The sequence below is a fragment of the Collinsella sp. An268 genome (genome assembly GCF_002159765.1).
Taxonomy (GTDB): Bacteria; Actinomycetota; Coriobacteriia; order Coriobacteriales; family Coriobacteriaceae; genus Coprousia.
The window spans coordinates 57,672-113,516 of sequence record NZ_NFJH01000008.1 but is presented as its reverse complement, the minus strand read 5'-3'; the positions used below and the strand labels follow the sequence as shown (position 1 = coordinate 113,516).

Annotated in this window: 56 protein-coding genes and 1 tRNA gene (2 of these 57 running past the window's edge); 42 read left to right on the top strand and 15 right to left on the bottom strand. The window is 66.6% G+C overall.

Going from position 1 to position 55,845, the window contains the following annotated elements:
* The 11 genes from B5F70_RS07655 to hisE all read left to right on the top strand — a co-directional run.
* Positions 1-261 carry the end of an ABC transporter substrate-binding protein gene (locus B5F70_RS07655; RefSeq protein ID WP_087204985.1) on the top strand. The gene continues 576 nt to the left of window position 1, outside the view, so only the last 261 of its 837 coding nucleotides appear in the window; its start codon lies off the left edge, out of view; the stop codon is at positions 259-261.
* A gap of 231 nt (positions 262-492) precedes the next feature.
* Positions 493-1,698, top strand: coding sequence for an amino acid ABC transporter permease (locus B5F70_RS07650; RefSeq protein ID WP_241145939.1), 1,206 nt, complete (start codon positions 493-495; stop codon positions 1,696-1,698).
* A complete protein-coding gene (locus B5F70_RS07645; RefSeq protein WP_087204983.1) occupies positions 1,691-2,461 on the top strand; it encodes an amino acid ABC transporter ATP-binding protein in 771 nt (256 codons plus the stop codon). The genes B5F70_RS07650 and B5F70_RS07645 overlap by 8 nt, the downstream gene beginning before the upstream one ends.
* A gap of 189 nt (positions 2,462-2,650) precedes the next feature.
* Positions 2,651-4,057 (top strand): histidinol dehydrogenase, encoded by a 1,407-nt coding sequence (hisD, locus tag B5F70_RS07640; protein ID WP_087204982.1) that lies wholly within the window; start codon positions 2,651-2,653, stop codon positions 4,055-4,057.
* Between the two features lie 2 nt (positions 4,058-4,059).
* Positions 4,060-5,169: a histidinol-phosphate transaminase gene (gene hisC / locus B5F70_RS07635; RefSeq protein WP_087204981.1), complete on the top strand. Its 1,110-nt coding sequence runs from the start codon at positions 4,060-4,062 to the stop codon at positions 5,167-5,169.
* Positions 5,166-5,879 carry an imidazoleglycerol-phosphate dehydratase HisB gene (hisB, locus tag B5F70_RS07630; RefSeq protein ID WP_087204980.1) on the top strand — a complete coding sequence of 238 codons (714 nt, stop codon included), beginning with the start codon at positions 5,166-5,168 and terminating at the stop codon, positions 5,877-5,879. The genes hisC and hisB overlap by 4 nt, the downstream gene beginning before the upstream one ends.
* An 11-nt stretch (positions 5,880-5,890) precedes the next feature.
* On the top strand, positions 5,891-6,709 hold the full coding sequence (locus tag B5F70_RS07625) for an imidazole glycerol phosphate synthase subunit HisH (RefSeq protein ID WP_087204979.1): 819 nt from the start codon (positions 5,891-5,893) through the stop codon (positions 6,707-6,709).
* Positions 6,706-7,485: a HisA/HisF-related TIM barrel protein gene (locus tag B5F70_RS07620; protein WP_087204978.1), complete on the top strand. Its 780-nt coding sequence runs from the start codon at positions 6,706-6,708 to the stop codon at positions 7,483-7,485. The genes B5F70_RS07625 and B5F70_RS07620 overlap by 4 nt, the downstream gene beginning before the upstream one ends.
* Complete coding sequence (gene hisF, locus B5F70_RS07615; RefSeq protein WP_087204977.1) at positions 7,479-8,261, top strand: imidazole glycerol phosphate synthase subunit HisF; 783 nt, start codon at positions 7,479-7,481, stop codon at positions 8,259-8,261. The genes B5F70_RS07620 and hisF overlap by 7 nt, the downstream gene beginning before the upstream one ends.
* A gap of 82 nt (positions 8,262-8,343) precedes the next feature.
* The gene (hisI, locus tag B5F70_RS07610) at positions 8,344-8,673 is read left to right on the top strand and encodes a phosphoribosyl-AMP cyclohydrolase (RefSeq protein WP_256363454.1); all 330 of its coding nucleotides are present in this window, start codon (positions 8,344-8,346) and stop codon (positions 8,671-8,673) included.
* Positions 8,674-8,709: 36 nt separating this feature from the next.
* Positions 8,710-9,027: a phosphoribosyl-ATP diphosphatase gene (hisE, locus tag B5F70_RS07605; protein ID WP_087204975.1), complete on the top strand. Its 318-nt coding sequence runs from the start codon at positions 8,710-8,712 to the stop codon at positions 9,025-9,027.
* 48 nt (positions 9,028-9,075) lie between these two features.
* On the opposite strand, the gene B5F70_RS07600 is transcribed toward hisE, so the two are convergent.
* Positions 9,076-10,002, bottom strand: coding sequence for a PHP domain-containing protein (locus B5F70_RS07600; RefSeq protein WP_087204974.1), 927 nt, complete (start codon positions 10,000-10,002; stop codon positions 9,076-9,078).
* A 77-nt stretch (positions 10,003-10,079) separates the two neighbouring features.
* On the opposite strand from B5F70_RS07600, the gene B5F70_RS07595 reads away from it, so the two are divergent.
* Together B5F70_RS07595 and larB are read left to right on the top strand one after the other, a co-directional pair.
* Entirely contained in the window at positions 10,080-10,451 is a 372-nt protein-coding gene (locus B5F70_RS07595) for an arsenate reductase family protein (protein WP_087204973.1), read from the top strand.
* A 75-nt stretch (positions 10,452-10,526) separates the two neighbouring features.
* Positions 10,527-11,309, top strand: a complete 783-nt coding sequence (gene larB / locus B5F70_RS07590) for a nickel pincer cofactor biosynthesis protein LarB (RefSeq protein WP_087204972.1) — start codon at positions 10,527-10,529, stop codon at positions 11,307-11,309.
* Between the two features lie 111 nt (positions 11,310-11,420).
* Here larB and nagA read toward each other — a convergent pair whose 3' ends face one another.
* The 5 genes from nagA to B5F70_RS07565 all read right to left on the bottom strand — a co-directional run bounded on the left by nagA (position 11,421) and on the right by B5F70_RS07565 (position 16,283).
* Complete coding sequence (gene nagA, locus B5F70_RS07585) at positions 11,421-12,590, bottom strand: N-acetylglucosamine-6-phosphate deacetylase (protein ID WP_087204971.1); 1,170 nt, start codon at positions 12,588-12,590, stop codon at positions 11,421-11,423.
* Between the two features lie 12 nt (positions 12,591-12,602).
* Positions 12,603-13,424: a glucosamine-6-phosphate isomerase gene (locus B5F70_RS07580; RefSeq protein ID WP_087204970.1), complete on the bottom strand. Its 822-nt coding sequence runs from the start codon at positions 13,422-13,424 to the stop codon at positions 12,603-12,605.
* A 137-nt stretch (positions 13,425-13,561) separates the two neighbouring features.
* Positions 13,562-14,626, bottom strand: a complete 1,065-nt coding sequence (locus B5F70_RS07575; RefSeq protein ID WP_087204969.1) for a substrate-binding domain-containing protein — start codon at positions 14,624-14,626, stop codon at positions 13,562-13,564.
* A 107-nt stretch (positions 14,627-14,733) separates the two neighbouring features.
* Positions 14,734-15,525, bottom strand: coding sequence for an ABC transporter ATP-binding protein (locus tag B5F70_RS07570; RefSeq protein ID WP_087204968.1), 792 nt, complete (start codon positions 15,523-15,525; stop codon positions 14,734-14,736).
* Entirely contained in the window at positions 15,501-16,283 is a 783-nt protein-coding gene (locus B5F70_RS07565) for an ABC transporter permease (RefSeq protein WP_087204967.1), read from the bottom strand. Before B5F70_RS07565 ends, B5F70_RS07570 begins: the two co-directional genes overlap by 25 nt.
* A gap of 392 nt (positions 16,284-16,675) precedes the next feature.
* On the opposite strand from B5F70_RS07565, the gene B5F70_RS07560 reads away from it, so the two are divergent.
* From B5F70_RS07560 to B5F70_RS07480, 17 genes are all read left to right on the top strand, one after another.
* Positions 16,676-17,746 carry a LacI family DNA-binding transcriptional regulator gene (locus B5F70_RS07560; RefSeq protein ID WP_087204966.1) on the top strand — a complete coding sequence of 357 codons (1,071 nt, stop codon included), beginning with the start codon at positions 16,676-16,678 and terminating at the stop codon, positions 17,744-17,746.
* A gap of 48 nt (positions 17,747-17,794) precedes the next feature.
* Positions 17,795-18,949 carry a class II fructose-bisphosphate aldolase gene (locus tag B5F70_RS07555; RefSeq protein WP_087204965.1) on the top strand — a complete coding sequence of 385 codons (1,155 nt, stop codon included), beginning with the start codon at positions 17,795-17,797 and terminating at the stop codon, positions 18,947-18,949.
* A gap of 3 nt (positions 18,950-18,952) precedes the next feature.
* Positions 18,953-20,113 carry a diphosphate--fructose-6-phosphate 1-phosphotransferase gene (locus B5F70_RS07550; protein WP_087204964.1) on the top strand — a complete coding sequence of 387 codons (1,161 nt, stop codon included), beginning with the start codon at positions 18,953-18,955 and terminating at the stop codon, positions 20,111-20,113.
* A 58-nt stretch (positions 20,114-20,171) separates the two neighbouring features.
* A complete protein-coding gene (locus tag B5F70_RS07545; RefSeq protein ID WP_087204963.1) occupies positions 20,172-21,011 on the top strand; it encodes a triose-phosphate isomerase family protein in 840 nt (279 codons plus the stop codon).
* 30 nt (positions 21,012-21,041) lie between these two features.
* Complete coding sequence (locus B5F70_RS07540; RefSeq protein WP_087204962.1) at positions 21,042-22,538, top strand: lactate racemase domain-containing protein; 1,497 nt, start codon at positions 21,042-21,044, stop codon at positions 22,536-22,538.
* A 153-nt stretch (positions 22,539-22,691) separates the two neighbouring features.
* A complete protein-coding gene (locus tag B5F70_RS07535; RefSeq protein WP_087204961.1) occupies positions 22,692-23,954 on the top strand; it encodes a glucose-6-phosphate isomerase in 1,263 nt (420 codons plus the stop codon).
* A gap of 16 nt (positions 23,955-23,970) precedes the next feature.
* Complete coding sequence (locus B5F70_RS07530; RefSeq protein ID WP_087204960.1) at positions 23,971-24,273, top strand: hypothetical protein; 303 nt, start codon at positions 23,971-23,973, stop codon at positions 24,271-24,273.
* Positions 24,274-24,448: 175 nt separating this feature from the next.
* Positions 24,449-25,912, top strand: coding sequence for a LarC family nickel insertion protein (locus B5F70_RS07525; protein ID WP_087204959.1), 1,464 nt, complete (start codon positions 24,449-24,451; stop codon positions 25,910-25,912).
* A 150-nt stretch (positions 25,913-26,062) separates the two neighbouring features.
* On the top strand, positions 26,063-26,440 hold the full coding sequence (locus tag B5F70_RS07520) for a hypothetical protein (RefSeq protein ID WP_087204958.1): 378 nt from the start codon (positions 26,063-26,065) through the stop codon (positions 26,438-26,440).
* Between the two features lie 202 nt (positions 26,441-26,642).
* Complete coding sequence (locus B5F70_RS07515; protein ID WP_087204957.1) at positions 26,643-27,725, top strand: LacI family DNA-binding transcriptional regulator; 1,083 nt, start codon at positions 26,643-26,645, stop codon at positions 27,723-27,725.
* A gap of 130 nt (positions 27,726-27,855) precedes the next feature.
* Positions 27,856-29,301, top strand: a complete 1,446-nt coding sequence (locus B5F70_RS07510) for a glycoside-pentoside-hexuronide (GPH):cation symporter (protein ID WP_158094966.1) — start codon at positions 27,856-27,858, stop codon at positions 29,299-29,301.
* 36 nt (positions 29,302-29,337) lie between these two features.
* Entirely contained in the window at positions 29,338-31,134 is a 1,797-nt protein-coding gene (locus B5F70_RS07505; protein WP_087204955.1) for a sulfatase, read from the top strand.
* Positions 31,135-31,458: 324 nt separating this feature from the next.
* Positions 31,459-32,028, top strand: a complete 570-nt coding sequence (gene yfcE / locus B5F70_RS07500) for a phosphodiesterase (protein ID WP_087204954.1) — start codon at positions 31,459-31,461, stop codon at positions 32,026-32,028.
* Positions 32,029-32,031: 3 nt separating this feature from the next.
* On the top strand, positions 32,032-32,907 hold the full coding sequence (gene mazG, locus B5F70_RS07495; RefSeq protein ID WP_087204953.1) for a nucleoside triphosphate pyrophosphohydrolase: 876 nt from the start codon (positions 32,032-32,034) through the stop codon (positions 32,905-32,907).
* A gap of 127 nt (positions 32,908-33,034) precedes the next feature.
* Positions 33,035-34,324: a phosphopyruvate hydratase gene (eno, locus tag B5F70_RS07490; protein ID WP_087204952.1), complete on the top strand. Its 1,290-nt coding sequence runs from the start codon at positions 33,035-33,037 to the stop codon at positions 34,322-34,324.
* A 157-nt stretch (positions 34,325-34,481) separates the two neighbouring features.
* Positions 34,482-35,486, top strand: coding sequence for a septum formation initiator family protein (locus B5F70_RS07485; protein ID WP_239463138.1), 1,005 nt, complete (start codon positions 34,482-34,484; stop codon positions 35,484-35,486).
* A 20-nt stretch (positions 35,487-35,506) separates the two neighbouring features.
* Complete coding sequence (locus B5F70_RS07480; RefSeq protein WP_241145938.1) at positions 35,507-36,502, top strand: hypothetical protein; 996 nt, start codon at positions 35,507-35,509, stop codon at positions 36,500-36,502.
* A 228-nt stretch (positions 36,503-36,730) separates the two neighbouring features.
* Here B5F70_RS07480 and B5F70_RS07475 read toward each other — a convergent pair.
* Positions 36,731-36,806: transfer RNA gene (locus tag B5F70_RS07475), tRNA-Val, on the bottom strand.
* A gap of 185 nt (positions 36,807-36,991) precedes the next feature.
* Here B5F70_RS07475 and B5F70_RS07470 point away from each other — a divergent pair.
* Positions 36,992-38,152 carry an aldo/keto reductase gene (locus B5F70_RS07470; protein ID WP_087204951.1) on the top strand — a complete coding sequence of 387 codons (1,161 nt, stop codon included), beginning with the start codon at positions 36,992-36,994 and terminating at the stop codon, positions 38,150-38,152.
* A gap of 21 nt (positions 38,153-38,173) precedes the next feature.
* Here the strand turns inward: B5F70_RS07470 and B5F70_RS07465 are convergent, their stop codons facing one another.
* The 3 genes from B5F70_RS07465 to B5F70_RS07455 all read right to left on the bottom strand — a co-directional run bounded on the left by B5F70_RS07465 (position 38,174) and on the right by B5F70_RS07455 (position 40,133).
* Entirely contained in the window at positions 38,174-38,572 is a 399-nt protein-coding gene (locus B5F70_RS07465; protein ID WP_087204950.1) for a pyridoxamine 5'-phosphate oxidase family protein, read from the bottom strand.
* Between the two features lie 80 nt (positions 38,573-38,652).
* The gene (locus B5F70_RS07460; RefSeq protein WP_087204949.1) at positions 38,653-39,267 is read right to left on the bottom strand and encodes a tRNA (cytidine(34)-2'-O)-methyltransferase; all 615 of its coding nucleotides are present in this window, start codon (positions 39,265-39,267) and stop codon (positions 38,653-38,655) included.
* 311 nt (positions 39,268-39,578) lie between these two features.
* On the bottom strand, positions 39,579-40,133 hold the full coding sequence (locus tag B5F70_RS07455; RefSeq protein ID WP_087204948.1) for a nucleotidyltransferase domain-containing protein: 555 nt from the start codon (positions 40,131-40,133) through the stop codon (positions 39,579-39,581).
* A 271-nt stretch (positions 40,134-40,404) separates the two neighbouring features.
* Here B5F70_RS07455 and B5F70_RS07450 point away from each other — a divergent pair, with 271 nt between their 5' ends.
* From B5F70_RS07450 to B5F70_RS07430, 5 genes are all read left to right on the top strand, one after another.
* Positions 40,405-42,018: a peptide chain release factor 3 gene (locus B5F70_RS07450; RefSeq protein ID WP_087204947.1), complete on the top strand. Its 1,614-nt coding sequence runs from the start codon at positions 40,405-40,407 to the stop codon at positions 42,016-42,018.
* Between the two features lie 256 nt (positions 42,019-42,274).
* A complete protein-coding gene (locus B5F70_RS07445) occupies positions 42,275-43,999 on the top strand; it encodes an ABC transporter ATP-binding protein/permease (protein WP_241145937.1) in 1,725 nt (574 codons plus the stop codon).
* Positions 43,996-45,645, top strand: a complete 1,650-nt coding sequence (locus tag B5F70_RS07440; protein ID WP_241145936.1) for an ABC transporter ATP-binding protein — start codon at positions 43,996-43,998, stop codon at positions 45,643-45,645. The genes B5F70_RS07445 and B5F70_RS07440 overlap by 4 nt, the downstream gene beginning before the upstream one ends.
* A gap of 31 nt (positions 45,646-45,676) precedes the next feature.
* Positions 45,677-46,120 carry a YbaN family protein gene (locus B5F70_RS07435; protein ID WP_158094965.1) on the top strand — a complete coding sequence of 148 codons (444 nt, stop codon included), beginning with the start codon at positions 45,677-45,679 and terminating at the stop codon, positions 46,118-46,120.
* 7 nt (positions 46,121-46,127) lie between these two features.
* Positions 46,128-46,481, top strand: a complete 354-nt coding sequence (locus B5F70_RS07430; RefSeq protein ID WP_087204944.1) for a nitrous oxide-stimulated promoter family protein — start codon at positions 46,128-46,130, stop codon at positions 46,479-46,481.
* A 92-nt stretch (positions 46,482-46,573) separates the two neighbouring features.
* On the opposite strand, the gene B5F70_RS07425 is transcribed toward B5F70_RS07430, so the two are convergent.
* Positions 46,574-47,047, bottom strand: coding sequence for a universal stress protein (locus B5F70_RS07425; protein WP_241145935.1), 474 nt, complete (start codon positions 47,045-47,047; stop codon positions 46,574-46,576).
* 160 nt (positions 47,048-47,207) lie between these two features.
* Here B5F70_RS07425 and B5F70_RS07420 point away from each other — a divergent pair, with 160 nt between their 5' ends.
* On the top strand, positions 47,208-48,119 hold the full coding sequence (locus tag B5F70_RS07420) for an HAD hydrolase family protein (protein ID WP_087204942.1): 912 nt from the start codon (positions 47,208-47,210) through the stop codon (positions 48,117-48,119).
* Positions 48,120-48,130: 11 nt separating this feature from the next.
* Positions 48,131-49,144, top strand: a complete 1,014-nt coding sequence (gene murI / locus B5F70_RS07415) for a glutamate racemase (RefSeq protein ID WP_087204941.1) — start codon at positions 48,131-48,133, stop codon at positions 49,142-49,144.
* Between the two features lie 24 nt (positions 49,145-49,168).
* Here murI and B5F70_RS07410 read toward each other — a convergent pair whose 3' ends face one another.
* A complete protein-coding gene (locus B5F70_RS07410) occupies positions 49,169-50,278 on the bottom strand; it encodes a HigA family addiction module antitoxin (RefSeq protein ID WP_087204940.1) in 1,110 nt (369 codons plus the stop codon).
* Positions 50,279-50,300: 22 nt separating this feature from the next.
* Positions 50,301-50,633, bottom strand: a complete 333-nt coding sequence (locus tag B5F70_RS07405) for a type II toxin-antitoxin system RelE/ParE family toxin (RefSeq protein WP_087204939.1) — start codon at positions 50,631-50,633, stop codon at positions 50,301-50,303.
* Positions 50,634-50,805: 172 nt separating this feature from the next.
* Between B5F70_RS07405 and B5F70_RS07400 the strand changes: the two genes are divergently transcribed.
* Positions 50,806-51,867, top strand: a complete 1,062-nt coding sequence (locus B5F70_RS07400; protein WP_087204938.1) for a macro domain-containing protein — start codon at positions 50,806-50,808, stop codon at positions 51,865-51,867.
* A gap of 166 nt (positions 51,868-52,033) precedes the next feature.
* A complete protein-coding gene (locus tag B5F70_RS07395; RefSeq protein ID WP_143753942.1) occupies positions 52,034-52,783 on the top strand; it encodes a vWA domain-containing protein in 750 nt (249 codons plus the stop codon).
* 11 nt (positions 52,784-52,794) lie between these two features.
* On the opposite strand, the gene B5F70_RS07390 is transcribed toward B5F70_RS07395, so the two are convergent.
* Positions 52,795-53,502 carry a 4Fe-4S binding protein gene (locus tag B5F70_RS07390; RefSeq protein ID WP_275532070.1) on the bottom strand — a complete coding sequence of 236 codons (708 nt, stop codon included), beginning with the start codon at positions 53,500-53,502 and terminating at the stop codon, positions 52,795-52,797.
* Positions 53,502-54,227, bottom strand: coding sequence for a rubredoxin-like domain-containing protein (locus B5F70_RS11010; protein WP_087204936.1), 726 nt, complete (start codon positions 54,225-54,227; stop codon positions 53,502-53,504). Before B5F70_RS11010 ends, B5F70_RS07390 begins: the two co-directional genes overlap by 1 nt.
* A 267-nt stretch (positions 54,228-54,494) precedes the next feature.
* Between B5F70_RS11010 and B5F70_RS07380 the strand changes: the two genes are divergently transcribed.
* Positions 54,495-55,244: a metallophosphoesterase gene (locus B5F70_RS07380; RefSeq protein WP_158094964.1), complete on the top strand. Its 750-nt coding sequence runs from the start codon at positions 54,495-54,497 to the stop codon at positions 55,242-55,244.
* A protein-coding gene (locus tag B5F70_RS07375; protein ID WP_087204934.1) for a class I SAM-dependent methyltransferase crosses the window boundary here: on the top strand, positions 55,241-55,845 show its 5' portion. Its footprint extends 16 nt past the window's final position; 605 of the gene's 621 nt are visible here — the first part of the coding sequence; the start codon lies at positions 55,241-55,243; its stop codon lies off the right edge, out of view. Before B5F70_RS07380 ends, B5F70_RS07375 begins: the two co-directional genes overlap by 4 nt.

Genomic DNA, 55,845 nt, shown 5'->3' with positions numbered 1-55,845 from the left:
TTCCCCAACTTCACTGACGCCTTCGCGGCGGTTCAGGCCGGCCAGGCGGATGCCGTCTGCGGCAACCTCGCCGTGGTCGACCAGATGCTCTCCGGCGCCTACACGGACCAGCACACCATCCTGACCTCCGCCACGGGCGAGGAGTACGCCATCGCCGTGTCCAAGGACAACCCCGAGCTGCTCGACGCCATCAACGAGGCTATCGCGACGCTCGATGAGAACGGCACGCTCGACGAGCTCATCGCCGCCAACATGGGCTAGAGCCGCGTGCCATAGCAACTTCCAATCGGCGGCCCCTCCCCGGTGCGGGAAGGGGCCGCACGGCGTATCGTTAGCGAGGTAATGGTGGGTACACATTCAACAGCGCGCCGCATGGCGCCGGCGCATGCGAAGCGGGTGCACCGGTGGGGGAGAGGCGCCCTGGTCCTCTTAGTCGCCCTCCTGCTCGGTCTTTTGGGCGCTCTAGGCGCCCCCGCGCCGGAAGCGCAGGCCATGGAAATCGTCAAGTGCACGGGGCGCCCCAACTCCGATAAGGATCAGACGACCATTCAGGGCGGCACGCAGTCGCGCATCACGCTCGAGCTGGCACTCGAGCCGGATGAGAACATCTCTCGGGTGCACGTCGACATTCCGGAGGGGACGCAGTACGAGACCGATGACCTCGCCGTCACGCTGCTCACGGGCGACGACCTCATGACCAGGACCGAGCTCACCTTCGACCTCGCCGCCGAAGAGGATGCGTTCACCTTGCACTTCGACCCGGCGATTGCCGACGCCGGGCACCTGAACATCATCATCTACGGCGTGTATTTCCCCATGGGCGGCGGCGACATGCAGGTGGGGGTCTCGTATCAAGCTGAGGGCGCAGCCCCGGTGGCGGTCTCCGACATACCCGTCATCCACGTCGAGGGCATCTCCGGTCCCGAGGCGCTCTCCCAGTGGCTCGAGGGGCAGCCGTGGGTCCAGGCGTGGAACGAGAACCGCTTCCTCCACCTGTTCTTCGACCCCACCATCTTGGTGACGAGCTTCCCGGTGGTGCTCACGGGCTTCTTCATGTCGCTTGGCGTGGTGGCGGTGGCATTCCCGCTCGCCATCCCCTTGGGTCTCGCGCTCGCGCTCATGCGCCTCTCCAAGGTGGCCGTGGTGCGCGGCATCGCGACCACGTACGTGAACCTGGTGCGCGGCACGCCGCTCTTCCTGCAGATCTACGTCGCGTTCTTCGGCCTGCCGCTTGCCGGCATCGACATCCCGAGCTTCCCGCTCGGCGTCACCGTCATGTGCATGAACTCGGGCGCCTACATGTGCGAGATCTACCGCGCCGGCATCCTTTCCATCAACAAGGGGCAAGACGAGGCGGCGCGCTCGCTCGGCATGACGCGCGCGCAGACGATGCTCTACGTCATCCTGCCGCAGATGTTCCGTCTGGTGATTCCCAACCTCACGAGCGAGTTCATCGTGCTCTACAAGGACACGTCGCTGCTTGCGGCCGTGGGCGTCATGGAGCTCGTGATGTACGCGCGCACCATCGTGGCCTCGACGGGCTCCATCACGCCCTATATCGTGGCCGCCCTGTTCTACCTTGTGATCACCCTGCCGCTTTCCAAGGTGACCCGTCACCTGGAGGAGCGCGTGCACGGCGGGCGCAGGCGCCGTCGCAGCACCGCCGCAACCGAGAAGGGGGAGGCCGCCCATGCCTAGCGCCGTCAATGTCGGCGCGTCGCACGACGCCGATATCGTCATCTCCATCCGCGACCTTAAGAAGAGCTTCGGCGATCTTGAGGTGCTCAAGGACATCTCGCTCGACATCCACAAGGGCGAGGTCGTCGTGGTGCTCGGTCCCTCCGGTTCGGGCAAATCGACGCTTCTGCGCTGCTTGAACCGTCTCGAGGAGCCCACGGCCGGGCAGATCATCTTCGAGGGGCAGGACATCACGAGCCCCAAGACCAACATCAACAAGGTGCGCGAGCACATGGGGATGGTCTTTCAGCAGTTCAACCTCTTCCCGCACAAGGATGCGCTGCACAACGTCATGCTCGCGCAGATGAAGGTGCTCGGCCGCTCCAAGGCGGAGGCCGAGCGCATCGCGCGCGAGCAGCTCGACCGCGTGGGGCTCGCCGACCGCGCCGACCATTTTCCCGCCGAGCTTTCGGGCGGCCAGCAGCAGCGCGTCGCCATCGCCCGCGCCCTTGCCATGGAGCCGCACGTGATGCTCTTTGACGAGGCCACCTCGGCGCTCGATCCCGAGCTCGTCCGCGGCGTGCTCGACGTCATGCGCGAGCTCGCCCAGGGCGGCATGACGATGGTGGTGGTGACGCACGAGATGGGTTTCGCGCGCGACGTGGCCGACCGCGTCATCTTTATGGAGGGCGGCGTGATCGTAGAGGAGGGCGCGCCCGCGCAGATCTTCGAGCATCCCCAAAACGAGCGCACGCGCGCGTTCATCGGCGAGGTGGGCGCATAGGGGCGCCGCGGCCGGTGGCGCACGTGTGTTAGCAGTTGGTTGCAACGTGCTGCCGCCGCCTACACGAACGCTTTACCATGATAAAGTATATCCTGTAGACGAAGGGGTGCGCGAGAGAGACAGTCCCGCGCGCCCCGCTTGCGTAGGTAGGAGACGGAGCCGCTTGGGGCGGTTTGAGGAGTGGTTGCTATGAGGACGGTGGTGCTGGGTCCGGGCGAGCGCCTGAAGCCGGCGCAGCTTACGCGCAAGGGCGTGCTTCCGGCCGACGTCGTCTCGGCGGCGCGCGACATTGTGGCGACGGTGCGTACCGAGGGCGATGCGGCGCTCAGCCGGTATGCGCGGGACCTCGATGGGGTCGAGCTCGAGAGCCTGCGCCTGCCCGACGAGGCGCTCGCGCACGCGCTCGACGCGGTCGAGCCCGCGTTTGCGGCGGCACTCGAGCGGGCGGCGGCGCAGATTCGCGCGTTTCACGAGCGGGAGCTCACGCAGAGCTGGTTCACCACGCGTCCCGACGGGACGCTTCTCGGTGTCAAGGTGACGCCCGTCGCCGCCGCGGGCATCTACGTGCCGGGCGGACGCGCCCAATATCCCTCGACGGTCCTCATGAACGCCATTCCCGCCAAGGTCGCCGGAGTCGAGCGCGTGGTGATGGTCACGCCCCCGCAGCGCGATGCTGCACCGGGCGAGCCACCCGTTTCGCCCTACACGCTCGCCGCAGCTCATCTTGCAGGGGTGGACGAGGTCTACCTGGTGGGCGGCGCCCAGGCCGTTGCCGCCCTTGCGTACGGCACCGAGACCGTGCCGCGCGTCGACGTGATCACGGGGCCGGGCAACGCGTACGTGGCGGCTGCCAAGCAGATCGTCTCGGGCGATGTGGGCATCGACATGGTGGCGGGCCCCTCGGAGGTCTGCGTGCTCGCGGATGCCACGGCGGAGCCCGCCGTGGTCGCGGCCGATCTTATGGCCCAGGCGGAGCACGACCCCCTTGCCGCCTGCTACCTCGTGACCTGCGACGCGGCCTTTGCGGGCGAGGTTCAGGCCGCTATCGATATTCTGGTGCGTCAGAGCCCGCGGGCGGCCATCACGCAGGAGTCGCTTGCGGGCGAGAGCATGGTCATCGTGGCGGCAGATCTCGACGCCGCGCTCGACGCCGTCAACACCATCGCCCCCGAGCATCTCGAGCTGCACTGCGCCGATGCGCTCGGCCTTGTGGGCAGGATACGCAACGCGGGCGCCATCTTTGTGGGTGCATGGAGCTCCGAGCCGCTCGGCGATTACGTGGCGGGCCCCAACCACACGCTGCCCACGGGCGGCACGGCGCTGTTCTCGAGCCCGCTTTCGGTCGAGAACTTCCAGAAGAAGTCGTCGGTGGTGTGCTATACCCCGGCCGGCCTTATGGCAGATGCGCCGGCGACGCAGCGTCTGGCCGAGGCGGAGGGGCTGTGGGCGCATGCGCTTTCGGTGGGGTTGCGCCGCCGCCAGCTCGAGCAGGGGAGCGCCGCCCTCGCGCCCGAGGCGCTCGCCGCGGCCGACCTGACGCGCATCGCGTGGCCGGGAGACGGGGCCGATGCGATCGCCGCCGGGGCGGAGGTGTGAGCATGGCCGAGCTGTCCCGCCGCATGCGCGCCCTCGTTCAGCCGCACCTGGCCTCCATAGAGCCCTACGACCCTGCGTTCGCGCCCTGCCGCATCAATCTCTCCGCCAACGAGAACACCTATCCCGTGCCGGAGCCGGTGCGCGCGGCCATCGACGCCGCGCTGGCCGCGACACCCCTGAACCGCTACCCGGATCCCATGGCAAACGCCCTGCGCGACGAGCTCGCCGTCTGGCACGGTCTTGCCCGCGAGAACGTCTGCGTGGGCAACGGAGGCGACGAGCTGCTGTTCAACTTCCTCTTCGCCTTCACCGGGCGCGGCCGCACGCTCGTCACCTGCCCGCCCGATTTCAGCGAGTACGCCTTTTTCGCCTCGCTCGTCGAGGCAGGCGCCGTCGCCGTCCCGCGCGACCCGGAGACCTTTGCGGTGGACGGCGACGCGCTCGTTGCCGCCGCCGCCACGGCTGATGCCGTCATTATCACCTCGCCCAACAACCCCACGGGCAATCTCGTGCCGCTTCCCCTCATCGAGCGCGTGTGCTCCGCCTGCCCGGGCCTCGTCATGGTGGACGAGGCGTATGGCGAGTTCGCCCCGGCGGGCAGCTCCGCGGTGCCGCTCATCGCGCGCCATGACAACCTCCTGGTCCTCCGCACGCTCTCCAAGGCGTTTGGGGCGGCGGGGATCCGGCTCGGCTACGTGCTCGCCGCGCCCGACGTCATCGACGTCCTCGCCGCGGTGCGCCAGATCTACTCGGTGAACGTCCTCACCCAGGCGGCGGCCACCGCGGCGGTGCGCCTGCGCGGCGCGTACCGCCCGGTGGTGGATCAGATCGTGGCCGAGCGCGCCCGCATGACCGAGCGCATGGCCGCGCTCGCGCCGGCGGGGGTGACGGTCTGGCCGAGCGCGGCCAACTTCCTGCTCGTGCGCGTACCGGCTGCCGCCGAGGTGCGCCGGCGCCTGCGCGACGAGTACGATATCCTCGTACGCGACTTCAGCGCCACGCCGGGTCTCGCGGGGTGCCTGCGCCTCACCGTGGGGACGCCGGAGGAGAACGATGCGCTCGCAGCCGCGCTCACGCGCTTGGTGACAACGGAGGCAAAGGAGCTCTCATGACCGTATATCGCAAACAGCCCAAGACCCTGGCCGAGACCTCGGCAGCCACCGTGTCAGAGGTGGACGCGCGCCAGAGCTCGGGTCTGACGTCGCTCTTCAAGGGCTCCGCCCTCGCGGCGGATGCACCGCGCACGGCGAGCGTCGCGCGCACGACGGGCGAGACGGACATCTCCGTCACGCTCGGCATCGACGGTGCGGGTACCTGCGATATCGCTACGGGCGTGCCCTTTTTCGACCATATGCTCAACGCCTTCGGACGCCACGGCCTGTTCGACCTCAAGGTCAAGGCGACGGGCGACATCGAAGTCGACGCGCACCATACGGTGGAGGATGCGGGCATCGTGCTCGGCCAGGCCTTTGCCGAGGCGCTGGGCGACCGCCGTCAGATCACGCGCTTCGCAGACGCCACCGTGCCGCTCGACGAGGCGCTCGTGCACGTGGTGATCGATATCTCCGGGCGCGGTCAGGCGTATTGCACGCTGCCTTTGCCCACCGAGCGGGTCGGCTCGTTTGATTCCGAGCTCGCCGTCGAGTTCTTCTACGCGTTCGCCCGCACGGCCGGCATCACCCTGCACGTGCGCGAGCTCGCCGGCGCCAACACGCATCACATCATCGAAGCGGCGTTCAAGGCGCTCGGACGGACGCTGCGCGCCGCCTGCGCCCTCGACCCTCGGGTGACGGGCGTTCCCTCCACCAAGGGCACGCTGTAAGGAGGCGGCGTATGGACTCTCTGACGGCGCAGCTGGTGGTTGTCGACTACCACAAGGGCAATCTCTCGAGCGTGGTGCGCGGCCTTGCGCGCGCGGGCGCCTCGGCCGTTATCTCGGACGATCCGGCGGTCATACGTTCCGCGGCGGGCATCGTGCTCCCCGGCGTGGGCTCGTTTTACGACGCCATGAGCTATCTCGCGGCATCGGGCGAGGCCGATGCCATCCGCGATGCCGTCACCGGGCCGCGCACGGTGCCGTTTCTGGGTATCTGCCTGGGCCAGCAGCTGCTGTTCGAGCGGGGGGACGAGGGGGTGCCCGCCGAGGCTCCAGCCCAGGCGCCCGCTGACAACCGGGGCGGCGGCCTCGCTCCCGGCGCGGTGTTTGAGGCGGAGGGTGTGCGCTGGGTCCGTGGCCTGGGCCTTCTGCCGGGCTCGTGCACGCGGCTGCCCGCCGGGCGCCTCAAGGTGCCGCATGTGGGATGGGACCAGATCCATCTGACGCCCGCGGGAGCCGCATCGCCGCTTCTCGCCGACGTGGCCGAGGGCGCGAACGTGTACTTCACCCACTCATATGCTCTGGAAGACGACGCGGAGCCCGCGCTCGTGGCGGCGCGCACGTTCTACGCCCGGGCGATTCCCGCCGTCATCGCGCGGGGCAACCTGTTTGGCTGCCAGTTCCATCCAGAGAAATCCTCTGCCCACGGCCAGCAGATCCTCAAGAACTTCGTTGCGATCTGCGCGCGCGCCCGCAGCGCTTCCGCGCACGGCGACGGTGCCGCGCTGGATGTGGCGCGCCGCGCCGCGCCCGCTTCCCAGGAGGTGTCCGCATGATTCTCTTTCCCGCCATCGACCTCATTGCCGGGCAGGTGGTGCGCCTCGAGCGGGGCGACCGCGCCCGGTGCACGGTGTACGCCTCCGACCCCGTGGCGCAGGCCCGCGCCTTTGCCGAGGCCGGAGCCCGCTGGGTGCACGTGGTCGATCTCTCCGCCGCGCTCGAGGAGGACGAGGACGCCCGCGCGGCCAACACGGCGGCGATTCGCGCCATCTGCGGCATCGAGGGCCTCTCGGTCGATGTGGGCGGCGGCGTCCGCTCGCTCGCGCGCATCGACCAGCTCGCCGGCTTTGGCTGCAAGCGCATCGCGCTCGGTACGGTGCTCGTGACCGAGCCCGGTTTTGCCGAGGTCGCCGCTCGGGGCTTTGGCGAGCTTCTGGTGGCGGACGTCGCCGCGCGAGACGGCCGCGTCAAGGTCAACGGCTGGCGCGACGACGTGTCGCGCGCGCTGGACGATGTGGTGGGCGAGCTGGCGAGCCTCGGCTTCAGGCACCTCGTCTACACCGATATCGCCCGCGACGGCATGCAGACGGGCATCGACGTCGCGGCATATCGCCGGGTCGCCGCACGGGCGGGTTTTCCGGTGGTGGCGTCCGGCGGCATCTCGTCGGTCGACGATATCCGCGCGCTCGCGGCGGCGGGGCAAGACGCGATCGAGGGCGCCATCGTCGGCCGAGCGCTGTACGAGGGCGCGTTCACGGCGGCAGAAGCGCTCGCGGCGGCGCGCGGCGAGGGCAGGCCCGACCAAGCGGCTGAAAGGGGGCGCTCATGCTGACGAAGCGTGTCATTCCCTGTCTCGATGTGCGCGACGGCCGCGTGGTCAAGGGCGTCAACTTCGTCGACCTGCGCGATGCGGGCGACCCGGTCGAGCTCGCGCGCGCCTACGATCGCGAGGGCGCCGACGAAGTCGTCTTCCTCGACATCACGGCGACGAGCGACGACCGTGCGACCACCATCGACATGGCGTCGCATGCGGCGGAGGAGCTCGCCATTCCCTATACCGTGGGGGGCGGGTTCCGCGACCTCGCGGGCATGCGGCAGATGGTTGCCGCCGGGGCGGACAAGGTGTCCGTCAACTCGGCGGCGGTGCGGCGCCCCGCGCTCATCACCGAGGCGGCGGCCGCCTTTGGCAGCCAGGCGGTGGTAGTCGCCATCGACGCCAAACGCGTGGGCGAGCCCGGCGCGCCGGGGGCGGATCGCTGGGAGGTCTACCTCGCGGGTGGGCGCACGCCCACGGGCATCGACGCGGTCGCCTGGGCTGAGGAGGCGGCGCGGCGCGGCGCGGGCGAGATCCTGCTTACGAGCATGGACCGTGACGGCACCAAAGAGGGGTTCGACCTCGCCCTCACCCGCGCGGTGGCGCGTGCCGTGCCCATACCGGTCATCGCGTCGGGCGGTGTGGGCGCGCTCGAGCACTTCGCCGAGGGCATCATCGAGGGCGAGGCAGACGCGGTGCTGGCGGCGAGCGTGTTCCACTTCGGTACCTTCAGCATCCGCGAGGTGAAGGAGTACATGGCGGCCCAGGGCATACCGGTGCGGCTGGACTTCTGAGGCATGCGGGTGCTGGGGGGATGAGCCAAATCGACCCCGTCCCCAGATGAGTGCATGAAATGAACCCGTCCCCAAATCAACCATGGAGGAAACGATGACGATCGATGAGCTGACATTCGACGAGCGCGGGCTCATCCCGGCGGTGGTGCAGCAATGGGATACCGGCGAGGTGCTCATGGTCGCGTGGATGAACGCCGAGTCGCTCGCCCTCACGCGGAAAACGGGCACCACGTGGTTTTGGAGCCGCAGCCGCCAAGAGCTGTGGAACAAAGGGGCTACGAGCGGGAACATGCAGCAGGTGCGCGAGATTCTCGCCGACTGCGACGCCGATACGCTGCTGGTGAAGGTCGATTCGCCCGGCCCTGCCTGCCACACCGGCGCGCGCAGCTGCTTTTTCAACGAGCTTGACTGAACCGGCCCCGCCCCGGGGCGGACGAAAGGACGAACCATGGGAGAGCGCACGGCAAACGTGCAGGACGGTCATATCGGCGAGACGCTTGAGAGCCTCGCCGCCACCATTCGCGGGCGCCGCACGGCATCGTCCGAGGAGAGCTACACTGCCCGGCTGCTTGCGGGTAAGGAGGACAGCCTGCTCAAGAAGCTTGCCGAGGAGGCGAGCGAGGTCATCATGGCCTGCAAGGATGGCGATCACGACCATATCCGCTACGAGGCGGCCGACCTCGTCTACCATCTCCTCGTCGTGCTCGAGCGCTACGGAGTGACCGTAGAAGAGCTCGCCGGCGAGCTCGACGCGCGCATGAAGTAGCCCCACGGGCGGGGTCTCAGCGCCCCGATGCGGCCATGGCGCGCGCCGCTACAGCGCGACGGTCTCCCACGAGCCGTCTGCGCGCGGGGCGTCGAAGGTGCGGTAGCCGATCTCGTACGCATGGTGCTGCGCCTCTGCGACGCCGGAGCAGATGTCGCGCGCCACATGGGCGTCGGAGCTGAAGGTGATGGGCACGCCCGCGCGGTAGAAGCGCTCGAGCAGTCCTGCAGCGGGATAATAGTCGCCCACGCCCTTGCGGATGCCCGCACTCGAGATCTCGATGCGGCGTCCCGTATCGTGCGCGCAGGCGGCCATCTCGTCCCAGAGGGGACGAAGGTCGATGGTGGCGGCGAGTCCCTCGGCGCAAAAGCGCTGGGCAAGATCGGGGTGCGCCATCACGTCGAAGGCGAGCGGGCTTTCGCACGCACGGCACCACGTCGCCGCATAGCGGCGCCAGACCTCATCGGGACCGAGCTCATGCCAGATGTGCTGATCCTCCCGGTCGTCGATCCAGCCGGAGCCGCGACCGGGCGCATTGGCGCACGCAACCCTTTCGGCAGGGTCGTCGTCGGTACCGGGGGAGGCGGCGCCGACGGCGATCTCACCGGGGTCGCCGAGCCAATGGACGCTTCCCAGGCGCACGACGGCACCCGCGCTCCACCTCTCCACGAGGGGCTCGCAGCCCTCGTACCAATCGCACTCGAAGCCGTAGAGATAGGTGAGGTTGGGGGCGATCTCGCCGGCGAGGGTGCGCGCTTCCTCAAACGCGGCGCGATGGGCACCAAGCGCGCTCTCTGCCACCGAGACCGCGCAGGTGGGGTCCATGCTTGCCGGCAGCGTGAGGTGGTCGGTCGACACGAGCACCCGGCAGCCCGCACGTGCCGCAGCGCGCACGTTCTCCTCAAACGTGGCCGCTCCGTCTGAGAAGTGTGTGTGGGTGTGGCAGTCGACGATGGCGTTTGCGGGCAATCCCATGGTGGCTCCTAGGCTAGAGGATGTGAGTCGGGGTACCATGAAGGCATTGTACAGCCCGCACGTCTTCGGGAGGCCTCATGACCGACACCGCTTACGTTCTCTTTATCGAGTATCCCAAGTGCTCCACCTGCAAGAAGGCCAAGAAATGGTTGGATGAGCACGGCATTGCCTACACGGATCGCCACATCGTGGAGGATAACCCCACCGCCGCGGAGATCGCCGAGTGGCAGGAGCGCGCGGGGCTTCCCGTGCGCCGCTTCTTCAATACGAGCGGTATGAGGTACCGCGAGCTCGGTCTCAAGGCCAAGCTCGACGCCGGCATGACCGACGAGGAGGCGCGCGAGCTCCTCGCGACGGACGGCATGCTCGTCAAGCGTCCCATCGTGGTAACGGGCGACACGGTGCTCGTGGGATTTCGCGAGGCGGCATGGGCGGAGGCGCTGCTCTAGGGTCCGCTTGACCTGAAGCACCCTCCAGGTGCGACGATGGATGAGAACATGACGGAACGCAGCGGAAGGGCGCGTATGGATGCACACGATTTGGAGCGGCTGGCGCAGGCGGTCGCCGCGGGAGAGATGGACCCCCATGAGCTGGTGGAGCGCGTCCATCTCGACGCGGTGAGCGATCTGGGATATGCCCAGGTCGATACCGCCCGCGGGGTGCGCACCGGTGTGTCCGAGGTCATCTACGGTGCCGGCAAGACGGCGGAGCAGATCGCGGGCATCGTGGGCGCCATGCGCGCCGCGGGGCAGGAGCGCATCCTCATCACCCGGCTCGATCCCGCAAAGAACGCCGCGCTCGCCGTACTCCCTGCGTTCGCCGTGGCACGGGACGACTACACCTATCACGATGATGCCCGCGCCGGCGTGGTGGGCGCGCTGCCGGAGCCCTCGGGCAACGGCGACATCCTCGTCATCACGGCCGGCACGAGCGATGCGACGGTGGCGGCCGAGGCCGCGCTCACGGGGCGGTTCCTGGGCAACCGCGTGCGCGTGGTCAACGATGCGGGGGTCGCGGGCATCCATCGGCTGCTCCGTCATGCGGAAGACATCGCCCGCGCGCAGGTCATCATCGCCATCGCCGGCATGGAGGGCGCGCTGCCGAGTGTGGTGGGCGGTCTTGCTTCCTGCCCGGTCATCGCCGTGCCCACGAGCGTGGGGTACGGCGCCAACCTCGGCGGCATCACCGCGCTGCTCGCGATGATCAACAGCTGCGCGAGCGGCATCTCCGTCGTCAACATCGACAACGGCTTCGGTGCGGCGTATCAGGCGTCGCTCATCAACCATCTGCCGGGGCCGCGCGCCTAACGGGAGGCTCCGCCCGAAAAAGCGCCCTGAAAAAGCCGCCGCCACCTCGAGTCGCTGAGGTGGCGGCGGCTTTACCGTGCCCTGCGACGCAGTCGCCGCTGGGTGGCGATGTTAACGGGTGTAGACCGTGCGGCCGCCCACGATGGTCCGGACGACGTCGAGGTCGCCGTCGACGAGCGTGAGGTCGGCATCGCAGCCGCGGGCGATGTTACCCTTGGTGGGGAGGCCGATGAGGCGCGCCGGGTTCGCGGTCATGAGGTGCGCGGCGTGCGCCACGTCCGTATCTGCGAACTTCACGATGTTGCGGAGCGCCTGGGCGAGCGTGAGCGTCGAGCCCGCGCGCACACCGGTGTCGGCGAGCTTCGCGTCGCCGTCCTCCACGACCACGTCGTTCACGCCGAGCTTGTAGTTGCCGTCGGGGAGGCCTGCCGCCATGATGGAGTCGGTGATGGCGACGACGCGGTCCCAGCCCTTGTCCTTGAGGTAGAGGCGGACGCTGCCGGGGTGCAGGTGGCGTCCGTCGCAGATGGCCTCCACATAGAGATCGCTCTCGAGCGCCACGCCCCAGATTGCGGGGTCGTGCTGATGGAAGAGGCGCATGGCGTTGCCCAGATGCGTGGCGCTGGCGGCGCCCGCCGCCACGCAGGCTTGGGACTGGTCGTAGCCCGCGCCGCTATGGCCGATGGCGCAGACGATGCCCATGGCGTTGAGCTCGGGGATGATCTTCTCCACACCCGGAACCTCCGGGGCGAGCGTGGTGTAGCGCACGTGCCCGCCCGAGGCCTCCTGATACTGGCGGAAGAGCTCGGAGGTCGCCTCGTGCATGAGCAGGTGCTCGGGCATGGCGCCCTTGTACTCACTGGAGAGGCACGGGCCCTCGAGGTGGATGCCGAGCAGCGCCGCACCGTCGTACGGGCCGCCCTCGATGACGCGCCGCGCCTGCTCCATGCACCAGAGTGTCTGCTCCGGGGTGTCGGTCAGAACCGAGCAGAGCCAGCCGGTGACGCCCTGGCTCGCAAAGAAGCGGCCGATGGTGCGCAGGCCCTCCTCGTCGGCGGCGTTCACGTCGACGTTAGCCGCGCCGTGCGTATGGATGTCGATAAAGCCGGGCAGGACCGTGAGCCCGGCGGCGTCGAGCTCGGGCAGGCCCTCGATGTTCGCCGTCTCGCGGGGCAGGCCGGCGATGCGGCCGTCCTTGACGACGACATCGGTCCTCGTCATGCCCTCGGGCAGAAGGACCGTCGCGCCCTTGAGGTAGAAGGAGTTCTCGGTTGCAGCCATGTAGGGGCCTCCTTAGTAGGCCTGACCGGCGGCGACGCTGTTGACGAAGATCTTCGCGTCGGGGTGGTTCTGCAGAAGCGTCGCCGGGAAGGCGGCGGTGACCTCACCGTAGGCGGCGCGACGGACGACGGCGCGGTGCCAGTCGCGGAAGACGCCGAGGCGCACCTTGCGGGCGCCCAGGATCTCCTTCATGCCGATGGTGACGCAACGGTGGGGCATGTCCTCAAGCGCACCGCCGAGGTCGCCGATGCAGTTGGTGGCACGGGTTTCGGGATGGATGGAGAGCACGCGGGTGTCGAGCGCGGCGAACTCCTCCACGGAGAGCTCGGGGTCGGGCTCGTTGAACGCGAGGTGCCCCGTGATGCCGATGCCGCCGAAGGCGATGTCGACGCCGCCGAGCTCATCGATGACGCGACCGATGCGGCCGGGGTCTGTGGGGTCGGGGAAGATGCGCTGCTCTTCGGGAACGACGAGCTCCGGGCGAATCTTGCTGTAGACCGTGCGCTCCATAAAGCCGCGGAACGAGAGCGCGTCGGCGGCGTCGATCCACTCGTCATCGTCGGTCAGGTACTCGTCCATGTTGATGAACCAGCAGTTTTTGAGCGAGACGTTGCGCTCGTTCACCAGACGGACGAAGATGGGGTACTGGCCGACAGGGCCTACTGGGCAGATGAAGACGGTCTTCTCGCCGCGGGCGTTATGCGCCTCGATCTCGTCGACCATCGTGAGGGCCATCTCGTAGAAGATCTCTCCCGAGTCGCCGAGCACCTCGAGCGGAATCTTGGCGCCCTCGCCCAGCTGGTCCGCCGGAATGTGATAGTAATCGTGTGCCATGGTGCGTCCCTTCTCGAATCTCGTGTGCGCGACGTGTTTCACGCGCCGCGGCGCTAAAAAGCGGCCGGCCGATGCGCGCGCATGGCCGGCCGCTTGTGGTAAAGCTACAGGTCAGCGCCTGCGCTTAGCGAGCAAACCTACTCCTGCGAAAGGGTGTAGGCCTCCTCCATGATGTCGGTCTTGACGTAGTCCTCGACCGGGACCTCGGCCTCGACGGTGCCGTTGTCGAGGAAGACCTGCTGCTGAGCGGTGTAGTAACCGAGGATGGTGTCGGTGTCGCCCTGGCAGTCGACGGCGCCCTGCCAGTCGCCCTCGCCGGTGGCGGCGACCATGGTGTCCTCGGGCACGTCGAGCTCGGTGGAGAGAAGCTTCGCGACCTCCTCGATGTTCTCGGCACGGTACTGCTGGGCCTTGTCGATGGCGGCGCCAAAGCGGGCGAGCACCTCGGCGTTCTCCTCAGCGTAGTCGGGCAGGCAGACGAAGCTGGAGGGGAAGGCGACCTCGTCGGAGTAATCGGTGTTGGTGCCGAGGACGAGGTAGTTGTCGCCGAGCTGCTCCTCGATGGTCACGGTGTTGGGCGACCAGGTGGCGGCGGCGTCGATCTGGCCGGAGAGCAGAGCGGTGGTCATGCCCGAGACGTCCATCTCGATGGGGTTGATGTCGTCCATGGTGAGGCCGGCGTCGCGGAGCACGAACTGGAGGATGATCTCAGAGGAGGTGCCGGAGGAAACGCCGACGGTCTTGCCGGCGAGCTCCTCGGCGGAGGCGACCTTCGACTTGTCGCAGACGACGGCGTCGGCCTGCGAGAGCTGGTCGAAGGCGAAGACGACAGCGTCGCCGCCGATGCAGAGGCTGTGCGCGCCGTGGCCGATCTGGGCGATGTCGATGTCGCCGGACTGCATAGCGGTGATCTCGGCCGGGCCGCCCTGGAACTGCGCGGGCTCGACGGTGATGCCGTACTCATCGAAGTAGCCCTGGTCGATGGCGGTGAAGAGCGAGGAGGCGGAACCGAGGTTCGGCATGTAGGCGACGCGGAGCGTCACGGGCTCGTAGTCGCTGCCCGAGGCGGCGCTGCCGGCGCTGCCCTGCGCGGGAGTCTCGTTGCCGGAGCAGCCGGCGAGGCCCGCGGCGGCGAGGCCGACGCCGCCGAGACCGGCGAGCACGCTGCGGCGGCTGATCATGAACTCGTTCAGGTTGGACATGATGTTCTCCTTTTCTTGTACAACCTCGCACCTTGCGGTGCTTTTTCCCGACGTTACCGGGCAAATTGCCCGGAGGGTGCGGCGCGAGGCGGCGCGCCGCGGCCGACTTACTTGCGGACGGAGAGGTACTCCTGGTAGACCTGGCCCCAGATCTCGTTCTTGAGCTCCAGGAAGCGCGGGCTCATCTTGGTGGCCTGGTCGCGCGGATAGGGGATATCGATATCGATGATGTCCTTCACGCGGCCCGGGCGCGCGCTCATGATGACGCAACGGTTGCCCAAGATGATGGCCTCTTCGACGTCGTGGGTGATGAAGAAGCAGGTCTTGCGCTCCTTCTCCCAGGTCTCGATAAGCTCCTGCTGGAGCTGGGTGCGGGTCTGGGCGTCGAGGGCGCCGAAGGGCTCGTCCATAAGCAGGACCTGCGGGTTGGTGGCGTAGGCGCGGGCGATGGCGACGCGCTGCTTCATGCCGCCGGAGAGCTCCTTGGGGTAGTGGTTCGCAAACTCCTCGAGCTCCACCATCTTGAGGTACTTGTGGGCGATCTCCTCGGCCTCTTCCTTGGACTTGCCCTGGAGCTTCAGGCCGAACATGACGTTCTTGATGACGGTGAGCCAGGGGAAGAGCGCGTACTGCTGGAACACGATGCCGCGCTCGGGGCTCGGGCCGTCAACCGGCTTGCCGTCGACGGTGACCTGGCCCTCGGTGGGGGACTCGAGGCCGCCGATGATGTTCAGAAGCGTCGACTTGCCGCAACCTGACGGACCGACGACGGTAATGAACTCGTTCTCGTGGATGTCGAGGTCGACGCCGTTGAGCGCAGTCATCTCACCTTTACGCGTCTGGAACTTCTTCACCACATGGTCGATGTGGACCTTTACTGCTGCACGGTCTCCTGCCATCCGGTGAACCTCCTTTCAAGGAAGCGAACGATCTTCTCGAACAGGATGCCGATGATGCCGAGCATGATGATGCCGAGCAGCACGACGTCCATCTGGTAGTAACCGCTAGCCTGCTGGATCATCATGCCGAGGCCGCGGTCGCCGCCGACGATCTCGGAGGCCATGAGCGTCGTGAGCGACGTGGAGAGGCCGAGGCGCGCAGCGACCAGGATGAACGGGGTCGAGGCGGGGATGATGACCTTGAAGAAGATGTCCTTCTGTTTGGCGCCGAGGACGCGGGCGGCCTTGATGAGGGTGTTGTCGACACCCTTGACGCCCTGATAGATGGTTACAACCTGCACCAGGAACGCCGCAATGAAGATAACGGTGATCTTGGAGACCTGGCCGATGCCGAGGGCGGCGATGATGAGGAACACGTAGGCGAGCGGCGGGATGTTACGGATGAACTGGATCCAGGGCTCGACGATGTGGCGGAACGGGTCGTACCAAGCCATCAGGAACGCGACGGGGATCGCGACGATGAAGGCGATGCCGAAGCCCGTGAGCACGCGGGACAGCGACGCCCAGGTGTGCTCCCAGAGCACCCCGCTCGCGGCGCGCTCGGCGGCGGCGTCTAGCACCTCGATGGGCGAGGCGAAAACGGCCGGCCAGGCGCTGTTGGCGGCGAACCACAGCAAGGCGGCGCACGCCAACGAAATCAATACCCACACCCAGTTGGGTATCTTCGCCCAGATGGGCACTTTCTTCTCGTTCTGCATCGCGACAAGCTCCTTTCCCGTGAGAACCGATGCCGGAGTCGCTCGCTTGGGTACTTAAACGTATAAGTAGCCGGACGAACCTTCTCAACAAGCATAGTAGACGCCTTTGAGCGGAATGGATAGGGGGGAGGTTTTCCGTCAAGGGCTAAACAACTATGTTTCGCAGGCATTAAAAGAGCAGGTAAAGCTATGGATAAACGCTTTATCTTGCCTCAGGGTACCAATCTCCAAACGGTTGGTTTTGGGCGGCAGGCGGTTTATTTCCCATTGATTACAAGAAGTCGCCAGTATCAAATCTGCAACGTGGTAACTTAAACGTATAAGTTCGGCAGCGGACTCTTGCCGCGCATGGCGCGCGTCCGCGGCCCAAAAACCGGAGCCAGGGAGGCGACATGGCGAAACGCGTGACACTCAAGGACATCGCACGTGCCGCCGATGTCACCACTGCAACGGTCTCGTATGTGATCAACAACACCCCCGGCCAGTCCATCGCCGCCGAGACGCGCGAGCGGGTGCTGCGTGCCGCCCGCGAGCTCAACTACGTCCCCAATAGCGCCGCGCGGGCGCTTCGCCGGCGCCGCTCCGGCTGCGTGGGCGTGGTGGCCAAGAAGAACCTCGCCGTACCGCGCTTCTCCCAGACGATCCGCGGCATCCAGAGCCGTCTGGAAGACGTGGGCTATAACCTTCTGCTCTGCACCAATAAGGCAAAGACGGCGGGTATGAGCGACTATTTGGTCGCCTATCTGGAGGGCCGGGTGGACGGCGTCATCTTCCTCGGCAAGGATAACGCCGGGCCGAGTGCGGCGAGTGCCGCCATCATCGAGCGCGACCATGTTCCGCTCGTGACGTTCGACTGCGCCGGCAACTCGCGCATCTACAGCACGGTGGACTTCGACTACCGCGACGGGGCGCGCCTGCTGACCGAGTGCGTCCTGGAGCGCGAGCCCGCCCGGATTCTCTACGTGCGCCCCAACATCGATACGCCGCAGGAGCGCGACCGCGCCCGCGGCCTCGAGGACGCCCTGGACGCCCATCCCGCCACCGAGCTCGAGATCGTGACGACGCCCATCACGCTCGAGAACCTGGATACGTGGGACCTCCGCTATTCGGTGGGCGCAACGCCGGAGGGCGACCGCCTGACGGCGGAGTTCGCCGACACCCTGCGCCGCGCGGTGGCCGGGCTTACGCGGGGCGACGCCGTCATCGCCAGCTGGTCGGGCTGGACCGAGCCCATCCGCTACCGCTGCCGCGAGCGCGGTATCCTCACCGCCGAGCTCGCCAACAACGGCGAGAGCAATTTCTACCCCGACCTCTATATGCGCCTGCCGAACTTCGACGCGGGCGTCGCCTGCGCCGACGAGCTGCTCTCTCTCATCGACGGCAAGCCGTCGAGCGCGCGCATCCTGCACCTCACCAACGTGCTCGATGGAACGCGGGGCACCTATGGGCCCGAACCTCGGTAATACCGGCGCCGGACCGTATCCGGCACTAGCAAAGGAGCTGTGATAGCCATGCCACTCGTCCCCCTGAAGCCCGTACTCGATGCCGCGCGCGCCGGCGGCTACGCGCAGGGTGCGTTCAACGTCAACGCCGTCTGCCAGGCCAAGGCGGCCATCGAGGTGCACGAGATGTTCCGCAGCCCCGTCATCCTGCAGGGCGCCGACCTCGCCAACGCCTTCATGGGCGGCCGCGCCGACTTTGCCAACGGTACCGTGGAGGACAAGATCCGCGGTGCCAAGAACATCGGCGACGCGGTTAAGAAGTACGGCGAGAGCTCGCCGGTGCCGGTGGTGCTCCATCTCGACCACGGGCGCGACATGGAGAGCGTCAAGGCGGCCATCGCCGGCGGCTACACGTCGGTCATGATCGACGGCTCGTCGCTCCCGTTCGATGAGAACAAGGAGCTCACGCGCGAGGTTGTGAAGTACGCGCACGCCCGCGGCGTGTCCGTCGAGGGCGAGCTCGGCGTGCTCGCCGGCGTGGAGGACCACGTGTTCGCCGCCTCGTCCACCTACACCAACCCGCTCTCGGCGGTGGAGTTCGTGCGCGATACCGGCGTCGACGCGCTCGCCATCTCCTACGGCACCATGCACGGCGCCTCCAAGGGCAAAGACGTCAAGCTCCGCCGCGAGATTCCCATCGCCATCCGCGAGTGCCTGGCGCACGAGGACCTCGACTGCGCGCTCGTGAGCCACGGCTCCTCCACGGTCCCGCAGTACATCGTGCGCGAGATCAACGAGCTCGGCGGCAAGATCGGCGAGGCGCACGGCATCCCCATCGCCGAGCTTCTGGAGGCCATCCCCGCCGGCATCAACAAGATTAACGTCGATACGGACATCCGCCTCGCCGTCACGCGCAACATGCGCGAGCTCTTCGAGCGCGAGCCCGAGCTCAAGGAGAGCTCGCTTGCGGGCGTGTGGCAGCTGCTCGATGAGAAGCGCGACCAGTTTGACCCGCGCGCCTTCCTGCCGCCGGTGTACGACCTCGTCATGTACGGCACCGTCGCCGACGAGGCGCAGGAAAAGCTCGTTGCCGCCATCGAGGCGGGTGTCAAGGAGGCCGTCGGCACGCTCATCGTGCAGTTTGGCAGCTACGGCAAGGCTCCTCTGGTCAAGGTCGCCACGCTCGACGAGATGGCGGAGCGCTACGCGAAGGAAGGACGGTAGCTTATGGCAGGTAAGAACATCCTCGTCATGCACGGCGGTGGCCCGACCGCGGTCATCAACGCCTCGCTTTACGGTATCGTGGCCGAGGGCAAGCAGCATGCCGAGATCGCCCACATCTACGGTGCGCACGGCGGCCCCTCGGGTCTTGTGAACGGCTCCCTCATCGATCTGGGCGCCATGCCCGATAGCGAGCTCGTGCGCCTGCGCGACGCGCCGGGTTCCGCCATCGGCACGGGCCGCGACGCGCTCGCCGGCCACTATCCGGCCATGGTGGAGCTCCTCATCAAGAACAACATCGACATCGTCATGCCCACAGGCGGCAACGGCACCATGAACACCTGCGCCCTCTTGCAGGAGGCCGTGAACGAGGCCGGCGCCGACATCCAGGTCATCGGTGTGCCCAAGACCATGGACAACGACATCGCCGAGATCGACCACGCCCCGGGTTACGGCAGCGCCGCCCGCTATGTGGCGCAAAGCGTGGGCGAGGTGTGCGCCGACGTGCACAGCATGCCCATCCATCTGGTGGTGGTCGAGGTCATGGGCCGGTCCGCCGGTTGGGTCGCGGCGGCGAGCTCGCTTGCCGCCTCCTGCGGCCAGGGCGGCCCCGACCTCATCTACATGCCCGAGCGCCCCTTTGACGAGGAGGCGTTCCTGGCGGATTGCCAGCGCGTGATCGACACCAAGCGCGGCGGCGTCATCGTGGCGAGCGAGGGCCTGCACGACGCCGAGGGCAACCCCATCGTCGATCCCATCATGGAGGTCGAGCGCGAGACCTACTTCGGTGACGTGTCCTCGCATCTCGCCAACCTCATCGTGGCGAAGCTCGGCTACAAGGCACGCTCCGAGAAGCCGGGCCTTCTCGGCCGCGCCTCGGTGGCGCTGCGCAGCCAGGTGGACGTCGACGAGGCGGAGGAGGTCGGCCGTGCCGCCGTGCGCGCCGCGCTTGCGGGGGAGACGGCGAAGATGGTCGGCATCCAGCGCGTCCCGGGCGATGCGTATGCCATCGAGACGAACCTCATCGACGTGGAGCGCGTGCGCCTCATCGAGCGCTGCCTGCCCGACGCCTTCATCAACGAGGCCGGCAACGGCGTCACCCCGGCGTTTACGGAGTGGGCGGCCCCGCTCGTGGGCGAGCTGCCGCGCTTCGTGAGCTTCCTGTAGCGATACCGGTGGGGGCGGGCCCGGTACAGGGGCCGCCCCTCTATCTGAAGGAGCGTGTATGAAACATATCTTTTTGAATCTCAAGCGCTTTGACATCACGCCCGAGCACGGCGGCGTGAACCGCTTGGCTTCCCCCGACGCCTGGGGCGAGGCGGTGACGTCGTCTATCAAGGACGTCTCCGCGCGCTACGCCGATGCGGAGTTTGCCGCCTTTGTGCCGGAGGCGCACCTCATCGGCGCCGTCGCCGGCGCGGCGGGGTCGCCCCTCGGCGTGGGGTGCCAGGGCGTGCACACGGCCGATACCGCCCCGGGCGGCAACTTCGGCGCGTTCACGACGCTGCGCACGGGCAACGCCGTCTCTCAGCTCGGCTGCACCTGGGCGCTCATCGGCCACTGCGAGGAGCGCATGAACCTGCGCGCCCTCATGGGCGAGGCGGGTGCCGACGCCGCGGCGGTGGAGGCCGCCGTGAACCGCATCCTCAACCGTGAGGTCAAGGCCGCCCAGGCCGCAGGGTTGAAGGTGCTCTTCTGCATGGGCGAACGCGAGGAGGAGGTCGACCGCTGGGACGAGGTGCTCGCCACGCAGGTGCGCGAGGGCCTCGAGGGTGTGGACCTCTCCTGCGTGCGCGTCGCCTACGAGCCCGTGTGGAGCATCGGCCCCGGCAAGACGCCGGCGGACGCGCCCTATATCCAGAAGGTCGCCCGCCTCATCAAGGAGACCGTGCCCGGCGTGGACGTCGTCTACGGCGGCGGCCTCAAGGCGGATAACGCCGAGATGCTCGCCGGTATCCCCGAGATCGACGGCGGTCTCATCGCCCTCACGCGCTTCACGGGGGAGATCGGCTTCTATCCCGAGGAGTACGCCGAGATCGTCGATCTGTACATGAACGCCTGCTAGACCCTGCGACCCTAACCGAAAGGACCGACCATGCATCTTGATTTCGAGTACGGCAACGGCATGCTGGGGGCGGAGCTCCCCGATACGACGGACGTCTTCGTCACCGGCGAGACCGTGAAGGACCCCGAGTGCCTGCCGCAGGATTGGGACAGCCTCTACAACGCGACGCTCGAGTCCATCCGCAACCCCATCGGCATGGAGCCGCTCGCCTCCTACGCCGGACCGGGCAAGAAGGTCGTCATCGTCATCCCCGACATCGTGAAGGGCGGCACGCAGCCGACGGCGCACCGCAAGGTCGCCATCCGCGCCTGCCTGGACGAGCTCTTCGCGCAGGGCGTCAAGCACGACGACGTGCTCCTGCTCTTCTCCAACGGCCTGCATCCGCGCACCTCGACGGCTGAGGCGAAGCTGATTTTGGGCCTCGACCTCTACAACGAGTTCGAGGGCACGGGCCAGATCACGAGCCATGACTCCGAGGACTACGATCACCTCGTCGACCTCGGCTTCACGCCCCAGGGCGACCACGTCATCATGAACAAGTACGTCTACGATGCGGACATCGCCATCCTCATCGGCCATACGCAGGGCAATCCCTACGGCGGCTACTCGGGCGGTTACAAGCACTGCGCCACCGGCATCACCCACTGGCGCTCGATCAGCGCGCACCACGTGCCGCGCGTCATGAGCCGTCCCGACTTCGTGCCCGTGTCGACGAGCTCGCTCATGCGCGACAAGTTCGACCAGCAGGGTATGTTCATGGAAGAGAAGATGGGCAAGAAGTTCTTCTGCGTCGACGCGGTGCTCGATACCTGGAGCCGCCAGATCGCCATCTTCTCCGGGTACGCGGCAGAGATGCAGCCCATCTCCTGGGCGCTCGCCGACAAGCGCACGTATGTGCACTGGGCGGAGAAGAAGTACGACATCGTGGTCATGGGCATGCCCACGAACTTCCACTACGGCGACGGCATGGGCACGAACCCCATCCAGATGATGCAGGCGGTCTCCGCGCAGGTTATCCGCCACAAGCGCATCCTCTCCGATCACTGCGTGTTTGTGATCGCGAGCTACTGCAACGGGTGGTTCCACGACGAGCGCTGGCCGTACCTGCGCGAGCAGTGGGAGCTCTGGCAGTCCGATAAGATGAACACGCTCGACGAGATGATCGAGTACGGCGAGTACTTCGCCACCAACGAGGAGTACATCCGCAAGTACCGCTTCGCCCATGCGTTCCACCCGTTCCACGGCTTCAGCATGATGACCTGCGGCAACCTGGCTGAGAAGTACCTCTCCGCCACCTACATCGTGGGCGCTCAGAAGCCCGGCATCGCCCGTACCATGGGCCTCAAGACCCGCCCGACCTTCGAGGAGGCCATCGCCGACGCCACGCGCAAGTACACCGACGGCAACCCCAACATCCTGGCGCTGCCGCATGCGTACAACCGCGCCGTGCCGCATCTCTGCATGAAGGACCCGTCGCAGAACAGCACGTTCAGGGACGACGCCCCGGCGCATCCCTGCGGCTGCTAGCACCGCTTCGGCGCCGTCCGGGCGCGAGGTTCTCGAGTCCGGACGGCCTCGCCGCAGGACGGGCGGCACCGGGGCGCAGCGTCCCGGCGCCACCGCCACGCCGCGGATGGCGACGGCTGCCCCTCGCCCTTCTTCCATCGTTAGGAGCGCCACATGCTCGATTTGAACACCACCTATACGGAGAAGTTCGTCGCGTCCGGCGAGCTCGCCGCCTACGCCGAGGCGCATGCGCACGTGCTCGCGCGCTGCCAGGCGGGAGAGGAGCGCTACGCCGACTCGCAGGGCTGGCTCGAGGTCGACGAGTGGGCCGGTCCCGCGGTGCTCGACCGCACGGAGCGCCTTGCGGCGGAGCTGCGCGCCATCGCCGATACCTTCGTGATCATCGGCGTCGGCGGTTCGAACAACTCCGCCCGCGCCGTCATCAAGGCGCTGCGCCCCAACGGCGCGCGCATCGTGTACGCCGGCAACACGCTCTCCGCCCACGAGCTCAACGGCGTACTCGCCGAGCTCGAGGGGCACGATGTGGTTATCGACTGCATCGCCAAGAACTTCGAGACGCTCGAGCCGGGCTCGTCGTTCCGCTTGCTCCGTCAATACCTCGTCGGCCGCTACGGCAAGGAGGAGGCTGCCCGCCGCATCGTCTGCACGGGCACCATCGGGTCTTCGCTCGAGGAGCTGTGTCGAGCCGAGGGCTACACCTTCGTTCCCTTTGCGACCAATGTGGGCGGTCGCTACACGGCGCTCACCGAGGTGCATCTGCTACCGCTCGCGGTGGCGGGTGCGGACATCCGGGCGCTTGCGGCGGGTGCCAAGCGAATGCAGGAGCAGCTCCGGAAGACAGATGGTCTCGAGAACTCCGCATGGCGCTACGCGTGCCTGCGCAACATCCTGTGGGACCGCGGGTACCGCGTCGAGCTCCTCGGCTTCTTCGAGCCGCGGTTCCGCTGGTTCTCCAAATGGTGGGAGCAGCTCTATGCGGAGAGCGAGGGCAAGGACGGCAAGGGCATCTTCCCGGCGGCGCTCGAGTGCTCCGAGGAGATGCACAGCCTGGGCCAGTACGCGCAGGACGGTACGCACCAGCTGTTCGAGACCTTCATCGACCTTATGGAGCCCGGTGCGGGCGACAGCCTCGTGCTCGGCGGCACCGATGTGGCGGACGCCTTCGGCTATCTCGACGGCAAGGACTTCTGGGATATCAACAAGGCGAGCTTTAACGCCACGCGCGCCGCGCACGCCGAGGTGCTGCCCGTGCTCACGCTCGAGATCGACCGTATCGACGAGGAGCACTTCGGCATGTTGTTCTACTGGTTCGCCTTTGCATGTTATGCTTCTGGCAGTCTGCTGGGCGTGAATCCCTTCGATCAGCCCGGTGTGGAGGCCTACAAGCGCCTTATGTTCGAGGCGTTGGGGAAATAGAGAAAGGACCGTTTGAATGAAGAACGTCAAGCTGCTGTGCGCCGCCGGCACCTCTACGCAGGTGCTCGCTGCCAAGGTTCAGGAGACGGCCGATAAGCTCGGTCTCGAGATGAGCGTCACGGCGGGCCCGGTCGCGGGCTCCGACGAGTCCTGCAAGGACGCCGACCTGCTGCTGCTCACCCCGCAGGTTGAGTTCAAGCTCGATGTGGTCAAGCTCACCTATCCCGACAAGAAGATCGGCGTCATCGACGCCGCTGCGTTCACCAGCCTCGATGCCGAGGCCGTCATCGCGCAGATCAACCAGGAGCTCGGCGCCTAGGGTTTGTCGCGAGGGTACAACTCAGCTCGATGCGAAAGGCATCGCATGGCGGGGCGTGCGAGCGCCCCGCTTGACTTAGAGCCGGCTTCAGGGGCTACGCTTGCCGTCTCACGCACGGCGGGCGGCGGCGCATGGGTCGGCGACCCGCCTCAAGGGGCGGTAGGAAGGGAAACGAATGGGAAAGACGCTCTATCTGGATTGCACGAACGGCATCAGCGGCGATATGACCGTCGCGGCGCTGCTCGATGCGGGCGCCAACGAGGCGCGCCTGCGCGATGCGCTCGCGAGCCTGCCGTTGGATGGCTACGAGGTGCGCATAAGCCGCGTCAAGAAGGCAGGTATCGACTGCTGCGACTTCGACGTGGTGCTCGATGAGGCGCACGAGAACCACGACCACGATATGGCGTACCTCCATGGACGCGACCACGACCATGGTCACTGCCACGGGCATGACCACGCCTGCGACCACCACGACCATGGTGGCGCCCATGACCACGAGCACGCCCACCACCACGACCATGGGCACTGCCATGAGGGGCGTACCTGCGACCACGGTCACGACCATGCTCACGAGCACGGCCATCACCACCATCATCACGAGCATCGCGGCCCCGCGGACATCGACGCCATCATCGATGCCGGCCAGCTGGCGCCGCGGGCGCGCGAGCTCGCCCACCGCATGGTGGACGTCATCGCGCATGCCGAGGCCAAGGCGCACGCCGTCCCGCTCGATGAGGTGCACTTCCACGAGGTAGGTGCCGTCGATTCCATCGTCGATATCGTAGCGGTCGCCGTGTGCCTCGACGACCTCGACGTAACCCGCGTCATCGTGCCGCGCCTCGTCGACGGAACGGGTACGATTCGCTGCCAGCACGGCATCATCCCCGTCCCCGTCCCCGCCACGCTCAATATCGTGGAGGCGCACGGGCTGCCGCTCTCGATCAGCGATGTCGAGGGAGAGCTCGTGACTCCTACGGGTGCGGCCATCGTCGCGGCGACGGAGGCGGAGAGGCGGTTGCCGGAGCGGTTCTGCGTCGTGCGCACGGGCCTCGGCGCCGGCAAGCGCACCTACGAGCGCCCGAGCATCCTGCGCGCCATGGTGATCGAAGAGCTCGTTCCTGGCGGCGCGCCCGCCGCTGCGGCCACCCACGGCGCGTTTGCGGGCGACCCCGCAGCCGAACCCACCCTCGGCGCCGATGCGCCCGCGGAGGTCGTGCGCCTCGAATGCGATATCGACGATGCGACGGGGGAGGAGCTCGCCTTCGCCGCCGAGCGCATCCGCGAGGCGGGGGCCCGCGAGGTCCACTGGGTACCCGTGTTCGCCAAGAAGGAGCGCCCCGCGTGGCAGCTGCAGGTCGTCGTGGCGACACCTGAGCTCGGCGCGGTCGAGCGGGCTATCTTCACCCATACGACCACCATCGGCATCCGTCGCTGGACGTGCGCCCGGACGGTGCTTGCACGCGAGGACATCGAGGTTGCGAGCCCGTGGGGTCCGGTGCGCGCTAAGCGCGCGACGCTGCCGGACGGCACGAGCCGCGTCAAGCCGGAGTTTGCAGACTGCGCCCGCATCGCCCGGACGGAGGGCGTGGCGCTCCGCGAGGTGGTCGAGCGGGTTGTCGCCGCGGCATCGACTGTCTAGCGCGCTACCGGCTCCTGCGGGGCAGCCGTTTGCCAGACAGACCGGGTTCGCGTTGCGTTCGCGCGGCAACCTTGGGTATAAGGCCTGAAGCGATACACCAGGCGCTGCGGGGGATGTATGAGCGCGGCGAATGAGCGAAGGGAGCGGGATATGTCCCAGAACCAGAAGATGCTCAAGATCATGAGCTTCATCACGTTGATCGCGGCCTTTGGCATGGCGGCGTATGCGGCGATGTCCATCGCGTTTGCGAACACCTCGCCGGGCCTTCTGCTCGCTATCTGCGTCATCGTCCAATGCTTCCTGGACGCCGCGCTCGGCGTATGGGGCATCGGCGCCGCCAACAAGCCGGCGCGCAGCGTCGAGACGCCGTTTGTGGGGCTCAACTGGCTGGCGCTTGTGCTCAACGTGGTCGCGGTGGTGGTCACGGTGCTTATCGGCGGCTTCCCCTGGGCGCCCATCGTAAACGCCATCATCGTGGCGGCGTACTTCTTCTACGCCAGAAACGTCCGCCAAGAGGCGCTCGATTAGCGATTATCTCTACGAGCTACTGATGAGGCCCGGTCGCATGACCGGGCCTTTCTGCGACAGTTGCGATTAATCAACCGATTAACTTGCCGTTTGGGGCCGCTTGCCGACCAGATAGATCTTCCGCCCCGGTGGGGCAAGGGCGTGCCTATGATGTGTATATCGATTAATGAAAATCGATTAACGCGCGGAGAGGGGAGTTGTTGTGGTGGACCATCGCGTAACCGGCAAAGATGTTGCCCGTGTCGCCGGGGTCACCACGGCAACCGTCTCCAATGTGCTCAACGGTAAGCGAAACGTCGGCGAGCAGACGCGTGAGCGCGTCCTTGCCGTCGTGCGCGAGCTCGGATATGTGCCCGACCAGACGGCGAAGTCGCTCCGCAAGCGCACGAGCAGGTGCATCGGGGTGGTCATTGAGAAGAACCTCAGCAATCCCCGTTACGGTCGAACCGTTGAGGGCATGCTGCGTGCGGCCGACGCCCGCGGATACCGCATTACGCTCTGTCGCAACCATAGGGCGGCGGACCGTCCGTGCGACGATTACCTGCGCGCGTATTTCGAGCGCCAAGTCGATGCCGTCATCTTTGTGAGTCGCGACACGGAAGGGCCGCGTGCGGAGAGTGTGGAGCTCATCGAGCGCGAGCGCGTCCCGTTTGTCGCCCTCGATTGCCCGGGCAATCCGTCGCAGGCGTACAGCACCATCGACTTCGATTACTTCGGCGGTGCTCGCGATGTCGTCGCCTGCGCCATCAGCCATGGGGCGAAGCGCGTGGTATACCTGCGCCCCGATGTCCGCAACGTTCAGGAGGAGCAGCGCGAGGAAGGCGTGCGCGTGGCTTGTGCGGAGGCGGGGCGGGCGCGCCCCCTCGTGTTCAGGGTGAAGAGCGACATACTCTTTGCACGGCGGTCCGAGCGTGACCGGGGCGAGGTCGACGCCGATGCGTTTGCCCAGCCGTCTCAGGCCTACATGCGCAGCCTCAGCAACGAGCTGAGCGATCTTGCCGCCGGCCGTGTGCACGCGGGCGATGCCGTCATCAGCAGCTGGGCCGGCTGGTCAAATGTGGTAAGCAGGCTGTTCCCCTTGCCCGGCGTTATCTTCGCCGACCTCGCGAGCGACTATCTGAGTACGCTCAGCGCCGAGATATTCAGCGAGATGCCCAATTACGAGGCGGGGGAGCGCGCGGTCGAGGAGGCCATCGCCCTCATCGAGGGCGCAGCGCCCACCGCGCAGGTGCTTCCGTTCCGCTGCTGCGACCTCATCGGGGCGATGCCGTCAACGGCTTCCTAGCGGACGCTATCTATCAACAAGCAGGCACATCGATCGACACGGGAGAAAAGAGGTGAAGGCGAGCTCTATTAGTTAACCGATTAACTGACGTATCAGCCATTGCCGACGTATGACCAAGGGAGGACCATACATGGCGCAGCAACAAGCAACTAAGCTTCGCAAGGCGAGCCTCATCGAGATGCTCGGCTTCGGCTTCGTGGGCATCGGATCAAACATCCCCTTCGTGTTCATGGGCTCGTACCTGAGCTTCTTCTATACCGATATCTTCGGTCTTGCACCGGCCATCGCCTCGGGCCTGATGCTCGCCTCAAAGATCGTCGACGCCATCATCGACCCGTTCATCGGTGTCGTTGCCGACCGCGTCAACACGAAGTTCGGACGGTACCGCCCGTTCCTCATCGTGATGGCGCCGTTTTGGGGCGTATGCATCTGGGCGGTGTTCTCCACGCCCGCGCTCGATCCCACGCTCAAGGTGATCTATGCGTGCGCCGCCTACATCCTCTACGTCATCATCTCCTCGTTCGTCATCATTCCCGCCAACTCGCTAGCGAGCATCATTACCGAGGTACCTAAACAGCGTTCCACGGTCCAGGCCATCCGTCAGGGATGCGCCGTTATCCCGCAGCTCATGAGCGCGTTCGCGCTGCCGCTGGTCGAGCTGTGTGGCGGCGGCCAGCAGGGCTGGTCCAATTACGGCATCATCATGGGTGCCGCGGTGTGCCTGTGCTACTGGGCTGTTGCCTGGACGGCGCGTACGTACGATACCCCGCAGCTGGCGCAGATCGAGGCGGTCGAGGCGTCCAAGGAGGAGGGCGTCTCCCATAAGAAGAAGGAGACGTTCGGCGATATCGTCCGCTCCACCATCGATACCTTCAAGAACCGTGAGCTCCTGCTTCTCTCGGGCATCTTCTTCGCCAGCCTTGCCTCTACGGGTCTGAGCGGCGCAATCAATATGTACTACTTCACCTACGTGCTCGGTCATCAAGAGTGGATTGTAGCAACCACCGCATTCGGTGTTGTGACGGCGTTGCTCGGTCCGGTGCTCACGCCGATCGTGACGAATCTTTGGGGCAAGCGCCGCTCGATGATGATTTTTGCGGCTGCCGCCATCGTGCCCAACCTGCTCGTCGTGTTTATCCCCAACCCCTCCGTTACGATTCTCACCTTGTTCATCTCCATAGCCAACCTGTTCAACGGCGTGGTCGGTACGCTCATGTGGGCTATGATTCCCGACGTAGTCGACTGGGGCGAGTACAACACCGGCGTGCGCGCCAACGGTCTGGCGCAGGCCGCCGTCCAGCTTATGAACCAGTTTGGCCAGGCGCTCGGCCAGGCGCTGCCCGTCGCAGTCATCGGTGCCCTTGGATATGTCGCCAACCAAGCGCAGACCCCCGTTGTCAACGGGGCAATCGTTGCGCTTCGCTGGATTGCCCCCTGCGTGCTCATGTTGCTCGTTATCGTGTTCACAAAGATGTACCGTCTTACGGATGAGCGCTCGCTCGCCATCAGCGAGGAGCTCCGCCATCGCCACGAGGCGGCTGAGACCGAGCTCGCGGGCACCGGTATCGATGAATAGCGCATCTGATGTCCTAGATCATAAGGAGGTAGCGTTATGAAAGCCATTATGGTCATGTACGATACGCTTACGAGGAACTTCCTCGAGCCCTACGGTTGCGACTGGGTCCAGACGCCCAACTTCACCCGGCTTGCCGAGCATGCCGTCACCTTCGACTGCAGCTACGCGGGGTCCATGCCCTGCATGCCGGCGCGCCGCGAGCTCCACACGGGGCGCTACAACTTCTTGCACCGCAGCTGGGGTCCGCTGGAGCCGTTCGACGACTCTATGCCGCAGATCCTGCGTGACAACGGCATCTACAGCCATCTCGTTTCCGACCATCAGCATTATTGGGAGGACGGGGGCGCGACGTATCACACGCGCTACGAGAGCTGGGAGTGCACGCGCGGCCAGGAAGGCGATCCTTGGAAGGCCAAGATCGGCATGGAGGCAGCCGAGCACCTGTTCTCGGCTACGGCCGCGCCGCATCCCATCAGGCAGCGACTGGAGCGCCATGACGCGATGAACCGTGCCTACATCGGCACCGACCAGCACAAGATGCCGCAGGATGTGACGTTTACCGCCGGCCTCGATTTTATCGACGCCAACCACGATGCGGACAACTGGTTCCTCCAGATCGAGACCTTCGACCCGCACGAACCCTTCTTCGCCCAGCAAGCGTTCCGCGACCTGTATCCGGATGACTACGATGGGCTGCCCGCCGACTGGCCGCCTTACGATGCGGTGCTTCAGGACGATGCCACCGTTGCCCATGTGCGACGCCTCTACGCCGCGCTCATCACCATGTGCGATACCTATCTGGGCCGCGTTCTCGACAAGATGGATGAGTACGGTCTCTGGGACGACACCCTGCTCATCGTCAACACCGACCACGGTTTCCTTCTGGGCGAGCACGGCTGGTGGGGAAAGACCATGATGCCGCTCTACAACGAGATCGTGAACACGCCCCTCTTTATCTGGGATCCGCGCAGCAAGGTGAGGGGCGCGCATCGCAGCTCGCTCGTGCAGACGATCGACCTCCCGGCGACCATCCTCGACTATTTTGGCTTGCCTGTGCCCGAGGACATGGAGGGGCGCCCGCTCACGCCCGTCATCGAGCGGGATGAGCCGGTGCGTACCTACGGGCTCTATGGCATGCATGCGAGCTACACCTGTATCACCGATGGCCGCTACACCTATATGCGCGGCCCGGTGACCATGGACAACGGCGAGAATTACGAGTACACCCTGATGCCGACGCACATGCGCGCCATCTTCAGCCCTGCCGAGATGCGCGAGGCGACGCTCGTCGATCCGTTCCGCTTCACCAAGGGCTGTCCCGTTCTCAAGGTGCCGGTGGGCGGCACGGAGTGCAACGGCGCCTACTACGGCAACAAGCTGTACGACGTGGTGGCAGACCCCGGTCAGACCCAGGTCATCGACGATTCCGAGACGGAGTTGCGCCTTGCCCGCGCCATGGTGCGCCTCATGAATGAGAACGATGCGCCGGCAGAGCAGTATGCGCGCATGGGCCTCTCGGCCGATCCGGATGAGGTCACCCTCGAAACGCTCGCCGCCGGTCGCGCCCAACTAGAGGCGGACTGCGAGCCGGGTGTGCTCGAGGATCTCGCTTGGGACCGTGAGGCAAAAAACATCCTGTGGACGATGCTCGGGTCCGTGCCGGCAGAGAAGCGCGATGGGACGCGAGCGGCTTTTGCGGCGTGGATGGGCGAGCGCGGCGCCGACCGCGTGACGGCAGATGACGTGCGCGCCTACCTTAAGGGCACGCTCGACGCCGAGTCCTGGCAGATGATGGACTACTTCACGCGCCTGATCGGTCGCGACTACCTGTAGGCTTGGGGCCCGAGGCCCTGATGCCCCCAGCTTTGAGGGCCTCACGATGACAGGAAGCCACTTCTTGATGGCCGCGCGCCAACGAGGAGTGGTTTTCTGCCGTTCCTGCAAGCGCGTGCCGTAAGGCGCGAGCGCGGTCGCCAGCAGGCGGCGGCCATCCGGAAGCGCAGATCCGGAGCGAAAAGGCAGAAGCGAGGCGCCTGAGGCTCCAGCACCCGCGCCCGTGCGGGGCCGTTGCGGGTACAATAGCGGCGTTTGGCACCGCATCCGCAGCGGCATAGCGCCCGCTGCGGTGGTGAGCGCATCGCTAGAGGAAGGCTTCCCATGAAGGTTCTCATCGCTTCCGATATCCACGGTTCCGCCTATTGGGCGGAGCACCTCGCCCGGGCGGTCGAGCGCGAGCAGCCGGACCGTATCGTGCTGCTGGGCGACCTGCTCTACCACGGCCCGCGCAACGATCTTCCGCGCGACTATGCCCCCAAGCGGGTCATCCCCATCCTCAACCGCATGGCGGAGGAGGGCGCGCTTATCGCTGTGCGCGGCAACTGCGACGCCGAGGTCGACCAGATGGTGCTCGACTTTCCCTGCATGGCCGATTACGCTGAGCTGGTGGACGAGGAGGGCCGCACGCTCTTCCTCACGCACGGGCACGTGTACGGTGCGGGGTTCCACAACAGCGTCGAGAACCTGCCCGCGCTTCCGGCGGGCAGCGCCATCCTGTACGGCCACACGCACGTGAAGGTGAGCGAGCCCGTGCCCGATCAGCCCACCATCTGGGCGTTTAATCCCGGCAGCGTCTCGATCCCTAAGGACGGCAGCAACAGCTACGGCATCTACGAGAGCGGACGTCCGGTGGCGGAGGCGTTCCGTCACGTGGTGCTTGAGGAGGCGTAGGCGATGCTCGATCCCTTTGGCGGTGTGGTTCGCGCACCGCAGCGCGATCGCTCGACCCGCGCCGACGCCCGCGACGCATTCGACGCGCTGACCGAGACCATCTGGCGCCTGCGCCAACCGGACGGATGCCCGTGGGACCGGGAGCAGACGCATCAGAGCATCGCGCAGAACATGATCGAGGAGGCCTACGAGGCCGTCGACTGCATCGAGGCGGGTGACGCCGCGCATCTGCGCGAGGAGCTCGGCGACGTGCTCATGCAGGTGATGCTGCATGCCCAGATCGCAGCGGACGCGCATGCGTTCACCATCGAGGACGTGGTGCGCGAGCTCAACGAGAAGCTCATCCGCCGCCACCCGCACGTGTTCGGCCCGCGCCACGGCGCGGCAAACGCGGGCGAGGTGCTCGACATCTGGGACCAGGTGAAGAAGGACGAGCGGACGCAGGCGGGGGAGGGCGTCTCGCGCCCCGAGGGGCTGCTCGAGAGCGTGCCCCAGGCGTTTCCCGCCCTCATGCAGGCGCAGAAGGTCTCCAAGCGCGCGGCGAAGGTGGGGTTCGAATGGGATTCCGTCGATGCCGTATGGGACGAGGTCGCTTCCGAGCGCGCCGAGTTCGAGGCTGAGGAGCCGGGCAGCGCCGCACGCGAGCTGGAGTTCGGCGACATGCTGTTTGCCCTGGTAAACGTGGCGCGCAAAGAGGGCATCGATGCCGAGCGCGCGCTCCGGGCCTCGACGGCCAAGTTCCGTCGGCGGTGGGCCGCCATCGAGGAGGCCGCGTTTGCCGCGGGCATCCCCGTCGAGAACCTCACTACCGAGCAGCTGAACGCCATGTGGGACGCTGTGAAGGAGGCCGAGCGCTCCGAGGGCGCGGGCGCGGCGTAGGCATCCCCGGGTCCGCCTCGTGCAAAAATCCGGAATCTCCCGCATCGGGTGGGGAAATTCGGGCATACTGATAAAAGTTTAGTCAGGCTAACCTTAGCGGTCTGACATGACGAGAAGGGATGACCCCATGAGTGAGATTCTGGATGTCTACGGGCGCGAGGTCCTCGATTCGCGCGGTAACCCCACCGTCGAGGTGGAGGTCGTGCTCGATGACGGTTCGTTCGGCCGCGCGATGGTGCCCTCCGGTGCCTCCACCGGCGCGTTTGAGGCTGTCGAGCTGCGCGACGGTGACAAGGGCCGCTATCTCGGCAAGGGCGTTACCAAGGCCGTCGACCATGTGAACAAGGAGTGCGCCGAGGCCGTCATCGGCATGGACGCCTTCGACCAGCGCGCCGTCGACGCCGCGCTCATCGCGGCGGACGGCACCCCCAACAAGGGCAACCTCGGCGCCAACGCCATCCTCGGCGTGTCGCTTGCCGTGGCGCGCGCCGCGGCGCAGTCTGCCGACCTCGAGCTTTTCAGCTACCTGGGCGGCGTCAACGCCCATACCCTCCCCACCCCCATGATGAACATCCTGAACGGCGGCGTGCACGCCGACAACAACGTCGACTTCCAGGAGTTCATGATCATGCCGGTGGGCGCCCCCACCTTTACCGAGGGCCTGCGCTGGTGCGCCGAGGTCTACCACACGCTCAAGTCCGTGCTGAAGGACTCTGGTCACGCGACGGGCGTGGGCGACGAGGGCGGCTTCGCCCCCGACCTTGCTACCAACGAGGAGCCGCTCGAGTACATCGTGCGCGCCATCGAGGCGGCGGGCTACACGCCGGGCGACGACTTCATGATCGCCATGGATCCGGCCACAACCGAGCTCTACAACGCCGAGACCGGCACCTATGAGCTCAAGGGCGAGGGCCGCACCCTCACCACCGACGAGATGATCGACTACTGGGCGGCGCTCGTGGAGAAGTACCCCATCATCTCCATCGAGGACGGTCTGGCCGAGGAGGATTGGGACGGCTGGGTGAAGCTCACCGAGCGCCTGGGCAAGAAGGTCCAGCTCGTGGGCGACGACCTCTTTGTCACCAACACCGAGCGCCTGAAGAAGGGCATCGAGCTCGGCGCGGCGAATGCCATCCTCGTCAAGGTGAACCAGATCGGTACGCTCACCGAGTCGCTCGAGGCCATCGAGATGGCCAAGCGCGCCGGCTACGCGTGCATCGTCTCCCACCGTTCGGGCGAGACGGAGGACACCACCATCGCCGACATCGCCGTCGCCACCAACGCCGGCCAGATCAAGACCGGCGCCCCGTGCCGCTCGGACCGCATCGCCAAGTACAACCAGCTCATCCGCATCGAGGACGGGCTGTTCCAGTCGGCTGAGTACGCCGGCAGGACCGCGTTTTACAACCTTCGGTAGCGGCGCGCCCCGTGCGCTGTCGCACGGGAGCGGCTGAAGACCTGTCGCCGGGCGGATGGGGAGGTATCGTGCCGAGCCGTCCGCCCGCGGCGTTTTGCCGGTGCCCTTGTGGTATAACGAAGGGGCGCATACACATCTCAATCGCAGCAAGGCGCCCATGAACATCTTTCGCAACAACGCATCGTCTCGCGGCGCTGCGCGCGCCGGCACCCCCGCCGACGCCGCGGCGACGGGCAACCTTGCCGAGGCCGCGCGCCGGGCGAACGCCGAGGCCCGCCGCGGACCGCGTGCGGGTGGCGACCGGTCGCGGACGGCGGCCTCGCCGCGCGCGGCCCGTACCGCGGCTACGCATGCGCGAGGCGACCGCGGCGGCGATTACCCCTCCCGTGCCCCCCGGGCCGGCGGTGCGGGGCGACCGGGCGCTGCCGCGCGCCCTGGTCGCGCTTCCCGAGAGGGGACGCGCGCTCGCAGCGCGCGCAACGGTGCCCTCATGCGCTATGCGAGCGACAACCGCGTGGTCCGCGCGCTCTATACGATAACGACCGGTCCCTACCGCGTGGTCTTCTACCTGCTCGTCGTGGTCGCCGTGGGCGCGAGCCTCTACTTCCCGCTGCGCGATCTCTACATCGCCCACCGCACGGGCGAGATCCTCCGCCAGCAGTACGACATCCGCCAGCAGTACAACGAGAGCCTGCAGGAGGACGTCGACCAGCTGCTCTCCACCGAGGGCATCGAGGACATCGCGCGCGAGAACCTCGGCCTCGTCAAGCCGGGCGAGATCGCCATCGACGTCACGGGTCTCGATGACACGTCGGGCGATGCGAGCGCCGAGGGCGATGCGACGGCGGGAGACGAAGGCGCCGGCGCGACCGATGGGGCGGGCGCGACCGATGGCGCCTCAACGGACGCCGACTCGCAGGGCTCGGAGGATGCGGCCGGGTCGAACAGTGCCGGCACGACGGACGGATCGAGTGCGGACGGTTCCGGCGACGCGTCCTCCACTACGACCGACAAGCCCTCGACGAGCGCCGAGGCGGAGGCGGCCGAGCGCGCCGTCGTCGACAACGCCCCCTGGTACGTCCGCCTTCTCGATACGATCTTCTTCTTCCAAGGGACCTCGGGCCAGAAAGTCGCCTCAACGGGAGACGGCTCGGCGTCGTAAGCTGAAAGGTGGGGTCGGTTATGACAGATGGTGAGATGGTGACGCGCCGGGTTGCCGCCATCGATATCGGGACGGTGTCATCGCGGCTCTCGCTTGCCGAGGTCGCGGCCGGGCGCGTGCTCGCCGCCCGCAAGCATACCGAGATAACCGATCTGGGTCAGGGCGTTGACGCGACCGGCCGCTTCGACGAGGCGGCGGTGGCGCGCGTGGTCGAGGCCTGCCGCACGTTTACGGCGGAGGCGCGCGCGTTTGGTGCCGAGGGGGTTTCGACAACGCTTACGAGCGCGGCGCGCGATGCCGCCAACGCCGAGATTCTGTTGGGGCAGCTGCGCGACTTGGGGCTTGTCCCGCAGGTCATCCCCGGCGAGGTCGAGGCGCGCCTTACGTTTTTTGGGGTGGCGCACGATTTTCCCGACGAGCGCATCGCCGTGGCGGATTCGGGCGGCGGGTCGACCGAGATCGTGGTGGGGAGCTACTGCGAGCGCGGCCATGAGCTCGAGCTCGACCGGCTGCAGTCCCTCGATATCGGCTGCCGTAGGGTAACGGACCGCTTTCTTGCGGGCGATCCGCCCGCGGGTGCGGACATCCTCGCCGCGGGCCGCTGGGCGCGCGCACAGTTCGAGGCGTACTGGGAGGGGCAGCCGACGCGCCCCGACCGGTTGGTGGCGGTGGGCGGCACCGTCACCACGCTGGTGGCGATGACGCACGAGCTCGTGCCGTACGACTCCTCGTTCGTGCATCTGCGCACGCTCTCCGCGCTCGAGGTGGAGCGCGCCATCGACCGCATGCGCAAGCTGACGGCCGCGCAGATCGCGGCGCTGCCGGGCATCCAGCCCAAGCGCGCCCCGGTCATGCTCGCGGGCGCCGTGGTGATACGCGAGCTCATGCGGGCCGGCGGCTACATGGAGCTCACCGTGAGCGAGAACAGCCTGCTCGCGGGTGCGGCGGCGACCATCGGCGAGGTGCTCGCGGGTGAGAGGCCCACGGTCGGTTGGACGCCGGAGCTCTCCCGCTGACGGCGGCAGCTGAGGGTTCGGGCCTCAAATGGGCACCACATTTCCAACCGGTGCATTGCGTGCGCTCGAGAAACCTTTTCACGCTGGTGTATTTCTACTCGGCGGCGCCCGTTTACGCGGGGGCCACTCGATTTGATGCCCATTCGAGGCCCGAACATGCTAGGAGCGCCCTCGATATGGCGAACCCCCGAACGGCGGTGCCGTCCGGGGGTTCGGATACGTTGCATATGGTGGGCGATGAGGGATTCGAACCCCCAGCCTTGTGCGTGTAAAGCACCTGCGCTAACCGTTGCGCCAATCGCCCGCAGAGGGAAGTATAGCGAAAAACCGCCGCGTGTGCGAGTGCTGGGCGGCCGGGCACTCTAAAGACGTGCTTCCGGGCGCTTCCAGACGTGCCTCCAAAGCTTCCAACGGTGCGCCGCCGGTCGCCGGACGGGGCCCGCTGCGCGATAATGGGGGAGCATCGTAGGGCGACTAGGGGAGGTTCGCATGCGCTATCGCACACTGGGCGCTACCGGGCTTGAGGTCAGCGAGATCGGCTTCGGCGGCGAGTGGATGGACGGTACGGCCGAGGAGGCTCGTGCGGTGGTGGACGCCGCCGAGGCCGCGGGCATCAACATTCTCGACTGCTGGATGCCCGACCCCACGCGGCGCTCCAATTTGGGCGACGCACTCGAGGGCCGGCGCGAGCGGTGGGTCATCCAAGGTCATATCGGCTCCACGTGGCAAGACGGCCAGTACGTGCGCACGCGCGACCTCGATGCGGTGAAGCCGGCGTTCGAGGATCTGCTCCGGCGCTTCCATACCGACTACATGGACCTCGGCATGATCCATTACGTCGACAGCCCGACCGAGTACGCGGAGGCGGTGGGCACGCCGGAGGCGCCGAGCCCCTTCATGGCCTACGTCGAGGAGCTCCGCGCGGCGGGGACCATCCGCCACATCGGCCTTTCCACCCACAATCCCGCCATCGCCAAGCGGGCGGCGCTCCATCCCGCCATCGAGATGATTCTCTTTAGCGTGAACCCCGCCTTTGACATGATGCCCGCGACCGAGAACCTCGACGACTACTTTGGCGACGCGGGCGCGGCGTCGGCGCTGGACGGCATGACGCCCGAGCGCGCCGAGCTCTACGCGCTCTGTGAGGAGACGGCAACCGGCATCACCGTTATGAAAGGCTATATGGGCGGGCGCCTGTTTGATGCGGCGACCTCGCCGTTTGGCGTGGCGCTCACGCCGGTGCAGTGCCTGGAGTACGACCTCACCCGCCCCGCGGTGGCAAGCGTGATGGTGGGGTTCTCTACGCCCGCGCACGTGGCAGACGCCGTCGCCTACGAGACCGCGAGCGCAAAGGAGCGCGACTACGCCTGCGTGCTTGCCGGGGCGCCGCGCCATGCCTACCTCGGGTCCTGTACGTACTGCGGCCATTGCGCGCCGTGCCCCCGGGGCATAGACATCGCGAGCGTCAACAAGTTCTACGACCTGGCGACCATGTACGACGAGGTGCCGGATTCGCTGCGCGAGCACTATCGCGCGCTGGGGACCACGGCGGCGGCGTGCATCGCCTGCCGCGCCTGCGAGGCGCGCTGCCCCTTTGGGGTGCACATCTCCGACAAGATGGCCGCCGCCGCGCGGTTGTTTGGCTGCTAGCCCGCGGCGTCCCGCACGGACCTAGAACGTGACGGTGCGGGGCTCTGCGGTAAATGACGAGAATGTCGCGGTGGCGTGCTCGAGCGCGAAGACCTCGCAGTTGCCGTCGTCGGCGGCGTACATGCCGGCGAGCTCAGGGTGCGCGTCGAGCACGGCCTGGCGCGCCTCGAGGCGGTCGTCGAGCACGGTGTCGGCTTCCACGCGCAGCCACGTGCCGTCGTCTCCCATGGCGCAAAGGGCGATGCGCGGGTGGGCGAGCATCTGGTCCGAAACCGGCTTGACCTTGCCGGTCTGGATGTAGAGCCGTCCCTCAAAGCGGGCGATGGTCCCAAAGGGGCGCACCTGCGGGTTGCCCGCCGCGTCGACGGTCGCGAGAAAATAGGTCTTGTGCTGCTTGAGATAGGCGAGGACTTCGTCCATACGGGGCTCCTTTCACGAGCGGGATGTAAGGAGATATACCCCGCTTGCCGCCGAGGGAGCCCCGTGGGCGTCGATCCGGGTTAGGGCGTCGGTCCGGCGGCCTCGATGTCGGCGAACCCCGTTTGGCGTAGCGCCTCGTAGAGCACGATGGCGGCGGCGTTCGACAGGTTGAGCGCGCTGATGCGGTAGTCGGCGGGATCGATGAAGTTGCCGCAGATGTCCGTGCGGCGGAGCGCTTCGTGCGCGAGGTCCTCGCCGGCGGGGCGCTGCCAGGTGGCGGCGTTCTCGAGCGAGGCGGCGTCGGGCAGCATGGGGATGCGCTCGCAGCTCGCGGGATACGCGGCGAGGAGCTCCTCGGCAAGGCCGGCGCTCTCCTTTCCCAGCACGAGATAGTCCCCGTCGCGGTATACGGCATCCGTGTAGCGCTGCCGGGCCTTCTTGGTGAGCAGGTGCAGGCGCGGCTCGGGACCATGCTCGGCGAGGCCGTTTTTGGCAAGAAAGGAGCCCCAATCGTCGTAGACGCGCACGTCCAGATTGGGCCAGTATCCGAGCCCCGCCCGGTGGAGCGCCCGGTCGTCGAGCGAGAATCCGAGCGGCCGGACGAGGTGAAGGCGCGTCCCCGTGACCACGCAGGTGCGGCCGATGTTGCCCGTGTTGGCCGGAATCTCGGGCTCAAAAAGGACGAGATTGAACACAGTACCTCCTAGCGTGCCATGGGATGGCTCGTGGTGCCCGTACCGTTTCCGTGCTGTCGATTATCCCGCATTGCGGGCGCGTGCGAGCAAGAAGGTCCCGCATTTTTCGTCACGGCGGTTAGCAGTATCGTCTCCGATGCGACCGGCTTCTTCCGCCACGCGGAGAACCCGGTTGATAAGTCCCTCGGCAATCAGGTCGTCCTCGGTGTTCGCGGGTTCGAGAAACCGGGGCCTTTGAGAACTCAAGCTCGCGCATCTGGCGCTGCGTTTGCGTGACGACATCGTAGATCTCCTGGATCCGCCCTAGGTCACTATGCTTCGCGATCATAGATCAGCTCCTTATCCCTCTCAATCTCAGCTTCGAGTGCCTTGTTCTTGAGGCTGCGTGCCGTGATGATGTCCGCAGATCGGCCCGTCGCGTCCTCCACACGTTTTGCGAACTGTTCAAGGTCGTGCAGACTGAAACGGTGATGGGGGTCAATCTCAAGTCGAATGTCCACGTCGCTCTCGCTGTCATGTGCTCCCCGTGCAAACGACCCAAAAAGATACGCGCGCCGGATGGACGGAAAATCGTGGCAGGTCCTTCGCACCGCCTCGACGACGAGCTCCTTGTCTGAGATATCCTCACACTGCCGGCGCATGAGACTCAGCGTTTCCGAGACCTTGCGCTCGATGCGTGCCAGCGTTTCTGAACTCGCGGCATCTCGATCTGCCTCAATGCCCTTGGTGAGGAAATGGAGGAAGGCATCCGTCTTGCTGAGGCGGTGCTCGGCGGCGAATTGCTCGACGGTCTTGACGAGCGACGGCGGTAGCCGCAGCGAGATTGCTGTGCGCGGCTCTTGACGGGCGGACAAGATAGAAGCCATGGTGCCTCCTTTGATGTATTGCAATTGTATTACGCGCAAAAGAAGCTTTGTTTATCACCTTGAAGCTTCATCTTGTGCATATGGGGCCGTGCGCCCGTTTGCGCTTCGAGTGCAGGGGACATCGGCCAAGGCGGTACCAGCCGTGCTCCTGCACGGCCTGCACCCGCCGCTTCCCGTCCTCTCCACGGTTCCTCCGCGCGCGTTTCGCTACAATACGACGGGTTATCGCTACATCACATATGCCGCGCCGCTGCGCGGTGGGAGGGAACCTATGCCAAACCTCGCCGAGGAAATCGCCTCGCGCCGCACGTTCGCCATCATCTCGCACCCCGACGCGGGCAAGACCACGCTCACCGAGAAGCTCCTCCTCTACACCGGCACCATCCAGTCTGCCGGTTCGGTTAAGGGCAAGAGCTCGGCCAAGCACGCGGTGTCCGACTGGATGGACATCGAGAAGCAGCGCGGCATCTCCGTTACCTCGTCCGTCCTGCAGTTCACCTACCAGGGCTGCTGCGTGAACATCTTGGACACGCCCGGCCACCAGGATTTCTCCGAGGACACCTACCGCACGCTCATGGCGGCGGACGCCGCCGTCATGGTCATTGACGGCGCCAAGGGCGTCGAGGCGCAGACGGTGAAGCTCTTCAAGGTTTGCGCCCTGCGCGGCATCCCCATCTTCACCTTTGTGAACAAGCTCGACCGCGAGACGCGCGACCCCTTCGACCTCATGGAGGAGATCGAGGACGTGCTCGGCATCGGCACGTACCCCATGAACTGGCCCATCGGCAACGGCCGCACCTTCCGCGGCGTGTTCGACCGCGCGAGCCGCCGCGTGCTCGCCTTCGAGGGCGACGGGCGCGCCAACGCCGCCAAGAAGGTGGCCGAGGTCGAGGCGGAGCTGGGCGATCCCGCGCTCGACGAGCTCATCGGCGCTGAGAACCATCGGAACCTGATGGACGACATCGAGCTTCTCGACGGTGCGGACCACGAGTTCGACCTTGCTGCCGTGCGCACGGGCAAGCTCTCGCCGGTGTTCTTCGGCTCGGCGCTCACCAATTTTGGCGTGGAGCCGTTTTTGGCCGATTTCCTGCGGCTCGCGCCCGCGCCGGGGCCGCACACCGATGCGGCGTCCGGCGAGGACGTCGACCCGGTGGCGGACGAGTTCTCGGGATTTGTCTTCAAGATTCAGGCCAACATGGACAAGAACCATCGTGACCGCATCGCCTTCGTGCGCATCTGCTCGGGCAAGTTCGAGCGCGGTATGGAGGCCTATCATGTTCAGGGCGGCCGCAAGATCAAGCTCGCCACGGGTACCGCGATGATGGCAGACGACCGCGCCATCGTGGACGAGGCGTACGCGGGCGATATCGTCGGCCTGTTCGACCCGGGCATCTTCTCCATCGGAGATACGCTCTGTGCGGGCAAGCGCCGCGTGCGGTTTGCGGGTATCCCCACGTTCGCGCCGGAGCACTTCGCGCGCGTGTCGCAGGTCGACACGCTCAAGCGCAAGCAGTTCGTGAAGGGTATGGAGGAGCTCGCCCAAGAGGGTGCCATCCAGATCTTCCGCGAGCTCGGCGCCGGTATGGAGAGCGTGATCGTGGGCGTGGTCGGCGAGCTGCAGTTCGACGTGCTCGAGCAGCGGCTCAAAAGCGAGTATCACGTCGCGGTGCGGCGCCAACCGCTCGGCTACACCGACATCCGCTGGATTCAGGGGGAGTATGACGAGGACGCGGTCCGCGGGCTCAACCTCACGCGCGACACGCTGCGCGTCGAGGACATGCGCGGCGGCAAGCTCCTCCTCTTCACGAGCCCATGGAACGTCGATTGGGCCAATGAGCACAACCCGGGGCTTGCGCTCTCGGAGTTCGGCAACGTGACGTTTTAGCAGGCGACCTGCCCGGCGCCCGCCGCCACGCCAAAAAGTATGCCGCTATCAACTTATAGGTTTACTGTGGCTTACTTATCACGAGGATCGGCGGGTGCGCCGCCACATGTTACTCTCCTCTAACTTATGGAGCGCTGAGGTGCCGCTGAGAGGGCCCTGCGGCGCATGCTGGTGGGCGCAAGACGGAGGTGCCGAGGCCGGGGCATCGAGTTCCGGTAGCGTCGGGGCCCGTCGCGCGGGAGGGGAGCGGCAGCGCGTGGTAAACGGACGGCTGGTTAAGATGGGGCGCGCCTCGATGCGCTATGTCGCGGCGCAGGTCGTGTTGCAATGGGTGGCGCTTGCGGCGCATATCGCCTTGGTGGCCGGGGTCGCGCTCGTGGTCGACGCCTTGCTGACGGGTTGTGTGACGATGGGCTTCGCCCTGCCTTCGGTCGTAGGGGCGCTGAGTTGTCTTGCCGTGCGCTTCGCCGCGACGCGCGCGGCGGCGCACATGAGCTTTCTCGCCTCCCATGGGGTGAAGGATACCCTGCGCCGCGCGCTCTTTGCCAAGATGCTCCGTCTGGGTCCCGCTTACGCGCAGCACGTGGCGACCTCAGAGGTCGTGCAGGTGGCGGGCGAGGGCGTCGAGCAAATCGAGACGTATTTCGGCCTGTACCTGCCGCAGCTCTTCTACGCGCTTCTCGCCCCGCTCACGCTCTTCGCCTGCATCGCGCCCTTCTCGCTGCCGGTGGCGGTGGGCCTCATCGTCTGCGTCCCGCTCATCCCTGTCGCCATCGCGGCCGTGCAGACCGTCGCCAAGCGCCTGCTCGCCTCGTATTGGACGCAATACGCCGAGCTCGGCGACAGCTTCCTCGAAAACCTGCAGGGTCTTACGACCCTTAAGGTGTTTGAGGCCGATGCCTATAAGGCAGATCAGATGGACGAGGAGGCGGAGACGTTCCGACGCGTCACCATGCGCGTGCTCACCATGCAGCTCAACTCGATCATCATCATGGACCTCGTGGCGTATGGCGGCGCGGCGCTCGGCATCTTCCTCACCGTCACCGAGCTCGCCGCAGGTCATCTCACGCTGCCCCAGGCCTTCGCGATCGTCGTGCTCTCGAGTGAGTTCTTCATCCCCATGCGCACGCTGGGGAGCTACTTCCACACCGCCATGAACGGCTCGGCCGCGGCGGACCGCATCTTCAAGATTCTCGATGCGCCGGAGCCCCGGGTGGGTACCCGCGCGCTTGCAGACGTCGATGGCCGCATCGCCGTGCGCGACCTCTCGTTTGCCTACGTGCCCGAGCGCGAGGTGCTGCACGGGGTGACGCTCTCGGTGGAGCCCGGGGCGCTGGTGGGGATCACGGGCGCGTCGGGCTCGGGCAAGTCGACGCTCGCGGCGCTTCTCGCCGGGCGCCTCGGCGGCTATACGGGCTCGATCACCCTGGGCGGCGTCGAGGTGCGCGACATCGCCCCGGAAGAGCTTGCGCGCCATCTCGTCGTCGTGCCCACGCGCGGCTACCTCTTTGCCGGGACGCTGCGCGAGAACCTGCTTCTGGGCGATCCCCATGCGAGCGAGCGGCGGCTGTGGGATGTGCTCGCCGCGGCGCGCATCGACGGCTTTGTGCGCGAGGCGGGCGGGCTCGACATGCCCATTGCCGAGGGGGCGCAGAATCTCTCGGGCGGCCAGCGCCAGCGCCTCTGCATCGCGCGCGCCCTGCTCACCCGTGCGGAGATCCTCGTGTTCGATGAGGCGAGTTCCAACATCGATGCCGCGTCCGAGGCCGCCATCGCCGTCCTCATCCGCGAGCTCGCCGGGGAGCGCACGGTCATCGTGGTGAGCCATCGCCTGGCGAACCTTACCGATGCGGACACTATCTGCGTGTTCGAGCGCGGGCGCCTCATCGAGGAGGGCCCTCATGACAAGCTCGTCGGCGCCGGCGGCGCCTACGCGGCGCTGTGGCGCGCCCAGCACGACCTCGAGAGGAGCCTCGCATGAGCAGGATCTGGATCATGGGGCGGCTCGTCCGGCTCGTCGGACCGCTTTGGGGCATGATGGCGCTCGCCATCTTGGCGGGTATCGCGGGGCACCTCGCCGCCATCGCGGTGCCCACGGTCGGCCTCGCGGCGGTGCTCTCGGTCGCCGGCTTCGACTTCATGCCCGCTTGGGGCGCGCTCATGGGCGTGCTCGCCGCCTGCGCCATCGCCCGCGGCGTGCTGCACTACCTTGAGCAGACGGCGAACCACTACATCGCCTTCAAGCTGCTCGCGCGCATCCGCCACCAGGTCTTCGCGGCGTTGCGCCGCCTCGCGCCGGCAAAGCTCGCCGGGCGCGGCAGCGGCGACCTCATCTCGGTTATCACGGGCGACATCGAGCTCCTCGAGGTGTTCTACGCGCATACGATCTCGCCCGTCGCCATCGCCCTCGGCGTGAGCCTCATCGTTGCGGCGGTGGAGGTTAGCCTGCATCCCGTGTTTGGCGCGCTTGCCGTCTGCGCCTTTGCGGTCGTGGGCATCGCGGTTCCCGTTGCGGCCAACGCATCGGCGGGCGCGGCGGGCCGACGGTTCCGCGACGGGCTGGGCGCGCTCGACACGTATCTGCTCGACAGCCTGCGCGGCCTCGGCGAGGCTATGCAGTACGGCGTCGCGCGTGACCGCGGCGAGGCATTCTTCCGCCAAAGCGCCGCGCTCGCCGACCGCGAGGCCGAGCTCAAGAGCCGTTCCGGCGCCACCCAAGCGGTCATGTCCGTTGTGGTGTGGGTCTTCGACCTCGTCATCGCCATCGTGGGGCTGCACCTGTTCTATTTCGGTCACATCACGCTCGCGCACATGCTCATCGCCACGGTGCTTCTCATGAGCTCATTCGGGCCGGTGCTCGCGCTGGCAAGCCTGGGCACGGGCCTGCAGCAGACGTTTGCCGCCGGTGAGCGCGTGCTCGGCATCTTGGACGAGGAACCTGCCGTGGCCGAGGTTGCATCTGGCGAGACGCCCGACGGTGCCGATGTTGCCGTCGAGGGCGTGTCGTTCTCCTACGGGACGGACCCCGTCCTCACCGACATCTCGTGCACGGTGCCCGAGGACGCCATCGTCGGGCTCGCCGGCAAGAGCGGCTCGGGCAAGTCGACGCTGCTTTCGCTCATCATGCGGTTCTGGGATGTCGACCAAGGCCGCATCGCGGTGGGTGCCGTCGACGTGCGCGCCGCCGCGACCCATGCGCTTCGCCAGACGCAGAGCCTCGTCACGCAGGACACGCACCTCTTTAACGAGAGCCTGGCCGACAACATCCGCATCGGCCGGCTCGACGCCACCGACGCCGAGGTTGAGGCGGCGGCGCGCGCGGCGCGCATCCACGACGTCATCGCTGCCCTGCCGGACGGATACGCCACCCGAGCCGGCGAGCTCGGCGACGTGCTCTCGGCGGGCGAGAAGCAGCGCATCGGCCTCGCGCGGGCGTTTCTGCGCGCCGCGCCGCTGCTCCTGCTCGATGAGCCGACCTCCAACCTCGACAGCCTGAACGAGGCGGCCATCATGCGGGCGCTCGTCGAGGGGCGCGCGGGCCGCACCGTCGTCATCGTGAGCCACCGCCCGAGCACGCTGACCTGTGCCGACACCGTCATCACCCTCGACGGCGGCCGCCTGAGCTAGTCTGTTCCCCCGCACCAGAAAGGACTCTCCCGTGAAACGCTCCTTCCACCGCACCGTTGTCGAGAAGATCCTCTTCGCCCTGGCCTGGCTCGTGCTCGGTCTGGGCGCCGTGGGCGTGGTGGTGCCCATCCTGCCCACCACGCCGCTCGTGCTGCTCGCCTCGCTGCTCTTTGCCAAGAGCAGCCCGCGCTTTGACGCGTGGCTGCGCACGACCAAGCTGTACCGGAACTATGTGGTGCCGTTTCGCGAGACGGGCGGCATGACGGCGCGCAAGAAGGTTACGATGTTTGCCGTGACGGCCGTGACGTGCGGTATCAGCTTTGCGTTGGTGGACGTTCTGGTGGCGCGCGCGATTCTGGTCGTGGTGGTCGTGGGGATGGGGGTCGCGCTTACCGTGCGCATCAAGACCATCACCCCGGAGGAGGAGGCGCGCTTTGGCGCGGGGAGCGGCCGGCGCGCCGCGGTAGGGGAGTAGGAGCGCTATGCCCAGAACACCGGATACGCCGGCGGTCGCCCGGCGGCGCCAGCGCGAGCTGCGCGTTATCTCGCAGATGATCGCCCTGTACTGTCGTGGCAACCATGCAGGTGCCGCACGGACCGAGACCGCCTTTTGCGGCGAGCCCGTCTGCCCGGCCTGTGCCGAGCTCGACGCGTTCGCCCACGGGCGTACGGAGCGCTGCCCGCATATGGCAACCAAGACGTCGTGCAACAAGTGCGCCACGCATTGCTATCCTGCCGCCAGGCAGGAGGAGATACGGACGGTGATGCGTTACGCCGGGCCGCGCATGCTGCTGCATCACCCCGTAGCGGCCGTGCGCCATCTCATCGGCCGCTAGGTATCAAGACGCGACGGCGCCGTTGCGGTGCGGCGCCGTCGAGATGAGCTGTAACGTGGGGATGCGCCTGCTTGCCGCGTGCTCGCGACGGGCTACTTGACCGTCATCACGGGCACGTCGACGGAGCGCAGCACGCCAAAGCTCACGCTGCCTATCATGCCGGAGAGCCTGCCCAGCCCGCGCCGGCCCATCACCACAAGATCGATGTCGTTGTTCGTCACGTAGTCGGCGATGCCCTCGACGGCAGATGCCGAGACGATGGCGTTCGTGATCACCTTGCAGGCCGCGCCGTCGCGCGCTCCCTCGATGACGCCGCCCATATCGTCCCGCGTGCGCTGCAGGAGCGCACCGAGCAGGTTGTCGTAGTCGATTTGCGAGGTGACCGAGAACGGGTCGTCGGGCGAGCCCGCGGCGAAGAGCGGGTCGGGCAACGCTCCCACCGAGACGGCCGTCACCACGTGCACCTCGGCGTCCGGGTCGTTGCCCACCATGCCAAAGGCCACGTGCAGCGCGCTTTTCGCGTGATCGGACTCATCGTAGGGGACCAGAACCTTCTTGAACAGCATCGTCACCCTCCCATCGTCGCCGCGGACGGTACTCGTGCTCGTTATACCCCGCGCCGCGCGCGAGACGCTTTTGCCGTGGCGGCGCACCGCCGAACGTGGCGCCTGGCGCCGCGACCGGTATGATAGGGGGGACCTATCGGCACCGGCCTGCGGAGGAGCCATGCCCCACGTGTTTCTGTCCGACCTCACCTGTCAGGAGCGCCGCGAGCGCTATGCGCGCGTGCGCTACGTCTTCACCGATCTCGACGGCACCATGATGGGGCCGGGCTCGTGCGTGCTCAAAAACGCGGCGGGCGAGCTCTCGCTCGACTTCGTCTCGGTGCTCGTGGAGCTCGCGCGCGCCGGCGTCGAGGTCATTCCCTGCTCCGGCCGCAACCGCTCCATGCTCCACGAGGACACGCGCGTGCTGGGGCTCAACAGCTACATCGGCGAGATGGGCGGCCTCATCATGCTCGACCGCGAGCACAACGAGTGGGAGTACTTCACGGCCGACATGCCCTACGATCCGGCGGACAGCCGCACCCCGCACGAGGTTATCGAGGCGGCGGGCGTGTGCGAGGAGTTCGTCGGCCGTTGGCCGGGCATGCTCGAGTTTCATAACGACATGTCGGTGGGCTACAAGTACCGCGAGGTGACGGTCGGTCTGCGTGGCGAGGTCGATGACGCCGTGGCGCAGGCGATCCTCGACGAGTCGGGTCTGCCGCTCGACTGGGTGAGCAACGGATACCTCGCCTATATCTCCGCGCCGACGACGCTCGCGTTGCCCGAGGGCGTGCGCGGCCGGGCCTTCAACATCCAGCCGCGCGGCCTCGGCAAGGGACGCGCTATCTCGCGCTTCTGCGAGCGCCGCGGTATCGACCCGGCGGAGACGCTCTCCATCGGCGACGCCTCGTCCGATTTCCTCATGGCCGACGCGACGGCGCAGTTCATTTTGGTGGAGAACGGCCTCAAGGATCCGGGCGCAGAGGCATTCCTCGCCGGGCACGACAACGCCTGCATCGCGCACGGGCGCACGATCGACGCGTGGTCGGGCGCGCTGCGCCTCGTGCTCGAGGCCGTTCGCGGCGCGTAGGGGGGGCGGCTATGGGCGAGGTATGCGGCCGCACGGCAGAGGCCGGCGCAAGCGGTTCGGTCGACAAGCTCGAGGTTCGCGCGCTGTCGCCGATCGCGGGCCGCGCGGCCGAGGCGATCGCGGCGGCCATTCCGGCATACGAGGGCGACGAGCGGCCCATCGGCATCTTCGACTCGGGCCTCGGCGGCCTTACCGTGGCGCGCTGTATCGCGCAGGCGCTGCCCCACGAGTCCATCTGCTACATCGGCGATACCGAGCGCTGCCCCTACGGCGTGCGCTCCGAGGCCGAGGTGCGCTCGTTCGTGCTGCAGGTGGGCAGCTGGCTCACGCGCCAGAACGTCAAGATGATCATCATCGCCTGCAACACCGCCACGGCTGCGGCGCTGCAGCTCGCCCAGCAGACCTTCGACGTGCCCGTCATCGGCGTGATCGTGCCCGGTGCGCGCGCCGCCATCCACAGCACGCGCACGCGCAAGGTGGGCGTGCTCGCGACGGAGCTCACCATCCGGTCGGGCGCCTACGCCCGCGCCATCCAGGACTTCGATGCGGGCGTCGATGTGTTCGGGTGCGCCGCGCCGGAGTTCGTGGAGCTCGTGGAGCACGAGCTCGCCGACGGCGTGCGCGACGGCACCCGCTGGCTCGGCGGCGTGGACGTGTTCGACACGCCGGCGATCCGCGCGATCGTGGCCGAGCGCGTCGAGCCCCTGCGTCATCACGGCATCGATACCGTGGTGCTCGGGTGCACGCATTTCCCGCTGCTCGTGGGGCCCATTCGGGCGGCGCTCGGCGAGGGCGTGCGCGTCGTGTCCTCTGCGGAGGAGATCACGCGCGAGCTCGCCGAGATGCTCATGCGCCGCGAGGAGCTCGCCGCCTCGAAGGTGCCGGTCTACCACCGGTTCGCCACCACCTCGGCCGACACGACGTCGTTTGCCACGGCGGGCGGGTTCGTCTTCGGCCGGCCGCTCGGCGAGGTCGAGCACGTGGCCCCCGTGGTGCTCGAGCGCACGGCGGCCTCCCTGCTGTAGCGCCGCGCTGCCCGAAGTGTTGCGTCAGGGTTTGGCCGGAGAGGCAAAGGGGATATCCAGGTCTGTAATAAGGTCATTGCACCAGCTGTAATTGAGCCATCTCTTTCGATGGAGTTCGAGCACCACCACGCTTACAATGTGACCATGCTGCTCGGCTATCGCTTTGATTTGATGGGATCTCGTGATTCCCCGATACGGGCTGAGGTCATCGCCAAAGAGCATCTCACGTGCAAAGCCGTTGGCGCGTTTTTCCTCGAGGGATTGCTGCGCCACGGGTTTGCTGCCGCAATCAATATGCGTGGCGGCCTCTTCGTCGTACAGTAGATGGCCCAGTTCATGGAAGAGCGTCCAAATGACATAGGCATCTTTTTTGCGTCTGCCGGTCTGCTGGATAATGGGTACGCCATTTTTCAGCCAGCGCGTAATCCCATGTAGGGGGAACTTTTTGGGAGGCTCAACAAACTGATAAATTACTCCGGCGGTCTCCAGCATCGCTGAGATGTCATCAATCATGGTGCTGTCTGACGTCTTGGCGCGTCGTTTGATATGAGGAAGAAGATCGAGCAGTTTTTGGCGATCGAAGTGGAGGTCGCTGGACTTTTGGCAGGTCTCGGTTTTTTCTCCGGCCGCTATCCAAGCGGCTACAAGTGCTTCGTCTACGTACGCTCCCGATTCCCGCAGTGCTGCATAGGACGGGCATTGCATGGCCTTGCTCGAATATTCTACGAATGCGCCGCATGAGCCAAATCCGGTAAAGTCAAGAAAATCGATGAGTACCCGTTGGGGGTCGCGGAGCGTTGCCTTGCTCGCACCCTGCCTTCTGAGAAACGAGGCGAGTTCAGAGCTCACGCAGGACAGATGGTTCGACAGCGAGTTTTCCTCTTGGATGCGCGCTCGGTCCTCTTGATAAAGCGCCTCATAGGCAAGCCAGGCCCTGCAGGGAATACCCGTGACGTGTTCGAGTCGCAACGCAAGCTCCGGCGAGATAGACGCCTTGCCCCCGAGAATCTGATTAACGTGCTTGCGCGAGACGCCGAGGCGCTCTGCAAGATCCGATTGGGTGATGCCCCTTCCCTCTTCTTCGATCCACTCCTGAAGGAATTCACCCGGCGCCACCGCATAGTTGGTAGCCATCCCCGTCTCCTTTCATTCTTCCTTAGTCGTGGTAGTCGGTTATATCCCTAACGTTTACCTCGCTAACGGCAAGCTGCTCTATTACGTCGAGAACCTTCACGCCTTCGCAGCTTGGTTCGATGATAATGCGCTCGTTGCCTGATACCTTCCCTGCCCACTGTCCTTCTCGGTCGCCGCTCAGGCGGTGCCATCGTCCCAACGGATCGTTTTTCGAAAGATCGCCTAAAGTCTCTGCGGCCTCAATGGCTTTGATGCGTAGCCGGAGTTTCTTTTCGATATCGGGGCGCTTCCTGTGCATTGTGCGCACGTCCTCGCATAGTTGTTGAAGCTTCTTAGAGGAGTACGTGATTCTCAACGATGCACCGCCCCCAATAGTTCGTCAGGCCCTCCAGCAGTCCCTCCTAAGGCCAGAATGATTATCTCGATGTAACCAAATAGGTTACATCACTATGGAATTTACCACGATTGCGTCGTGATGCGTGCGGAATCATATAGATATAATCCCTACAAGGTTTAAGGAGGTTGCCATGCCCCTTTCCATCGTCCGTAACGACATTGCCCGTGTAGCAGCTGACGCGGTGGTAAACGCTGCCAACACCCGCCTTGCCCCCGGCGGCGGGGTTTGCGGTGCGTTGTTTGAGGCCGCGGGCTATGCGGACATGGCGCGCGCTTGCGAGGCTATCGGCCATTGCGACACAGGCGACGCCGTGGTGACGCCGGCCTTCCGCCTGCCGGCGCGCTGGTGCATCCATGCCGTCGGGCCCATCTGGCGCGGTGGCACCCATGGCGAGGAGGAGGCTCTGCGCCGCTGCTACCGTGCGGTGTTTGCCCGCGTGGTGGAACTCGGCGCGCGCTCGGTCGCCTTCCCGCTCATATCCGCCGGCATCTACGGCTATCCCGTGGCCCAAGCGCTTGCGGTCGCGCGCGAGGAGACGGCGGCGTTTTTGGCCGCGCACGACGAGGTGGCGGCAACACTTGTGGTGTTTGACCGCGCCGTTGTGCGCGAAGGGAGCGCGCTCGCGACTGAAATCGCGGAGTACATCGACGACGCCTATGCCGAGCACCACCTGCGGGCCCGTTCGCGAGCGGCCGAGTTGGAGCGGGAAAGTGCGTGGGCGGAGGACGGCTCCTCATCCGGTGCACCTGGATCCGCGCGGTCTTATGGCGCGGGATCTCTCTGTGCCCCTCAGCCCTTGGCCGTGCCGTCCTCAGACAAGGGTGCCCTCGACGAGGCGCTCGCGCATCTTGACGCGTCGTTCTCGGAGACGCTTCTTGCGCTTATCGACGCGCGCGGTATGACCGATGCCGAGGTCTACCACCGCGCGAACCTGAGCCGCCAGCTCTTTGCGAAGATCCGTGGCAACGCAGCGTATCGGCCCACCAAGCCCACCGCGGTGGCGCTCGCTTTTGCCCTTGAGCTCAACCTGCGCGAGACGCAGGACCTGCTGGGCCGCGCGGGGCTCACGCTCTCGCGTGCGAGCAAGTTCGATGTCATCGTCCGCTTCTTTATCGAGCGCGGCATCTACGACGTATTTCGCCTGAACGAAATGCTCTTTGCCTACGACCAACCGCTCGTGGGCTCGCTGTAGGGCGACCTGAGCGCCGGCGGTGTCGCCGCTCGGGCGCAAGGTCGCTCTCTAGCTTCGTCCCAGGCGCCCGCGCGTAGCGTCTCAGATGTCCCCTGGCAGTTTACCTGCCCCTGCACGCCGCCGCGTAGCCTCATAGGTGTCAGTTCCCAACAGCAAGGAGGGCACCATGGGCAAGAAAGATATCGAGAGAACGACTCGCAAAAAGCAGAACAACCGCGATGGCGTGGACAGCCGCAGTGGGAGTAGCAGCGCGGCTGGTAAGGGCGGCAGGGGCGTACGCGCCGAGCTCGTCTTTATCCTCGATGCGAGCGGCTCTATGGCCGGGCTTGAGAGTGACACCATCGGCGGGTTCAACGCGCTCATCGATGAGAACCGCGCAGAGCCGGGCGAGGCGTTCGTGTCGCTCGTCCAGTTTAACGACCGGTCGGAGGTCGTGCTCGACCGCGTGCCCATCGAGAAGGTCCCGCGCCTCACGCGGCGCACGTACCGCTGCCGGGGCTGCACGGCGCTGCTCGATGCGGTGGGCGCCGCCATCGAGCACATCGACCTCGTCCAGCGTGTGCAGCCGAAGGGCTACGAGGCGGACCGCGTGCTCTTCGTCATCACGACGGACGGCATGGAGAACGCGAGCCGCCGCTTCGGGCGCCGCCAGGTGAGAAGCCTCATCCGCAAGCATCGGAAGATGGGCTGGGAGTTCCTGTTCATCGGTGCGAACATCGACGTGGAGCGTGAGGCGGAGAGCTTGGGGCTCGACCCCGATATGGCGGTCGAGTACATTGCCGACGACATCGGCACCGGGGCGCTGTACGAGGCAGCGAGCATCGCAACCGCGACGGTGCGCGCGGGCGCGTCGATGGCGTCGGGCGCGTGGCGCGCGGGTATTGACGAGGACCGGCGTCGCCGGGGGCGGTCGTAGAGAGCGCTGCGCTACCCGACAATGAGCTCGAGGTAGTCCTCGCCCGCGCCACAGGCCGGGCAGACGGGCGTCTCGCCCTCGGGCACGTCAAAGACGGCGCCGCACATGAGGCAGCGGTAAGTGCACGTTGCGGGCGGGGCGCCTGCGGCAGCGTCCGTTGCCGTGTCCTCTACGGCATTCGCGGTCGCGTCTACGGCCGCGTCCTCGGCTGCGTCGTTCTCGGGGATGAGTTCGAGCAGGCGCTCGGCGGCAGCCGCGGGGAAGTCCTCCGAGGGCGGGGCCGTCACGAGCGCACGCAAGAGGTCGTGGGTGTTTTTGCTCTGCGGCAGCATGTAGCCGCTCTCGCGCAGAAGGTCCTCGGCAACAAGACGTGTGGCCCGGGCGAAGGCGGCGCCGAGCCTGCCCGTCCCCTCGTCCTCAGCGGAGGCGGCAAGCGCGCGGGCGAGCTGCTCGGTGCGCGTCTTTTCGTGCGCCATGGCGAGCGCGGGTGCAAGCACCGTCTCGCTTTTTACCTGCTGGGGCGGGTAGGAGAGGGGCACCATTGAGATCGCGCCGCTCGGGCAGGCGGCCGCGCACTCGCCGCAGCCGATGCACTTATCGGGGTCGATGATGCTGTTCTCGGTGTCGCTTGCGCCGGTGGGACAAACGTAGAGGCAGAGGCAGTCCTTGGTGCAAAGGCGCAGGTTTCTTACGGCAATGTGGGTCTTCTCGGCTGCCATCATGCGGCCCTCCCGCGGATCTCGTCAAACTTCCAATCGGGCACCTTGCAGACGGGGCAGAGCGCGGGCGGGCGCTCGCCCACAAACGTGAAGCCGCATACCGAGCAGACCCAGATGCGGGCGCCGTCGAGCATTGCGGGCCCCTCGCGCCGGTACCGCTCGGCAAGCGAGGCCAGGGTGCGTGTCACCTTCTCGCCCCACGTGCAGATGCGGAGTGTCCCGCGATCGGCCGCACCCTCGGCAGCGGAGCGGAGCGCCGGATAACCGGCGTCGAGGTCGCGCTGGAAGCGGTCGGCAAGTTCGCTGATGGCTCGGGCGTCATCGGTGCCCGGCTCGGCCGCCGCGCGCGCGGTAAAGTACGTCGCGAACTCGCCAAAGAGCGCGGACTCCTCGGCGAGGTACTGCTTCTCGCAGCCGCGAGCGAGGTTGGAGCAGATGGCAGCGAGCACGCCGGCGGGCAGTTCGGTGAGGTCGTGGTCGAGGGACGCGCTCGCAGACGCAGTGGCTGCTGCCGCAGGGGCAGGTGGCGTGTCGGTGGCCGAGGTCTCGGCTGCAGCGGCACGCGCATTCGAGGGCGCCGTGTCGGCCGTCGCGCGTTCAGGCTCAAAGGCGCTCTTGGCGGCGCCGCAAAGGGGGCAGGTCCACGTGTCGGGAAGCTCCGAGAAGGGCGTTCCCTCCACCTCCTCGTCGTAGACGTATCCGCAGATGGAGCAAACGTAGCGCATGCGGCCTCCCTCCGCCGTGGCGCCCGGCGGATTATGCGCGCCGAGCGCAAAACTATACCTTGATTGCACCGGGCAGAGTAACGACCTGTCAAGTGCGAACCCGGCAACGGTTGCCCCGGCGTTCCCAACGGTTTTTCGACGTCTGCCGCGTGCAGGTACCGTATGCAGGTAGAATGGTGCGCACCGCAAGCGGCGTGCGTCCCGGGTCTCGCATGCAGAGGCACACGGAGCGCGCAGTGCGCAGGGACCGTAGAAGGGGAGGAGCGTATGGCCATCTGGGTTACCGGAGACATTCACGGCGGTATCGACATCGCCAAGCTCTCGTACCGCCGCTGGCCGCAGGGGCGCCTCCTCACGCGCGAAGACTCTGTTATCATCGCGGGCGACTTTGGGATGCCGTGGAGCGGTTCCAACGACGAGCTCTACTGGCTGGACTGGCTGAACAACCGTCCCTGGACCACGCTCTACGTCGATGGCAACCACGAGTGCTATTCCTATCTTGAGGATCTTCCCGTGACCGAGCGTTGGGGCGGCAAGGTTCAGGTCTACCCCGAGTATCCCAACATCATCCGCCTCATGCGCGGGCAGGTCTTCGATTTGCCCGCAGAAGCCGCGCGTTCCACCCGGCGCGTCTTCACTATGGGCGGTGCCAATAGTCACGACAAGGAGTGGCGCACGCCCGGCTGGAGCTGGTTTCCCGAGGAGCTCCCCTCGTGGGACGAGTACGCAGAAGCCGAGCGCAACCTCGCGGCTGCCGATTGGCAGGTGGACCTCGTCATCTCGCATTGTTGCGCTACGCGGTGGCTGCCCGCGGTGCTGCCCGCCGACTCCCTCGCCGAAGGCATTACGACCGACGCCCTTACAACGTGGTTCGACGACATCGAGGACCGCCTCTCCTTCCGCATGTGGTTCTTTGGCCACTACCACACCGACGTTATGCCGGACACGCGCCACCGCGCGCTCTACCGGGATATCGTCTCGGTGAACGAGTTGTTGGCGGAGAGCGGGCGCGCATGACGCGGGATGAGCTCTTTCAGGCAGACATGGCCCGCGACATCGCGTTCGCAGGCAGGTCCCTTGCCGCCCCGCATGCGACGCGCTTTGCCGAGGAGGGCGCTCACGACCCCACGCCCACGCCGTACTTTGTGCTGGACGAGTTGCTAGCCCCTCTCCATCTGGGCTCGGGTGACCACCTGCTCGACGTGGGCTGCGGGTGCGGCCGCGTGCTCGCCTATATGCAGGAGCGCTTCCCGTCGGCGCTCGCGACCGGCGTCGAGCTCGATCCTGAGCTCGCCCGCATCGCGCAGGCGTGGACGGAACCACGTCCCAACCTCGCGGTCCGGCAGGCAAGCGTGCTCGATTTGGACCTCGCGCCCTACACCCACATCTACCTCTTCAATCCCTTCGACACAGCGGTGCTCACCCGCTTTCTCGACAAGCTTGCGCGCGAGGCCCGGCGCCCCGTCACGCTCGTCCATATGTCCGACAACGGCGAGACCTATTCCTACCTCGGCCGTGCTGGCTTCTCGCTCATACTCGAGGGGAGTATCCAGAGCTATTGCACGGCAGAAGGAGCGGCGGTCGAGGTCTTCGGCTGCCCGCAGCACTGGTCCCGCTG

Excerpts from the sequence above, each read along its gene's own strand:
- B5F70_RS07575 (WP_087204969.1), bottom strand. The coding sequence starts at position 14,626 with ATGTCCAACCTGAACGAGTTCATGATCAGCCGCCGCAGCGTGCTCGCC.
- B5F70_RS07470 (WP_087204951.1), top strand. The coding sequence starts at position 36,992 with ATGCGCTATCGCACACTGGGCGCTACCGGGCTTGAGGTCAGCGAGATC.
- nagA (WP_087204971.1), bottom strand. The coding sequence starts at position 12,590 with ATGGCTGCAACCGAGAACTCCTTCTACCTCAAGGGCGCGACGGTCCTT.
- B5F70_RS07505 (WP_087204955.1), top strand. The coding sequence starts at position 29,338 with ATGAAAGCCATTATGGTCATGTACGATACGCTTACGAGGAACTTCCTC.
- B5F70_RS07430 (WP_087204944.1), top strand. The coding sequence starts at position 46,128 with ATGCCCAGAACACCGGATACGCCGGCGGTCGCCCGGCGGCGCCAGCGC.
- B5F70_RS07625 (WP_087204979.1), top strand. The coding sequence starts at position 5,891 with ATGGACTCTCTGACGGCGCAGCTGGTGGTTGTCGACTACCACAAGGGC.
- B5F70_RS07465 (WP_087204950.1), bottom strand. The coding sequence starts at position 38,572 with ATGGACGAAGTCCTCGCCTATCTCAAGCAGCACAAGACCTATTTTCTC.
- mazG (WP_087204953.1), top strand. The coding sequence starts at position 32,032 with ATGCTCGATCCCTTTGGCGGTGTGGTTCGCGCACCGCAGCGCGATCGC.
- B5F70_RS07560 (WP_087204966.1), top strand. The coding sequence starts at position 16,676 with ATGGCGAAACGCGTGACACTCAAGGACATCGCACGTGCCGCCGATGTC.
- B5F70_RS07510 (WP_158094966.1), top strand. The coding sequence starts at position 27,856 with ATGGCGCAGCAACAAGCAACTAAGCTTCGCAAGGCGAGCCTCATCGAG.
- B5F70_RS07580 (WP_087204970.1), bottom strand. The coding sequence starts at position 13,424 with ATGGCACACGATTACTATCACATTCCGGCGGACCAGCTGGGCGAGGGC.
- hisI (WP_256363454.1), top strand. The coding sequence starts at position 8,344 with ATGGAGGAAACGATGACGATCGATGAGCTGACATTCGACGAGCGCGGG.
- hisC (WP_087204981.1), top strand. The coding sequence starts at position 4,060 with ATGGCCGAGCTGTCCCGCCGCATGCGCGCCCTCGTTCAGCCGCACCTG.
- hisE (WP_087204975.1), top strand. The coding sequence starts at position 8,710 with ATGGGAGAGCGCACGGCAAACGTGCAGGACGGTCATATCGGCGAGACG.
- B5F70_RS07545 (WP_087204963.1), top strand. The coding sequence starts at position 20,172 with ATGAAACATATCTTTTTGAATCTCAAGCGCTTTGACATCACGCCCGAG.
- B5F70_RS07540 (WP_087204962.1), top strand. The coding sequence starts at position 21,042 with ATGCATCTTGATTTCGAGTACGGCAACGGCATGCTGGGGGCGGAGCTC.
- B5F70_RS07650 (WP_241145939.1), top strand. The coding sequence starts at position 493 with ATGGAAATCGTCAAGTGCACGGGGCGCCCCAACTCCGATAAGGATCAG.
- B5F70_RS07420 (WP_087204942.1), top strand. The coding sequence starts at position 47,208 with ATGCCCCACGTGTTTCTGTCCGACCTCACCTGTCAGGAGCGCCGCGAG.
- B5F70_RS07565 (WP_087204967.1), bottom strand. The coding sequence starts at position 16,283 with ATGCAGAACGAGAAGAAAGTGCCCATCTGGGCGAAGATACCCAACTGG.
- B5F70_RS07455 (WP_087204948.1), bottom strand. The coding sequence starts at position 40,133 with ATGGCTTCTATCTTGTCCGCCCGTCAAGAGCCGCGCACAGCAATCTCG.
- B5F70_RS07440 (WP_241145936.1), top strand. The coding sequence starts at position 43,996 with ATGAGCAGGATCTGGATCATGGGGCGGCTCGTCCGGCTCGTCGGACCG.
- hisB (WP_087204980.1), top strand. The coding sequence starts at position 5,166 with ATGACCGTATATCGCAAACAGCCCAAGACCCTGGCCGAGACCTCGGCA.
- B5F70_RS07530 (WP_087204960.1), top strand. The coding sequence starts at position 23,971 with ATGAAGAACGTCAAGCTGCTGTGCGCCGCCGGCACCTCTACGCAGGTG.
- B5F70_RS07400 (WP_087204938.1), top strand. The coding sequence starts at position 50,806 with ATGCCCCTTTCCATCGTCCGTAACGACATTGCCCGTGTAGCAGCTGAC.
- eno (WP_087204952.1), top strand. The coding sequence starts at position 33,035 with ATGAGTGAGATTCTGGATGTCTACGGGCGCGAGGTCCTCGATTCGCGC.
- B5F70_RS07380 (WP_158094964.1), top strand. The coding sequence starts at position 54,495 with ATGGCCATCTGGGTTACCGGAGACATTCACGGCGGTATCGACATCGCC.
- murI (WP_087204941.1), top strand. The coding sequence starts at position 48,131 with ATGGGCGAGGTATGCGGCCGCACGGCAGAGGCCGGCGCAAGCGGTTCG.
- B5F70_RS07645 (WP_087204983.1), top strand. The coding sequence starts at position 1,691 with ATGCCTAGCGCCGTCAATGTCGGCGCGTCGCACGACGCCGATATCGTC.
- B5F70_RS07450 (WP_087204947.1), top strand. The coding sequence starts at position 40,405 with ATGCCAAACCTCGCCGAGGAAATCGCCTCGCGCCGCACGTTCGCCATC.
- B5F70_RS07595 (WP_087204973.1), top strand. The coding sequence starts at position 10,080 with ATGACCGACACCGCTTACGTTCTCTTTATCGAGTATCCCAAGTGCTCC.
- B5F70_RS07425 (WP_241145935.1), bottom strand. The coding sequence starts at position 47,047 with ATGCTGTTCAAGAAGGTTCTGGTCCCCTACGATGAGTCCGATCACGCG.
- larB (WP_087204972.1), top strand. The coding sequence starts at position 10,527 with ATGGATGCACACGATTTGGAGCGGCTGGCGCAGGCGGTCGCCGCGGGA.
- hisD (WP_087204982.1), top strand. The coding sequence starts at position 2,651 with ATGAGGACGGTGGTGCTGGGTCCGGGCGAGCGCCTGAAGCCGGCGCAG.
- hisF (WP_087204977.1), top strand. The coding sequence starts at position 7,479 with ATGCTGACGAAGCGTGTCATTCCCTGTCTCGATGTGCGCGACGGCCGC.
- B5F70_RS07485 (WP_239463138.1), top strand. The coding sequence starts at position 34,482 with ATGAACATCTTTCGCAACAACGCATCGTCTCGCGGCGCTGCGCGCGCC.
- B5F70_RS07390 (WP_275532070.1), bottom strand. The coding sequence starts at position 53,502 with ATGGCAGCCGAGAAGACCCACATTGCCGTAAGAAACCTGCGCCTTTGC.
- B5F70_RS07410 (WP_087204940.1), bottom strand. The coding sequence starts at position 50,278 with ATGGCTACCAACTATGCGGTGGCGCCGGGTGAATTCCTTCAGGAGTGG.
- B5F70_RS07600 (WP_087204974.1), bottom strand. The coding sequence starts at position 10,002 with ATGGGATTGCCCGCAAACGCCATCGTCGACTGCCACACCCACACACAC.
- yfcE (WP_087204954.1), top strand. The coding sequence starts at position 31,459 with ATGAAGGTTCTCATCGCTTCCGATATCCACGGTTCCGCCTATTGGGCG.
- B5F70_RS07570 (WP_087204968.1), bottom strand. The coding sequence starts at position 15,525 with ATGGCAGGAGACCGTGCAGCAGTAAAGGTCCACATCGACCATGTGGTG.
- B5F70_RS07525 (WP_087204959.1), top strand. The coding sequence starts at position 24,449 with ATGGGAAAGACGCTCTATCTGGATTGCACGAACGGCATCAGCGGCGAT.
- B5F70_RS07520 (WP_087204958.1), top strand. The coding sequence starts at position 26,063 with ATGTCCCAGAACCAGAAGATGCTCAAGATCATGAGCTTCATCACGTTG.
- B5F70_RS07555 (WP_087204965.1), top strand. The coding sequence starts at position 17,795 with ATGCCACTCGTCCCCCTGAAGCCCGTACTCGATGCCGCGCGCGCCGGC.
- B5F70_RS07535 (WP_087204961.1), top strand. The coding sequence starts at position 22,692 with ATGCTCGATTTGAACACCACCTATACGGAGAAGTTCGTCGCGTCCGGC.
- B5F70_RS11010 (WP_087204936.1), bottom strand. The coding sequence starts at position 54,227 with ATGCGCTACGTTTGCTCCATCTGCGGATACGTCTACGACGAGGAGGTG.
- B5F70_RS07395 (WP_143753942.1), top strand. The coding sequence starts at position 52,034 with ATGGGCAAGAAAGATATCGAGAGAACGACTCGCAAAAAGCAGAACAAC.
- B5F70_RS07550 (WP_087204964.1), top strand. The coding sequence starts at position 18,953 with ATGGCAGGTAAGAACATCCTCGTCATGCACGGCGGTGGCCCGACCGCG.
- B5F70_RS07620 (WP_087204978.1), top strand. The coding sequence starts at position 6,706 with ATGATTCTCTTTCCCGCCATCGACCTCATTGCCGGGCAGGTGGTGCGC.
- B5F70_RS07480 (WP_241145938.1), top strand. The coding sequence starts at position 35,507 with ATGACAGATGGTGAGATGGTGACGCGCCGGGTTGCCGCCATCGATATC.